The sequence below is a fragment of the Caulobacter sp. GW822-FHT01G02 genome, from assembly GCF_058802865.1.
On sequence record NZ_JBXAON010000014.1, the window covers coordinates 1 to 56,900 of the forward strand.

Below are 56,900 nucleotides of genomic sequence, written 5' to 3' on the forward strand. Positions count from 1 at the left end.
CCGCGTCGATATGGGCGCCCCGCGCCAGTTCCTCGGAAACCGGGAAAACCTGTCCGTCGCTCACGCCGCCTACTCCCCTTGGCATTTTTTCTGACGTGTGAAGGGGCGCGATGGAGTGTCGGCGCACCCCGTCACGCCCCTCATGAGGCCCTGCGCCTTACTGGCTCAGGTCCAGCACGACGCGGCCTTCGATCTGGCCGTTGCGCATGCGGTCGAAGACCGTGTTGACGTCGTCCAGGCGCGCGGTGCTGATCGTGGCCTTGACCTTGCCGTCGGCGGCGAAGTCCAGGGCCTCCTGCAGGTCCAGGCGAGTGCCGACGATAGAGCCGCGCACGGTGATCCCGTTCAGCACCATGTCGAAGATCGAGAGCGGGAAATCGCCGGGCGGCAGTCCGTTCAGCGCCACCGTCCCGCCGCGCGAGACCATGCCCAGGGCCTGCTTGAAGGCGATCGGCGAAACCGCCGTGACCAGCACGCCCTGGGCGCCGCCGCTGGTCTGTTTCTTGATCTCCGCCGCCGGGTCGGCGACGGTCCGGGCATTGACCGTGACGGTCGCGCCCAGCGCGCGGGCCAGGTCCAGCTTGGCGTCGTCGATATCGACCGCCGCGACGTTCAGGCCCATGGCCTTGGCGTATTGCACCGCCATGTGGCCCAGGCCCCCGACTCCGGAGATCACCACCCAGTCGCCGGGCTTGGTGTCGGTGACCTTCAGGCCCTTGTAGACCGTGACCCCCGCGCAAAGCACCGGCGCGATCTCGTTGAACGAAATCGCCTTGGGCAGATGGCCCACGAAGTTGGGATCGGCCACGACATAGTCGGCGAAGCCGCCATTGACCGAATAGCCGGTGTTCTGCTGGGACTCGCACAGGGTTTCCCAGCCGCCCAGGCAATGCTTGCAGTGACCGCAGGTGCTGTAGAGCCAGGGCACGCCGACGCGGTCGCCTTCCTTCACGATCTTGACCCCGGCGCCGACGCCCGAGACGAAGCCGACGCCCTCGTGACCAGGAATGAAGGGCGGGTTGGGCTTTACGGGCCAGTCGCCCTCCGCCGCGTGCAGGTCGGTGTGGCAGACGCCGGAAGCCTGGATGCGGACCTGGATCTCGCCGGGACCCGGCTCGGGGATCGGCGCGTCCTCGATGATCAGCGGCTTGCCAAATTCGCGCACGACGGCGGCCTTCATGGTTTTGGCCATGATGATATCCTTCCATATCGAAGAGGTTGCGGCGCCGGGGTATGCCGACGCCGCGTCAAGTCGGGGCGCTAGAAGAAGCCGAGCTTCTTGGGACTATAGCTGACCAGCATGTTCTTGGTTTGCTGATAATGGTCCAGCATCATCCGGTGGTTCTCACGGCCGATGCCTGACGACTTGTAGCCGCCGAACGCCGCGTGGGCGGGATAGGCGTGGTAGCAGTTGGTCCAGACCCGGCCCGCCTGGATGGCGCGGCCAAAGCGGTAGCAGCGATTGGCGTCCCGGCTCCAGACCCCGGCGCCCAGGCCGTAGAGCGTGTCATTGGCGATCGCCAGGGCCTCTTCGTCGGTCTTGAACGTCGTGACCGACAGCACCGGGCCGAAGATCTCCTCCTGGAAGATCCGCATCCGGTTGTGGCCCTTGAACACCGTCGGCTTGACGTAGAAGCCGCCGGCCAGATCGCCCGGCAGGTCGCTGCGCGCGCCGCCGGCGAGCAGTTCGGCGCCCTCGGCGAGGCCGATGTCGATATAGCTGAGGATCTTCTCCAGCTGCTCGCCAGAGGCCTGGGCGCCGATCATGGTGGTCGGGTCCAGCGGATCGCCCTGGGTGATCGCCTCGACGCGCTTGAGGGCGCGCGCCATGAACGCGTCGTAGATGTCCTCGTGGATCAGCGCCCGGCTGGGGCAGGTGCAGACCTCGCCCTGGTTGAGCGCGAACATCACGAAGCCCTCGATGGCCTTGTCGAGATAGTCGTCGTCTTCGGCCATCACGTCCTTGAAGAAGATGTTCGGCGACTTGCCGCCCAGCTCCAGGGTGACCGGGATCAGGTTCTGGCTGGCGTACTGCATGATCTGCCGACCGGTCGAGGTCTCGCCCGTGAAGGCGATCTTGGCGATGCGCGGGCTGGAGGCCAGGGGCTTGCCGGCTTCCAGGCCAAAGCCATTGACGATGTTGAGCACGCCGGGCGGCAGGATGTCGGCGATCAGCTCGGCCAGCACCAGGATCGAGGCCGGCGTCTGCTCGGCGGGCTTGAGCACCACGCAGTTGCCGGCCGCCAGGGCCGGCGCCAGCTTCCAGCAGGCCATCAGCAGCGGGAAGTTCCACGGGATGATCTGGCCGACCACGCCCAGCGGCTCGTGGAAATGATAGGCGACCGTATCGTGGTCGATCTCGGAGATGCCGCCCTCCTGGGCGCGGATACAGCCGGCGAAGTAGCGGAAGTGGTCGATCGCCAGCGGCAGGTCGGCGGCGGTCGTCTCGCGGATCGGCTTGCCGTTGTCCCAGGTCTCGGCGGCGGCCAGCAGCGGCAGGTTGTCTTCCATCACCTGGGCGATGCGGGTCAGCAGGTTGGCGCGTTCGGTGACGCTGGCCGCGCCCCAGGCGGCCTTGGCGGCGTGCGCGGCGTCCAGGGCCAGGTCGATGTCGGCGGCGTCGGAGCGGGCGATCTCGCAGAGGACGCGGCCGTTGACCGGCGAGGTGTTCTCGAAATAGCGGCCCGCGGTCGGCTCGACCCATCGGCCGCCGATGAAGTTGCCATAGCGCGCTTTGAACGGCGGCTTGGCTGTGCGCGTGAACTCGGCTTTGGTCATGGCTTCCTCCTGTCGCGCCGTGTTCGGCGTCAAGAGGAAAGCATCCGCCAACGCCTCGACGTTTGTCAGGCTTGGCGCCCAACCGCCGAGAGCAACTGTCGCATGGGTGAGACAGTTTCCGGGCTCTATCTCGAACACTTAGAGCGTGGCAGGCGCCGAAACCGCTCACACTTTCGGCTGCCACGCTCTAGCGGCGTTGGGTCAGGCCCAGACGCGCCAACTTGCGGTGCAGGGTCGCCCGGCTGACACCCAGAGCCTTCGCCGCGGCGGAGACGTTGCCCGAGGTCAGGGCCAGGGCGCGCTGCACCCCCGACCGTTCAAGGTGAAGCAGGTCCTGCTCCAGAGCCGACTCTGGAAAGAGCAGTTCGTCCACGTGCAGTCGGCCGGCCAGGCGCGCGTCGGTCAGGCCATAGCTGAGACGCGCATCGCGGGTCGCGCCGATCACCAGGTCATCGCGATCGACCGCCACCACGCCGCCGCCGTGCTTGGTTCCCTCGACCACGATCAATCGCGCGCCCACGAACATTCGCCGGAAATGCTCGAGCTCGATGCGCCGCGCCGCATCCAGAACGGCGGCCGAGATCAGGCCGACGAAGCCTTCCGTGAGATCGGCCCGGCACGACGAGACATCCAAGGCGCCGGCCAACCGTCCCTGGTGATCGTAGATGGGCGCCACCGTGCAGCTCAGCGCGGTGTTGCGCGCATGGAAATGCTGATCGCGGTGGATGGTGAGCGCGCGCTCCTCGGCCAGGCAGGTGCCGATGCCGTTGGTGCCTTCGGCTTCCTCGCTCCACACCGCCCCGGTCCACAGACCCCAGCGGTGGAAGGTCTCGTCGTCGACATCCGCGCCACGCCGATCGACGGGAACACCCTGGCGATCGGTGAACAGAACGCAGCACCCGGTGGAGCCCACGGCCAGGAACAGCCTGTCGAGCGTCGACTGAGCCGCGTCCAGGAGCGGTTCGATGCGCTCTCGCGCCTCCCGCAATTCGCGCTCGCTCAGAACGCGCGGCGCGGTCATGTCCTCGGGGTTCAAGCCATACCAGGAGAACGATCTCTTCCAGGACGCGGCCAGCGCCGATCGCGCCGCCGCGGAACCGTCGGCCAGCACGTCGCGCACATGGGCGGCATGCCTTTTCTTGACGGTTTCCGGCACCCGCTCCTCCCTGAGCCGCGCACCTCTATTCGGTGTGATTAGGCGTAGTGTGCGGCTTCATCTCAAGCCATTGCAATCCTTCTTCGAATCCGCCGCGCGTGACAACTGGTCCCGGCGAGAAGCGTCACGCCTAAGAGAGAATCCGCAGCCCACGATTCTGGACTATCGCCAGCAGTCTTCCGCAGGTTCTTACCTTTGCGCTTGAGCGGCGTGCGACGACACGCCACAGGCCGGGTTTACCGGATGGCGCCCCCTTCCGAGCGATAACCGTACCGCCCGATCGAGTGTCGGGTCAGCGGGGGCTGAGAATGCGCCAGACTACGACCAACCGAGCCGTCAATCGCGCGGCCGCCGCCGCGGCGCTCTTGATCGCCGCCGGGAGCCTGCCCGCCCAGGGCGCCCACGCCGAGGATCGCGCCTTCAAGCTCAGCGGAAGCTATACCGCCGACCTCGCCGGCACGGTCAGCGGGGGCCTCGCCAAGCGCGGCCGTGTTCTGGACGACCTGCAGATCTTCGGCGACCTTGACCTCGACAAGGCCGTCGGCTGGAAAGGCGCGAGCGCTCATTTCGAGATTCTGAACAACAGCGGCGCCACGCCCAATGACGACGCGGGCACGCTGCAGGGCGTCGACAACATCGAGGTCGCCCGCCAGCGCGCCCGCCTGTTCGAGGCCTGGGTCGAGCAGGGCTTCGGCGACAAGGCGTCGGTCCGCGCCGGCCTCTATGATCTCAACAGCGAATTCTATGCCAACGACAGCGCCGGCCTGCTGCTGGCTCCAGCCTTCGGCATCGGTTCGGAGCTGGCGGCCACCGGTCCGAATGGTCCGTCGATCTTCCCCTCCACGGCCCTGGCCGTGCGCGTGCGCTGGACGCCGAACGAGCATGTCTATGCCCAGGCGGCGGCCTTGAACGCCAATGCGGGCGTGCTGGGTGACCCGGGCGGGATCAAGACCTCGCTCGACAACGGCCTGCTGCTGATCGCCGAGGCTGGCTGGCAGGGTCGGGGCAAGCTGGCGTTCGGCGCGTGGCGCTATACCGACAAGCAGGACGACATCCGTTTCCTGGCCCCGTCCGGCGATCCCGCCCCGGCGACGGCGCAGGGCGCCTATGTGCTGCTGGAGCGCCGCCTGACGGGCGAGGCGGATGTGCGCAGGACGACCGCCTTCGCCCGCCTCGGGGTCTCGGACGGCGACACCACCGCCTTCAGGGGCGGCTGGCAGGCGGGCATGCTGGTGGAGCACGTCTTCGAGGGCAGGCCCGACAGCGCCTTCTCGATCGGCGTCAACCAGGCGTTCCTGTCGGGAAAGTACCGCGACAACGCCATCGATGCTGGCTTGCGCCTGCGGCACGCTGAAAGCGCGATCGAAGTGACCTATGCGGACAAGGTCGGTCCGGTCACGATCCAGCCAGACATCCAGTACTTGATGGATCCTGGCGCCGAAAGCGGTGTGGGCCACGCCCTGGTGGCGATCCTGCGGATCGGGGTGTCCTTTTAAACTGTCATCCCGGACAGCCTCTACGACGCTTCCGGGATGACAAGAAAAGAGGAGCTTAGGCGCCGGCCGCTTCGGCGACGGCTTCGGCGGTGATGCCGAACTCCTTGTAGAGACGCTCGAACGGGGCCGAGGCGCCGAAGCTCTTCATGCCGACGAACTTGCCGTCCTCGCCGATGAAGCGCTCCCAGCCCATCTTGATGCCGGCTTCGACGGCGACGCGTACCGGCGCCGTGCCGATGACCGAAGCCTGGTAGGCGGCGTCCTGCTGTGCGAACAGCTCCCAGCAGGGGGTCGAGACGACGCGGGTCGGCTTGCCCTTGGCCTGCAGGATGTCGCGCGCGGCGACGGCGATGCCGACCTCGGTGCCCGAGGCGAAGATCGTCACTTCCGCTTCGCCGCCTTCGGCGGCCAGCAGCTCATAGGCGCCCTTGGCCGACAGATCGCCGCCCGACAGGCGGACATGCGGGGTCTTCTGGCGCGACAAGGTCATGACCGACGGGGTGCGCGGATGCTGCAGGGCGACCTTCCAGCACTCGGCGGCTTCGACCGCGTCGGCGGGACGGAAGACCAGCAGGTTCGGGATGGCGCGCAGGGAGGCGACCTGTTCCACCGGCTGGTGGGTAGGACCGTCCTCGCCCAGGCCGATGGAGTCGTGGGTCATCACGTGGATGACGCGGGTTTCCATCAGGGCGCCCAGGCGGATGGCGGCGCGGCTGTAGTCGGCGAAGGCCAGGAAGGTGCCCGAATACGGGATCACGCCGCCGTGCAGCGACATGCCATTCATGGCCGCGGCCATGCCGAACTCGCGCACGCCGTAGTGGACGTAGCGGCCGGTGTATTCCGGCGCGTCGAACGCGCCCATGCCCTTGACCAGGGTGTTGTTCGAGCCGGTCAGGTCGGCCGAGCCGCCGATCATCTCGGGGATCGACGGGATCAGGTGATCCAGGGCCGCGCCCGAGTGGACGCGGGTGGCGTTGACGGGCTTGGTCTCCAGGGCCTTGGCGATGTGGGCGTCCAGGGCCTCGAAGGCGCCGGCGGGCAGCTCGCCGGCCATGGCGCGCTTGAAGTCCGAGGCGTGGGTCGAGGCGGCCAGCTTGGCCTCCCAGGCCTTGCGGACCTTGGCGCCGCGACGACCGACGCTCTTCCAGGCCGTGGCGATGTCGCCCGGCACGGTGAACGGCTCGGCGTCCCAGCCCATGGCGACGCGGGCGTCGCGGATCTGGTCGTCGAACAGGGTGTAGCCGTGGCTGTGGGGGTCGCCTTCCTTCGGACCCGCGCCCTTCGAGATCAGCGTCTTGCACGCGATCATGGTCGGGCGGTCCTGCTTGACAGCCCAGCGCAGGGCGGCGGCGATCTTGCCGTGGTCGTGGCCGTCGACGACCTTCACGGCCCAGCCGGCGGCCTTGAAGCGGGCGACCTGGTCGCCGGTTTCGGCGATGGTCGCCTCGCCGTCGATGGTGGTGTTGTTGTCGTCGAACAGCACCGTCAGCTTCTTCAGCTTCAGGCGGCCGGCGATGCTGATCGCCTCATGGCTGACGCCCTCCATCAGGCAGCCGTCGCCGGCGATCACCCAGGTGCGGTGGTCGACCAGGTCATGACCGAAGCGGCCCGCCAGGTGGGCCTCGGCCATGGCCATGCCAACGGCGGTGGCCAGGCCCTGGCCCAGCGGGCCGGTGGTGGTCTCGACCCCCGGAGTATGGTGGACTTCCGGGTGGCCGGGGGTCAGCGAGCCCCACTGACGGAAGTTCTCGATCTCCTTCATCGTCATGGCCTTGAAGCCGGTCAGGTGAAGCAGGGAATAGAGCAGCATCGAGCCGTGGCCGGCCGACAGCACGAAGCGGTCGCGGTCGTGCCAATTGGGCTGAGACGCGTCGAACTTCAGGAACTTGCCCCACAGGACCGTGGCCACATCGGCCATGCCCATCGGCATGCCTTGGTGACCGGACTTGGCCTTGTGCACGGCGTCCATGGAAAGGACGCGGATCGCGTCGGCCATCTTGATGGGCGAAACGGGCATGGAAGTTCCGTCTTGTCTTTGTTTTGCAGGGCTGCGCGAGGGGCGCAGTCGCATGGGAGCCCCTGGGGGTCAACCCGCGCGAGGCTTCTGGCGGCATGTTGAGGACGCTATGCAACATCGTCCGGGGGCGTTATAGGTGAAGTCAGGCTTATGCTCAATTTAAGCATAACCCTGAAAGGCCGGTTCCTTGGGTAGTCCGTCGTTCTTCTCGCCCTATCGCCACGGCTTCGTCCGCGTGGCCACCGCCGTCCCCAAGGTGAAGCTGGCCGATCCGGCGACCAATGCGCGCAGCGTGCTGGCTCTGGCCCAGGAGGCGCACGAGGCCGGCGTGGCGGTGATCGTGTTCCCGGAATTGGGCCTGAGCGGCTACACGATCGATGACCTGCTGCAGCAGGATGTGCTGCTGGACGCGGTCGAGGCGGCGATCGCGACCCTGGCCGAGGCCAGCGCCGACCTGGCGCCGATGATCGTGGTCGGCGCGCCGTTGCGTGACGGCGGGCGGCTCTACAACACCGCCGTGGCGATCCAGGGCGGCAAGGTGCTGGGCGTTGTCCCCAAGAGCTTCCTGCCCAACTATCGCGAGTTCTACGAGCGCCGTTGGTTCACGCCGGGCGCTGGCGTGACGGGCAGGCTTCTGACCCTGGCTGGTCAGAGCGCGCCGTTCGGGACCGACGTCCTGTTCCGCGGCGAGGGCGTGACGCCGTTCACCGTCGGCGTCGAGATCTGCGAGGACGTCTGGACCCCGACCCCGCCCAGCACCGCCCAGGCCATGGCCGGAGCGGAGATTTTGCTGAATCTCTCGGCCAGCAACATCACCATCGGCAAGTCCGAGACGCGTCGTCTGCTGTGCGCCAGTCAGTCGTCGCGGATGATCGCGGCCTATGTCTATTCGGCGGCCGGGGCGGGCGAAAGCTCGACGGATCTGGCCTGGGACGGCCATGTCGACATCCACGAGATGGGCGCCCTGCTGGCGCAGAGCCCGCGGTTCTCGACCGGCCCGGCCTGGACCTATGCCGATATCGACATCGACCGGTTGCGCCAGGAACGCATGCGGGTCGGCAGCTTCGGCGACGCCATGGCGCTTTCGCCGCCCAAGGCGCCGTTCCGGACCGTGGGCTTCGCCTTCGAGCCGCCGGCCGGCGACCTGGCCCTTGTCCGACCGATAGAGCGCTTTCCATTCACGCCCTCTGATCCCGCCAAGCTGCGCGAGAACTGCTACGAGGCCTACAATATCCAGGTCCAGGGGCTGGCCCGGCGGCTCGAGGCTTCGGGTCTGAAGAAGCTGGTCATCGGCATCTCCGGCGGCCTCGATTCGACCCAGGCGCTGCTGGTGGCGGCCAAGGCGGTCGACCAACTGGGACTGCCTCGGACCAACATCCTGGCCTACACCCTGCCGGGCTTCGCGACCTCGGATCGCACGAAGGACAATGCTTGGGCGCTGATGCGGGCCATGGGGGTGACGGCCGCCGAGCTCGACATCCGTCCGGCCGCAACCCAGATGCTGAAGGACCTCGACCACCCGTTCGGGCGCGGCGAACCGGTCTATGACGTGACCTTCGAGAACGTTCAGGCGGGCCTGCGCACCGACTATCTGTTCCGCCTGGCCAACCACAACGCCGCCCTGGTGGTCGGCACCGGGGACCTGTCCGAGCTGGCCCTGGGCTGGTGCACCTACGGCGTCGGCGACCACATGAGTCACTACAACCCCAACTGCGGGGCGCCCAAGACGCTGATCCAGCACCTGATCCGCTTCGTGGCCCATTCCGGCGACGTCGACGCGGCCACGACGGGGTTGCTGGAGGACATCCTGGCCACCGAAATCTCGCCGGAACTGGTGCCGGGGGAGAAGACCCAGGCCACCGAGAGCTTCGTCGGCCCCTACGCCCTGCAGGATTTCAACCTCTATTACATGACGCGCTACGGCATGGCCCCGTCCAAGATCGCCTTCCTGGCCTGGACCGCCTGGCATGACGCCGAGGCCGGCGGCTGGCCGGTCGGCCTGCCGGAAGACGCCCGTCGCGCCTATGACCTGGCCGAGATCAAGGCCTGGCTGGAGCTCTTCCTGAAGCGGTTCTTCGCCAACCAGTTCAAGCGCTCGGCCGTGCCGAACGGTCCCAAGATCTCATCGGGCGGCGCGCTGTCGCCGCGCGGCGACTGGCGGATGCCGTCCGATGTCACCGCGGACGCATGGTTGACGGAACTGCACGCGGGGACGCCAAGCTGACGAAAACTCTTCGTTCCGTCACGCTTTGCCTTTAAGCACCCTTCGCAATAAGGCCCTATCAGGGGTCAAAGACTACGACGTGGTGGGGTTTAACTTGGCATCGATCTATCCGGTGATCCTGTGCGGCGGCTCAGGCACGCGACTTTGGCCCGCGTCGCGCAGCGACCAGCCCAAGCAGTTCCTGAAGCTGGTCGGCGATCGCTCGTCGTTCCAGGAAACGGTGCTGCGGGTGAAGGACATTCCCGGCGTCGCCGAGATCGTCATCGTCACCGGCGAGGCCATGGTCGGCTTCGTCTCCGAGCAGACCGCCGAGATCGGCGTCTTCGTCACCATCCTGGTCGAGCCCGAGGCCCGCGACAGCGCCCCGGCCGTGGCCGCCGCCGCCGCCTACGTGCAAGGCCAGGACCCGGACGGCGTCGTGCTGATGCTGGCCGCCGACCACCATATCGCCGAGCCGGAGATCTTCGGCGAAGCCGCCGTGATCGCGGCTCGGGCCGCCGAGAGCGACCTGATCGTCACCTTCGGCGTGCGGCCGACGTCGCCGGCGACCGGCTTCGGCTACATCCGTCCCGGTGACGCGCTGCTGGACGGCTCGGTCAACGCCGTCGCCGCCTTCGTCGAGAAGCCGGACCGCGAGACCGCCGAGCGCTATGTGCTTGAAGGCTATCTTTGGAACAGCGGAAACTTCGCCTTCAAGGCCGCCACGCTGATGGGCGAGTTCGAGGCCTTCGAGCCGACCGTCGCTGACGCCGCCAAGGCCTGCGCCGCCGCTCTGACGCTGGAGGCCGGAATCGGTCGCCTGGACCGCGAAGCCTTCGGCCAAGCCAAGAAGATCTCCCTCGACTACGCGGTGATGGAGCGCACCCAGAAGGCCGCCGTCGCGCCCGCCGCCTTCGCCTGGTCGGACCTGGGCGCCTGGGACGCGATCTGGGAAGCGTCGATCCGGGACCATGACGGCAACGCCCATGACGGCGACGTCGACCTGCACGGCGCCACGAACGTCCTGGTCCGCACCACGGGACCCTATGTCGGCGTGATCGGCGTCAGCGACATCGTCGTGGTGGTTGAGGCCGACGCGGTTCTCGTCTGCCACCGCAAGGACAGCCAAGCGGTGAAGACCCTGGTCGATGGCCTGAAGGCCAAGGGCCGTTCGATCGCCTCGCGCAAGAGCGCCGCGCCGAACGGGACCGAGACCCTGGTTTCGACCGACGGCTTCGACGTCGAGTTGCGCCGCGTTCCGGGCGGCGATGAGGTGGCTTTGCCGGCGTCGACCGTGCAGGTGCTGGAAGGCGTGCTGGAGATGGACGGTGACGTCTACGCCGCCGGCGCCCTGATCCCGCTGAACGCCGAGGTCCGGGCGCGCGCCGTCGGCGCCGCCACACTCCTGGTTACGAAACCGCGCTGACCGCCCGGTCGAATTCCGCGATCGCGCAGGTGATGTGGTAGAAGGAGCTGGCCGGCGCCGGCTCCTCCACGAACGTCTCGTCGGGCTGGTATTTGTCGCGCCACAGGCCGGGGACGGGCGTGCGCAGATAGGTCATCAAGCCTTCCGCGCCCGCGGCGGCCATGTCCCACCAGCGGGCCTCGCCGGTGATCTGGGCGGCCAGCACCGAGGCCTTGATCCGTTCGGTCTGGGGCCAGAGACGGGCGCTGTCGTCGTGGATCGCGTAGTCGTCCAGCAGGGCGTTGACCGCCACGCCGCGCGCCAGGTCCACGCCGTGCGTCTCGCCGGCCTCGATCATCTTCAGGGCGGCGGCGATCGCGTCGTCGCGGCCGGCCAGCCTGCCCCAGCGCAGCAGCAGCCAGCCCCATTCGAACTGGTGGCCCGGCTCGCAGATGCGGCCCTCGACGCCCGGCGCGGGGTTCCAGTCGAGGTCGAAGAACTCGCGGATCTGACCGCTTTCGGCATGGATGAACTTGGTCAGCGCCAAACCGCCGATCTCGTCGGCCAGGGCGCGCCAGGCCGGATCGTCGTCGACCTCGTTCCAGGCCAGCATGGCCTCGAACAGGTGCATGTGCGGGTTCGACTGCAGCGGCGTGGTTGGCGGGTTGGTCTGGTGGAAGCCGCCCAGCGGGTGCTTGCGCTCGGCGTACAACATGTCGCGGACATGGACGGCGATCGCCTTGGCCTCGGCCTTACGGTCCGGCAGCGCCTTGGCCACGGCGGCCAGGGCGAACATGGCGAAGGCCTGGTCGTAGGGATCGGCGGTGTCGTCGAGGCTCTCGCCGTTCGGCCCGACCAGGGCGCGGAACAGGCCGTCGGGCCGGCGGTAGGCCTTCAGGTAGAAGGCCAGGCCATGGGCGACCGCCTCGCGCCACGGGCCGGTCCAGCCCAACTCGCCGGCCAGGGCGTAAGAAAAGATCTGCCGGGGCAGCACGCGGCCGCGACGCGGGCCGTCCACCGGATGGCCGTCGAGATCGATCTTCTCGAAGAAGCCGCCCTTCACGTGGTCGGCGCCGGTCTCCCACCACAGCGGATAAGCGGCTTCCAGGGCCCAGGTCTTCAGGCGGTCGCGCAGGCGGGCGGCGTCGGCGAAGGCGGTCATCGAGAGCTCCAGAGGATCGCCTTCTTCTAGGGAGCTTGCGCGACGAGGCCAAGACGGAGGCGTGGTGTTTCGCCGCCGCTCGGAGTAGTGCTCGCGTCATGACCAGCCCTGCCGCTCTCCCTCCTCTGAAGGCCGTGTTCCTGGATCGGGACGGCGTGCTGAACGTCGACCACGGCTATGTCTCCGACCCCGCCAAGCTGACCTGGATCGACGGCGCCCGCGAGGCGGTGGCGGCGATGACCCAGGCGGGGCTGAAGGTGCTGGTGGTGACCAACCAGTCGGGCATCGGTCGTGGCTATTTCGACCAGACGCAGATGGACCGGTTCCATGCCGCCATGCAGGACCAACTGGCCGAACGAGGCGGTCGGATCGACGCCTTCTATCACTCGCCGTTCCACGAGACGGCCGTCGTGGAAGAATACCGGGTGGCCGACCATCCGGACCGCAAACCCAATCCCGGCATGATACTTCGCGGTCTGGCCGACTGGGGCCTCGCGCCGGACGAGGCGGTGATCATCGGCGACCGTCATATCGACGTGGAGGCGGGCGCCCGCGCGGGCCTGCCGGGCTATCTGTTCAAAGGCGGCAACCTGAGGACCTTCATCGGCCAGGTGTTGGGCGAGCGGGTCCCCGCCCTGAAATGAAGATCCTGCAGTTTGGCCGAACGGGTCAGGTGGCCACGGCGGTTCAGGCCGCCGCCCAGGGGCGAGCAGACGTCATCGCCCTCTCCCGCATCGACTGCGACCTGGAAAATTCCTCGGCTGTCCGCGCCGCGGTCCTGGCCGCCGACTGTGACCTCGTGCTCAACACCGCCGCCTTTACCCATGTCGACCCCGCCGAGGCGCGGCCCGACGAGGCCTTCGCGGTCAACGCCACCGCACCCGGCGCCATGGCCGCCGCCTGCGCCGAGCGGGACCTGCCGTTCGTGCACCTGTCGACCGATGCGGTGTTCGACGGTCTGACCGATCGCCCCTATGTCGAGACCGACGCGGCGCGGCCGATCAATGTCTACGGCCGCTCCAAGCTGGCCGGCGAGCAGGCGGTGCTGGCCTATCCTCGGACGACGGTGCTGCGAATCTCGTGGGTCTTTTCCAGGTATGGTCGAAACTATGTGAGCTTCATGTTGCGCTTGGCGCGCGAGCGCGAGGTGCTGAGGATCGTCGCCGACCAGTTCGGAACACCGACCGACGGCGAGGCCCTGGCCGATTTCCTGATCGCGACCGCGCCGCGCTGGGCGAAAGCGTCCGCCGAGGATCCGGCGTTCGGCCTGTTCCACTTCGCCAATGCGGGCGAGACCAGCCGCTTCGATTTCGCCAAGGCGGCGATCGACCGCGATCCGCTGGCCAAGGCGCGCCTGGAACGGACGAGCCAGGCCGCCTTCGTCGAGCCCGCGCCGCGCCCGCCGCGCTCGCCTCTGGACACCGGCAAGCTCCAGAAGGTGTTCGGCTTCAGGCCCGAAGCCTGGCGCACGGCCGTCGAGCGCACGGCCGACCGGCTCGTGGCGGACCCTGCCGCGTGGGTCTGACAAGTCTGGCGTGACGCCGCCGCTCGGGCTAAACCGGCGCAACTCCCGACATAGAAGAGCAGCGCGAGCGACCATGCAGATCTTCCTCGACAGCACCGACACCAAGGTGATCGCCGACCTGGCCTCGACCGGCCTGATCGACGGCGTGACCACCAACCCGACCCTGATCGCCAAGTCGGGCCGTCCGATGCTGGAAGTGATCGCCGAGATCTGCGACATCGTCCCGGGTCCGATCAGCGCCGAAGTGGCCGCCACCACGGCGGACGCCATGATCGCCGAAGGCCAGAAGCTGGCCAAGATCGCCCCGAACGTGGTGGTCAAGATCCCGTTGACCCGCGATGGCCTGATCGCCTGCGCCGCCTTCGCCGACGAAGAGATCAAGACTAACGTCACCCTGTGCTTCTCGCCGACCCAGGCCCTGCTGGCCGCCAAGGCCGGCGCGACCTACATCTCGCCGTTCATCGGCCGTCTGGACGACTATGGCTTCGACGGCATGGACCTGATCCGCGACATCCGCGCGATCTATGACAACTACGGCTACGAGACCGAGATTCTGGCCGCTTCGGTGCGCAACGCCGCCCACGTCAAGGAAGCCGCGATCATCGGCGCCGACGTCGTCACCATCCCGCCGGCGGTGTTCGCCGAGCTCTACAAGCACCCGCTGACCGACAAGGGTCTCGAGCAGTTTCTGAAGGACTGGGCCTCGACCGGCCAGTCGATCCTCTAAGGCTGTCCTGTAAGGGATTGCGCGTTCCGGGCGGGGTTTCACTCGCCCGGGAGGCGATCAAGTGATCACAGTTTATTTCGCAGGGGCGAAGCTGGTTCGCAAATGCGAGTTCGTGCGTTAAGTCTTGGTCCGTTCACAGAGGGCCACGCACATGGTTCCGACCGTCGCCGAGACCGAAGTTCGCCTGGCCGGCCCCGAAGAGGCCGACCGCTTCTCGCGATTCCTCCACGGTTTCCTGTCGGCCAATGACTTTCCGTTCGTGATCGTCCACGACGCGCCCGAGTACCTGGGCCAGTTGCGGCGGGTGGTGTTCGAGGACGTCTGCCTTTCCCGCAAGTTCGCCAGCGAGTGGCTGAACCAGCGTGGCACGGCCGGGACGGCCTGACCTTAAGCCGAAAGGCGCGCCTGGACCTCGGGATGGTCCTTCCAGGCCGGCATCTTCGACATGTAGATGATCGTCTCGGTTTCAGCCTGGGCGCGCGGGCTGCCGCGCCGCTCCTGCCACTGCACCATGCGCTCGAAGCGGGTCGGGAAGTCCTGCAGAGCGCCGCTCTCGTCGACACAGTACTGGCAATAGGGACCGGACTCGATCGGCATGCCGCAGCTTTCGCAAGCGTGGCTCATGGGCGGGCTCCTCTCAGCTGGGCGACGAACGCCCGGAAATGATCGATCAGCGCCTGGCGCTGCTGGGGCGACAGATTGGCGCCGGCGGCGGCCAGCGCGTCGAGGTCCAGGACGTTGCGACTCTCCAGCAAGGCGGCCTGGCCGGCGTCGGTCAGCCAGACCAGACTGCGGCGGGCGTCGGTCGGATCGCGGTCTCGGGTCAGCAGATCCTTATCGACCAGATGATCGACCATCTCGGTCAGGGTGCTGGGCGCGCGGTCGACATGGCGCGCCAGCTCGCCGGCGGTCAGCGGCCCGGCGGCGGCCAGATGGTCCAGCAGCGCCACGGTCTCGGGCGATAGCCGTTCGCGCTTGTCGCGCACGCGCCGGACGGCGGCCCGGTAGGTCGCGCGGAACAGATCCTCGAAATCGGCGGCGAAGACGTCGGTCATATAACGAGGCTATGAGGGGTGTGATCCTTCGTAAATCCCGAACGAACCCCTATGTCCGACGGCCCTGGCTCTCTTCCCTTCTTTTAAAAAACAGGCCTAGCTGGGGGAAATCGTTTCACCAGGCTGCGGAGCTGCGCCATGAACGACCCTAAATTGGGCCTTCCCGGCATTGCCGGTTCCGCGCTCGACCTGATCGGCCGCACGCCCATGGTCGAGGTCAGACGCCTCGACACCGGCCCGTGCCGGCTTTTCCTCAAGCTCGAAAACCAGAACCCGGGCGGTTCGATCAAGGACCGCGTCGCCCGTTCGATGATCGAGGCGGCCGAGGCCGACGGCCGGCTGAAGCCGGGCGGCACGATCATCGAGGCCACGGCCGGCAATACGGGCCTGGGCCTGGCGCAGGTGGCGGCCCTCAAGGGCTACAAGCTGATCCTGATCGTCCCCGACAAGATGGCGCGGGAGAAGATCCTGCACCTGCGGGCCATGGGCGTGGACGTGCGCCTGACCCGCAGCGACGTCGGCAAGGGCCACCCGGAATACTATCAGGACATGGCCCAGGCCCTGGCCCAGTCGATCCCCGGGTCGCTCTACGCCAACCAGTTCGAGAACCCGGCCAATCCGCTGGCCCACGAGACCACCACGGCGCCCGAGCTGCTGACCCAGATGGAGGGCGACATCGACGCCATCGTCGTCGGCGTCGGCTCGGGCGGCACGCTCACCGGCATTGGCCGCTACATGAAGGCCCACTCGCCCAAGACCAGGATGGTGCTGGCCGATCCGGTCGGCTCGATCCTGCGCGACTATGTGGAGACCGGGACCTTCGGCGAGGCCGGCAGCTGGATCGTCGAGGGCATCGGCGAGGACTTCATCCCCGACAACGCCCAGATGGACCTGGTCTCCCAGGCCTATTCGATCAGCGATCGCGAGAGCGTCGACACCGCCCGACTGTTGCTGAAGAAGGAAGGGATTCTCGGGGGCTCGTCCTCGGGCTGCCTGCTGGCGGCGGCGCTGAAATACTGCCGCGAGCAGACCGAGCCCCAGCGGGTCGTGACCTTCGTCTGCGACACCGGCGGCAAGTACCTGACCAAGATGTTCAACGACTTCTGGCTGGCGGCGCACGGCTTCGACGGTCGCGAGCTGCACGGCGACCTGCGCGACCTGATCGCCAAGCGCTACGCCGAGGGCGGCGTCATCGCCATCGGGCCCGACGACACGCTATTGACCGCATATAACCGCATGCGCTCGTCCGACATCAGCCAGTTGCCCGTGGTCGATCATGGCAAGCTGGTCGGCATCCTCGACGAGAGCGACGTGCTGGCCGCGGTCGAGGCGGGCGACGAGGCTCCGCGCTTCAAGACCCTGGTCGGCGCGGCCATGACCCGCGCGATCAACACCCTGCAGGCCCGTCAGAGCGTCGATGACCTGCCCGAGGTGTTCGATCGCGACGAGGTAGCGCTTGTGGTCGACGGGGAGGAGTTCCTAGGTGTGATCACCCGAGTCGACCTGATCAACCATCTGCGCCTCAGCGCTTGAAGGACCCGCATGACCGACATCCCCGGCAAGAACCGCCTGGACTTCGCCACGCGGACCATCCACGGCGGTCAGTTCCCCGACCCGACCACCGGCGCGGTCATGGTGCCGATCTACGCCACCTCGACCTACGCTCAAGCCAGTCCTGGCGAGCACAAGGGCTTCGAATATAGCCGCAGCCACAACCCGACCCGCTTCGCCTTCGAGCGCTGCATCGCCGACCTGGAGAGCGGGACGGCGGGCTTCGCCTTCGCCTCGGGCCTGGCGGCGGCCTCCACGATCCTGGAGACCCTGGACAGCGGCGCGCACGTGATCGCCAGCGACGACCTCTATGGCGGCTCGTTCCGGCTGTTCGACAAGGTGCGCAAGCGCTCGGCCGGCCTGACCTTCAGCTTCGTGGACATGGCGGACCTGGCGGCCGTCGAGGCGGCGATCACCCCGGCCACGCGGATGATCTGGGTGGAGACCCCGACCAACCCGATGCTGCGCCTGGCGGACCTGGCCGCCATCGCGGCCCTGGCCAAGAAACACGACCTGGTCACCGTCGCCGACAACACCTTCGCCAGCCCGTTCATTCAGCGGCCGCTGGAGCTAGGCTTCGACATCGTCATGCACTCGGCGACCAAGTACCTGAACGGCCACTCCGACGTGGTCGCGGGCGTGGCGGTGGTCGGCGACAACGCCGAGCTCGCCGACAGGATGAAGTTCCTGCAGAACGCCGTCGGCTCGGTGCTCGGCCCGTTCGACAGCTTCCTGGCGCTGCGCGGGGTCAAGACCCTGGCCTTGCGCATGCAGCGCGCCTGCGACAGCGCTCTGGAGATCGCCCGGTGGCTCGAGCAGCACCCAGCCATCGAGCGCGTCATCTATCCAGGCCTGGAAAGCCACCCGCAGCACGACCTAGCCAGGCGCCAGATGACCGGCGGCTTCGGCGGCATTATCTCGGCCGAGGTAAGGGGCGGCCTCGCCCCCGCGCGCCGGATGCTGGAGCGCACGCAGCTCTTCACGTTGGCCGAGAGCCTGGGCGGGGTGGAGAGCCTGATCGAGCATCCGGCCATCATGACTCACGCCTCGATCCCGGCCGATCAGCGCGCGGCCCTGGGCATTTCAGACGGCCTGATCAGGCTTTCGGTGGGGATTGAGTCTTGCCGGGACCTGATTTCCGACCTCGACGCGGCTTTATCAGGCTGAGCAGGTGATGGTGCTCTCCCTCGCCCGGCATGGCGGGTGAGGGATCCTTGGCCTTGGTCGGGCGCGGCGGCGGAAGATCGTCGCGAGCTGGGTCCTCGGCCAGCAGATGGGCGGCCAGCATCAGGTCGGTCTTGACCGGGCCGAAGTCGGCGGCCGCCGTCCAGACGCGGATCGCGGCCTGGGCGAACGCTTCCGACAGGTCGACGACCTCGATCATCACCGCCGGCTCCTTGCGGATGCGCGCGTCGCTCTCGGCCCGCTCGCGCAGGCGCTTGAGGACCATGACGAGGTCCGTCTTCAGCGGCACCTTGAACAACACGTCGGCCCGGCGGCTGCGATGGCTGGAATAGTTCAGGATCACGTCGCCGAACACCTTGCTGTTGGGGATCATCACCTTGACGTTGTCGGGGGTGGCGATCTCGGTGAACAGCAGGTCCAGGGACTTCACCGTGCCCTGGCGCGTCACCGTCTCGATATAGTCGCCCACGCGGTAGGGCCGGAACAGCAGGATCATCACCCCCGCCGCGACGTTCGAGAGGGCGCCTTGCAGGGCCAGGCCGATGGCCAGCGACGCCGCGCCCAGCACCGCGATGATCGAGGTGGTCTGCACGCCCAGCTGCTGCAGCACCGCCACCAGGCCGACGGCGATCACCGCATAGCGCACCAACGAGGCGCCGAAGCTCTCCAGGGTCGGGTCGGGATTGTTCCGATGCACCCGGCCCAGGCCCCTGCGGATGACCCGCGCCGCCCAGCCGGCCACCCAGAAGGTGACCAGCAGGATCAGGGCGGCGACCACCAGGTTCACCGCCAGCTTGCCCAGCCAGTCCAGGAAATGTCCGAACATGGTCTCGTCGGCCTTCACGTTGGCGAGCGACGGCAGGGACGTATCCGCCGGGATGATGCTGGGCTTGGTCTGCATGGAGTTCTCGATAGGCGCCCCCGCCACGTTCGGTCAACGACAAGACGAGCCCGCGGTTCCGCTTGATCGTCCTTGTGGCGTGGAAACAGTCGGTTACATCAATTGGCTCGAAATCGTCGCGATCGGACACTAGAGGCTGCGCCCATGAGCATGCCCTTCATCGACCTCGCCGCGCAGCAGCGCCGGATCCGCGACAAGATCGACGCCGCCATCGCCAAGGTGCTGGACAGCGGCGCCTATGTCATGGGCCCGCAAGTTCGTGAGTTCGAGGCCAAGCTGGCCGAATTCGGCCAGGCCAAGCTAGCCTTGTCCTGCGCCAACGGCACCGACGCCATCGCCCTGCCGCTGATGGCCTGGGGGGTGAGCGAGGGCGATGCGGTGTTCTGCCCCTCCTTCACCTTCGCCGCGACGCCGGAAGTCGTGCCGTGGGTCGATGCGACCCCGGTGTTCGTGGACGTCTTGCCCGACACCTACAATCTCGACCCGGCCAAGCTCGAAGCCGCCATCGCCGCCGTGAAGGCCGAGGGCAAGCTGACGCCCAAGGTGGTGATCGCCGTCGACCTGTTCGGCCAGCCCGCCGACTACCCGGCGATCAAGGCGATCTGCGACCGCGAGGGCCTGAAGCTGATCGCCGACAGCGCCCAGGGTTTCGGCTGCACGCTGAACGGCCATCACCCGCTGCATTGGGCCGATGTCGCCACCACCAGCTTCTTCCCGGCCAAGCCGCTGGGCTGCTACGGCGACGGCGGGGCGGTGCTGACCAATGACGCCCATCTGTGGAACCTGATGGACAGCTACCGCGTCCACGGCAAGGCGGTCGGTCCGGACCTCGAGGGCAAGACCTTCGACCACGACCCCAAGTACCTGAACACCCGCATCGGCATGAACTCGCGCCTCGACACGATCCAGGCGGCGATCCTGATCGAGAAGCTGGCGATTTTCGCCGAGGAGATCGCCCTGCGTCAGGTGGTGGCGGACCGCTATGCGCAGGGCCTGAAGGGCGCTGTGATCTCGACCCCGGCCGTGATCGAAGGCGGCGTCTCGGTCTGGGCTCAGTACGTGATCGAGCACGCCAACCGCGACGGCCTGGCCGCGCACCTGAAGACGCAAGGCATTCCTACCGCGGTCTACTATCCCGTCCCGATGCACGTGCAGGCGCCGTACGCGGCCTTCCCGCGCGGCGCGGGCGGCCTGCCCGTGACGGAAGCCAAGGCCGAGACCGTTCTGGCCCTGCCGATGCACCCCTATCTCGGCGAAGCCGACCAGGCGAAGATCATCGAGGCGATCCGGGCTTTCAACGGCTGATCGAGACAATCAGGTCTGGCGTCTCGCGCGCCAGGCCCTATATGCCGCCCTCATGCGTCTCGTGCCGGGGCGTCAGCCCGCGCGAGAAAATCCATGTCCGACACCGCGCCATCGCCGCATCCCGGCATGGGCTTTGGCCAGTTCGTCACCCTGATCGCGGCGATGATGGCCACCAATGCGCTGGCCATCGACTCGATGCTGCCGGCCCTGCCGCACATCGGCGAGGCCCTTGGCGTTCACGATCCGAACGCCCGCCAGTGGGTGATCACCTCTTACCTGCTGGGCTTCGGCGTGGCGCAGCTGGCCTATGGCTCTCTGGCCGACCGTTATGGCCGCAAGCCGGTGCTGATGGTCGGCCTGACGCTCTACACGCTCTTCGCCGCCCTCTGCGCCTTCTCGACCTCGTTCGAGATGCTGCTGATCGCCCGGTTCCTGACTGGCCTCGGCGCGGCGTCCACGCGGGTGCTGTCGGTGTCGATCGTCCGCGACTGCTATGCCGGCCGCCAGATGGCGCGGGTGATGTCGCTGGCCTTCATCGTCTTCCTGGCCACCCCGATCATCGCGCCCTCGCTGGGCCAGGCGATCATGCTGTTCGCCTCGTGGCGCTGGATCTTCGGCGTGCTGTCGATCTTCGGCCTTTTCGTCATGGCCTGGGCGGCGGCCAAGCTGCCGGAGACCCAGCATCCGGAGGACCGGATCCCGATCTCGGTCGCCGGCGTCACCTCGGCCTTCAGGATCGCCCTGACCGACCGTATCGCCATGGGCTACACGATCGCCGCCGCCCTGGTGCTGAGCGGGCTGTTCGGCTTCCTCAACTCGGCTCAGCAGGTGTTCGCGCAGGTGCTGGGCGCGGGCGACACCTTTCCGCTGATCTTCGCGGCCATCGCCGGAACCATGGCGGTCTCGTCGCTGCTGAATTCCCGGATCGTCGGGAAGTTGGGCATGCGCAAGGTCTCGCACTGGGCGCTGATCGGCTTTATCGCCTTCGCCGCCGCTCACGCGGTGATCGCCATCACCGGCCAAGAGACCCTGCTGAGCTTTTCCCTGATGCAGGCCGGCATGATGTTCTGCTTCGGTCTGGTCATGTCGAACTTCGGGGCCATCGCCATGGAGCCGCTGGGTCATGTGGCGGGCGCGGCCGCCTCGATCCAGGGTTTCATCACCACGATCGGCGGCGCGCTGTTCGGCTTCATCATTGGCCAGATGTTCGACGGCACGACCGTCCCTCTGACCCTCGGCTTCACCGGCTTTGGCCTGGCGGGCCTGGTGACGGTGCTGGCCACCGAGAAGGGCCGCCTGTTCCAGACCGGCGCCTCCGCCGCGACACCGGCGGCGGCGCACTAGCTCAGGCGGCTTCCTTTGGCCAATTCCTCGGGCTTGGCGCGGTCCAGCGCCGCGTAGAGAGCCCGGATATCCAGCGGCTTGGCCAGCCAGTCCGTCATGCCGGCCGCGCGGCAGGCCTGGACCTCCTCGTCGGCCACCCCGGCGCTGAAGCCGATCACCGGGGTGTCGTGATTGAGGCCGCGACCCGCCCGCAGGCGGCGCGTGGCCTCGCGGCCGTCGAGGCCCGGCATGTTGACGTCCATCAACACCACGTCGAAGGCCCGGGCCTCCAGATGCTTCAGCGCCTCCAGCCCGTCCGGGGCGGTGGTCAGTTCGACACCCAGGGGCTCCAGAACCAGGGCGAGCGTCCGACGGTTCACCTCGTGATCGTCGACGGCCAGGATTCGCAAGGCGCCGATGTCCGGCGTCGCGCGCTCGGGCTGGGCGACCGGGCGCGGAGCCTCCTGTTCCTGGCCCGCGGGCAGGGTCAGGGTCAGGCGAAAGATCGCGCCGCGTTCCGGACCTGGACGGGCGTCCAACTCGCCGCCCATCAGTCTGGCCAGCTGGCGGCTGACCGCCAGGCCCAGTCCCGTACCGCCATAGGTCCGCGCCGTCTCCTGGGAGGCCTGGGCGTAGGGCGTGAACAGCCGGCTCATCGCGTCCGTGGTGATGCCGGGGCCGCTGTCCTCGACCTCGATGACCACCCGCACCCGACCGTTCTCGGCGGGGTGGGCGCAGAGGCGCAGGGTGATCACCCCGTCCTCGGTGAACTTCACGGCGTTGGACAGCAGGTTGTTGAGGATCTGGCGCAGTCGGAACGGGTCGCCGCGCACCCAAGCCGAGGGCTGCTCGCCGGGCGGCTCGCGCAGGGTCAGGCCCTTGGCGCGGGCGTTGGCGCTCCAGAAGCGGGTGGCGTCGCGGATCGCGCCCAGGGCGTCGAAGTCGCGGTCCTCCAGGCTCATGGCCCTGGCCTCGATCTTGGCTTGGTCCAGCATGTCGGTCAGCAGGCCGGTCATCAGGTGCCCGGCGTCGATGATCAGATCGGCCGTGGCGTGGATCTGGGCCGGAGTGGTTCCCGCGCGGATCATGTGCGCGCCGGCCAGGATCGCCGACAGCGGCGTGCGCAGTTCGTGACTGACGATGGCGGCCATGGCGGTGCGTTCCGACAGGGCCTCCTCGGTCTGGATGCGGCGGCGGTCGGCCTCCTCGCGGGCGGCGACCACGGCGCGGCGGTCGTTGTGCATCCGGCTCCAGATCGTGTGGACGGCCAGCATGAAGAAGCCGACGCACACCGCCAGGATGGTCACCAGCCCGCGGGCGGAATTCCAGGCCAGGGCCGGCATGGCGGCCATGCTGAGCGCATAGGGCGTCACGCCCAGATAGAACAGAGGCCGGCTGTCGACGCCCGAGGCGACATTGTTCAGCGCCCCGCCGACCAGGACCATCAGGGCCAGGGCCATCAGCGGCGGCTGACCGCTCTGCCAGAAGATCAGCACCGCGCCCGCATGCACGGAGGCCATGGCCACCATGGCGACCAGCATCAGCACGATCCGCGCCTGGAGATGGCGCTCGGGGAAGCGGCCCTTGACGAACGGCCGGACGGCGACGAACTCCAGCGCCTGCACCGACAGGCTGGCGGCCAGCCACAACGGGATCAGGTCGGGGCGGCCGATCAGACTCAACGCCCAGCTCAGCAGCGCGGTCAGGCCGACGCGGGAATAGACCTGGCGGTAACGCTCGATGGCGTTGACCCGCAGGTGCGGCAGCAGTGACGCAAGGAAGGGGGACATCGGCGTACTCCTCGCAATCTTGCGTAGGGGCACATGGCAAACGAGACGTGAACGCCGATCAAGGATCCAGCATGATTTCCAATGTTCTGAGTTCGTCGGCCTCGCGCGAGGGCTTGTCCCAGCGGATGCGGTTGATGCGCGGGAAGCGCATCGCCACCCCGGACTTGTGCCGCGTCGAGCGCTGCAGCCCCTCGAAGGCGACCTCGAACACCAGGCCGAACTCCAGGTCGGCGCGGACCGAGCGCACGGGACCGAAGCGCTCGATCGTGTGGTCGCGGACGAACTTGTCGATCCGTTTCAGCTCCTCGTCGGTGAAGCCGAAATAGGCCTTGCCGACCGGGGTCAGGACGCGGCGCCCTTCCTCGTCCTCGCGCCAGACGCCGAAGGTGTAGTCGGAATAGAAGCTGGACCGCTTGCCATGGCCGCGCTGGGCGTACATCAGCACCGCGTCGATCAGGTGAGGGTCGCGCTTCCACTTGAACCACGGCCCCTTGGGGCGGCCGGGCTCGTAGACGCTGTCGCGGCGCTTGAGCATCAGGCCTTCGGAGAGCCTCGCGTCACCTTCGGGCGGATCCAGGCGCAGGGCGGCCAGCGCCTCCCAGGTCTCGAACGGTTGAAGGGGCGACAGGTCGATGCGGGTGGTCGAGAGCCGCGCCACGAACGCCTCCAGCCGCGCGCGGCGCTCGACGAAGGGCAGGGACCGCACGTCCTCCTCGCCGTCCAGCATCAGGTCGTAGGCGCGGATGCCGGCCGGGAACGCCGCCAGTTGCTTGCCGTCGACGGTCTTGCGGTTCAGCCGCTGCTGGAGGTCGCCGAACGGAGCCAGGGCGCCGTCGCGCAGCACCAGCAGTTCGCCGTCGATCGCGCCCTCGAAGTCCAGGGCCTCGACCACGTCCGGGAAGGCTGCGGAGATGTCGTCGCCGGTGCGGGTGTAGAGCCGCCGCTCGCCGCGCTCGGATACGGCCTGGACGCGGATGCCGTCCCACTTCCACTCGGCGACGTAGTCGGCCGGATCCAGCTTGGCGAAGTCGACGGCCTCGTCGATCGGCTGGGCCAGCATCACCGGCCGGAAGCGGCCCGGCGCGTCCGGCGACGGACGTTCGGAGCGGCCTTCCAGCCAGGCGAAAAGATCGCCGTAAGGCGGTTCAAGAGCATGCCAGACTTCCTCGACCTCGCCGACCTCGACGCCGCCGAAATTGGCGCAGGCCTGCTTGGCTAGACGCGAGGAGACCCCCACGCGAAGCCCGCCGGTCATCAGCTTCAGCAGCGCCCAGCGGCCGTCGGGGTCCAGCGCGTCCAGCCAGCCCTCGATCAGCCGCTGGACCTCGGTCCGCGAGGCCGAGCGCAGGGCCTCGATCACCTCGGACAGCTCCGGCGGCCGGTTGGCCCCGGGCCATTGTCTGGAAGAGGGGGCGGGCCAGACCAGGGCGACGGTCTCGGCGAGATCGCCCACATAGTCGTAGGACCAGGCGAACAGTTGGGCGTCCATCCGCGCCTCGACGGCCTTGCGGATGAAGGCCGGCTTGGCGGCGTTGAACGACAGCGCCCCGGTCAGGGCCGCCAGGGCGTATCCGCGATCGGGGTCTGGGGTCTGGCGCAGGTGGTCGGCGATCAGCGTCAGCTTGGCGTTGCGCGAGCTGGTCAGGGACAGCCGGTCGAGCAGATGGGCGAAGGCGCGCATGGACATGGAATGTCGGTCGGCCCGTTTCCGTTCAGCTCGCGCCATATCGCGATGCGCCAGCCCCTCGCGCAAGGGGGCGGTCGATGCTAGATTAAAACAATTGTTTGAAATTGCCCGAGGCGAGCATGGACGAGATCCCCGAGGGCTTCGTCCCTCATAGCCGCAAGAGCCCGCTCACCAATCCCTGGGAGCCGCTCTATGCCCGTTCGGCGCCGGACCGGCTGGTGCTGGGCGTCCGGGTGCGGCCGGAGCACTGCAATTCGCGGAGCATGCCGCACGGCGGCTTCCTGGCGGCGCTGGCCGACAACGCCATGGGCCTGTCGCTCGGCGTCAACCTGGCGGCCGCGGGCCAGGGGGCGAGCGGTCTGGTCACCGTGTCGCTGACGCTGGACTATCTCGGCGCGGCCAAGCTCGGGCAGTGGCTCACGTTCGACACCGACTTCGTCAAGCTGGGCCGCTCGATCTGCTTCGCCGAGGCGACGGTGCGCGCGGACGGGGATCCCGTCGCGCGCGCCCGCGCGACCTTCAAGGTGCTCGAGGCTAAAGCAGCGGCTTAAGCCCGTTCGTGCACCGCTTGCTCGGCCGCCAGCGGCTGGGGCAGGCGGCTGATCATCTCCTTCGGGCAGACCTGCCAGAACTGGTCCCGCACCCGGTCCCAGTCACGCAGCAGGGTGGCGGCGAACACCGAGTCCGTCTCGCGGGCGTGCTCGGCGATCAGCGAGCGCAGCACGCCTTCCCAATAGGGCGAGGCCAGGCGCTGCACGACGATGCTGTCGGGGTTGATGAGGTCTTCGAAGCGGTCGTGCTGGTCGAGCACGAAGGCCATGCCGCCGGTCATGCCCGCGCCGAAGTTGCCGCCCGTCGGGCCCAGGATCACCACCTGGCCGCCGGTCATGTACTCGCAGCCGTTGGCGCCGCAGCCCTCGACCACGGTGGTGGCCCCGGAGTTGCGGACCGCGAAGCGCTCACCGGCCTGCCCGGCCGCGAACAGCCGGCCCGAGGTGGCGCCGAACAGCACGGTGTTGCCGATCAGGGTGTTGGTCTCCGGAGCCGCCAGGCCACGAGCCGGCTTGATCACGATCGTCGCGCCCGACAGGCCCTTGCCGACATAGTCGTTGGCCTCGCCGGTCAGCTCGATGCGCAGGCCCTGGACCGCGAAGGCGCCCAGGCTCTGGCCGGCCGAGCCCTTGAGCTGGACGGTCAGGTGGCCGGCGGGCAGGCCCTTCATGCCGAACTTGCGGACGATGTGGCTGGACGTGCGCGTGCCGATGGTGCGGGCGGTGCTGCGGACCGTGTAGGTCAGCTGCATCTTCTCGCCCCGTTCCAGCAGCGGCGCGGCGTCGCGGACGATCTGGGCGTCCAGGGTGTCCGGCACCGCGTTGCGGCCGACGACGGTGTTGTACGGCTTGTTCGCGCCGGGATCGGCGCGGACCAGCAGCGGGTTCAGGTCGAGGTCGTCCAGGTGCTCGCCGCCGCGCGACACTTGCGCCAGCAGGTCGGTGCGGCCGACGATTTCCTGCAAGGACCGGAAGCCCAGGCCCGCCAGGATCTCGCGAACCTCCTCGGCCACGAAGGTGAACAGGTTGATGACCTTGTCCGGCGTGCCGGTGAACTTGGCGCGCAGGGCCTCGTCCTGGGTGCAGACGCCCACGGGACAGGTGTTGGAGTGGCACTGGCGGACCATGATGCAGCCCATCGCCACCAGCGAGGCGGTGCCGATGCCGAACTCCTCGGCGCCCATCATGGCGGCGATGACAATGTCGCGGCCCGTGCGCATGCCGCCGTCGGCCCGCAGGACCACGGAGTGGCGCAGGTTGTTCAGCGTCAACACCTGGTTGGCTTCCGACAGGCCCATCTCCCACGGACCGCCGGCATATTTCACCGAGGTCTGGGGCGAGGCGCCCGTGCCGCCGACGCCGCCGGCGACCAGAATCACGTCGGCCTTGGCCTTGGCCACGCCGGCCGCGATGGCCCCGATGCCGGTGGCGGCGACCAGCTTCACCGTGACGCGGGCGATCGGGTTGATCTGCTTCAGGTCATAGATGAGTTGGGCCAAGTCCTCGATCGAATAGATGTCGTGGTGCGGCGGCGGACTGATCAGCATCACGCCGGGCGTGGCGTGACGCAGGCGGGCGATCATCTCGGTGACCTTGAAGCCGGGCAGCTGGCCGCCCTCGCCGGGCTTGGCACCCTGGGCGACCTTGATCTCCAGCTCGACGCACTGGTTCAGATATTCGGCGGTGACGCCGAACCGGCCCGAGGCCACCTGCTTGATGGCGCTGTTGGGGTTGTCGCCGTTCGGCAGCGGCTTGTAGCGCGCGCTGTCCTCGCCGCCCTCGCCCGAGACCGACTTGGCCCCGATGCGGTTCATGGCGATGTTCAGGGCGCCGTGGGCCTCGGGGCCAAGCGCCCCCAGGCTCATGCCCGGCGTCACGAAGCGCTTGCGGATCTCGTTGACGCTCTCGACGTCGTCGGTCGAGATCGGGTTGCGGTCGGAACGCCAGTCCAGCAGGTCGCGTAGCTGGATCGGCTTTTGGGTGCGCAGGCCGTTGGACCAGCGACGATAGAGCTCGTAGTCGCCGGTGTCGCAGGCCGTCTGCAGGGTGTGCATCAGGCGGGCTTCGAAGGCGTGGGCCTCGCCCGAACGGCGGGCCTTGTAGAGGCCGCCGACTGGCAAGGTCACGGCGGCCTTGCCCCAGGCCTTGCGGTGCAGCTCGACCGTCTTGCTCTCGATGCCGGCCAGGCCGATGCCCGAGATACGCGAGGGCATGCCGGGGAAGAACTCGGCGGCCAGGGCGCGCGAAAGGCCGACGGCTTCGAAGTTGTAGCCGCCGCGGTACGAGGAAATGACGCTGATGCCCATCTTGGAGATGATCTTCAGCAGGCCGCCCTCGATGGCCGTCTTGAAGTTGACGCAGACGTCGCGCAGCGTCTTGTCGCCGATCAGGCCGCGCTCCAGGCGGTCCTGGAAGCTTTCCTGGGCCAGGTAGGCGTTGACCGCCGTGGCCCCGACGCCGACCAGCACCGCGAAATAGTGGGTGTCCAGGCACTCGGCCGAGCGGACGATGATCGACACGTACGAGCGCAGGCCCTTGCCCACCAGGTGGGCGTGGACGCCGCCGGTGGCCAGGATCATCGGCAGGGCGACGCGGGTCTCGGCGCTGGCCTCGTCGGTCAGGACGATGGCGCCGCAGCCGCGCAGCACGGCGTCCTCGGCCTCGGCCCGGATGCGGTCGAGATTGGCGCGCAGGGCGTCGCCATCCCGGGCCTCGGGCGCGGGCAGGGGCATGGTGCAGTCGATGACCGCGACGTTCTTCTCGCCCAGCAGGCCGTGGATCCGCTCGTACATGCCGGTGGTCAGCACGGGGCTTTCCAGCACGTAGACGTCGGCTTGCGCCGCGTCCTGGGCGAGGATGTTGCCCAGGTTCTTGAAGCGGGTCTTCAGGCTCATGACGCCGGTCTCCCGCAGAGGGTCGATCGGCGGGTTGGTCACCTGGCTGAAGTTCTGGCGGAAGTAGTGGCTGAGCGGACGGTACTTCTCGGACAGCACCGCCAGCGGCGTGTCGTCACCCATCGAGCCGATGGCTTCCTTGCCCTCCTCGACCATGGGGGCGAGGATCATTTCCAGATCCTCGAGGCTATAGCCGGCGGCGGCCTGGCGGCGGGTCAGCTCCTCGCGGCCGAACTTGCGCGGCTCGGGGCCGGGGCCGATCTGCTTTTCGAGATCGACCATGTTGCCCAGCCACTCGGTGTAGGGGTGGCGTTCGGCCAGTTCGTCGATGATCTCGTTCTCGCCGTATAGGCGGCCTTCGGCCAGGTCGATGGCGATCATCCGGCCGGGCGAGATGGCCAGCTTGCGGGTGATGCGGGCTTCCTCGACGCCGCACATGCCGGCTTCCGAGCCCATGATGACCAGGCCGTCGTCGGTATAGGCCACGCGCAAGGGGCGGAGACCCGAGCGGTCCTTACCGGCCACGACCCAGCGGCCATCGGTGGCGCACAGGGCGGCCGGACCGTCCCACGGCTCCATCACCGCGTTGCAGTAGGAATAGAGCGCCTTGTGGGCGTCCTTCATCTTCGGATTGGCGGCTTCCGGCACCAGTAGGGCCTTGGCCATCGGCGCATCGCGGCCGGCGCGCACCAGCACCTCGAAGGTGTTGTCGAGGTTGGCGCTGTCCGAGCCGCCCGGCTGGATCACCGGCTTCACATCATCCCCGAACTCGCCGAAGGCCTGGGCGGCCATCTTGATCTCGTGGGACTTCATCCAGTTGACGTTGCCCTTGATCGTATTGATCTCGCCGTTGTGGGCGAGCATCCGGAAGGGCTGGGCCAGGCGCCACTGCGGGAAGGTGTTGGTCGAATAGCGCTGGTGGAAGATCGCCACGGCGGCGGCGAAACGGTCGTCCTTCAGGTCGGGATAGAATTCGTCGATGTGCTCGGCGAGGAACATGCCCTTGTAGATCAGCGACTTGGCCGATAGCGAGCAGATGTAGAAGTCGCTGATGTTCTGGCCGTGGACGCGCTTTTCGATGCGCTTGCGGCACAGGAAGAGGGCGCGCTCCAGCGCCTCGCCTTCCAGGCCGGCCGGACCGGCCAGCATGATCTGCTCGATTTCCGGACGGGTGGCGTTGGCCTTCTCGCCGATCACCGAGGTGTCGACCGGCACCTGGCGCCAGCCATAGATGTAGAAGCCAAAGCGCAGAGCCTCGGCCTCGACGATGGTGCGGCAGGCCTCCTGGGCGCCGAGATCGGTGCGCGGCAGGAAGATCTGGCCGACGGCGATCGGGCCCGACCGCAGGGCGTGGCCCGTGCGACGCACCTGGTCGATGAAGAAGTCTTGGGGAACCGAGACCAGAACGCCGGCGCCGTCGCCGGTCTTGCCATCGGCGTCGATCGCGCCCCGGTGCCAGAGGGCCTTGAGGGCCTTGATCGCCAGTTCGACGACTTCGCGGCGCGGCTGACCGTCGATGGCGCAGACCAGGCCGACGCCGCACGCGTCGCGCTCGGTCGAGGGGTCATAGGCGTGGCCGTCGATCAGGGCCTGGCGGTTCTTCAGATAGAGGTCCATCTCGTTCATGGTCTTAGATCCTCTCTCTTATTCCGCCGCGATCAGCGCGGAGGCGCCGACCTTGGCCTGCAGGTAGCGGTGGATGGCGTCGGCGGCGTCGCGGCCGTCCTTGATCGCCCAGACGACCAGCGAGGCGCCGCGCACGATGTCGCCGGCGGCGAACACGCCGTCGAGATTGGTCATCTGGTCGCGGAGGTCGGCCTTGACCGTGCCCCAGCGGGTGACCTTCAGATCGGGGGCCGACCAGTCCTGCGGCAGGTTCTCGGGCTCGAAGCCGAGGGCCTTCAGCACCAGCTGGGCCGGACGGTCGAAGTCGCCGCCGGGGATTTCCTCGGGGCTCTGGCGGCCCGAGGCGTCCGGCGCGCCCAGGCGCATGCGGATGGCGCGTACGCCGGTGACAGCTTCGGCCTCGCCCGACAGGGCGCGCGGGGCGGCCAGCCATTCGAAGGTGACGCCCTCTTCCTCGGCATTCGAAACCTCGCGCATCGAACCCGGCATGTTGGCCTTGTCGCGACGATAGAGGCAGGTGACCGAGGCCGCGCCCTGGCGGATGGCGGTGCGGACGCAGTCCATGGCGGTGTCGCCGCCGCCGACCACGACCACGTCCTTGCCCTCGGCGTTCAGCTCGCCGGACTCATAGGCCGGCACGCTGTCGCCCAGGCCCACGCGGTTGGAGGCGATCAGATAGTCCAGGGCGGGCGCCACGCCCTTGCTGCCGCCGCCGGGGACGGTCAGGTCGCGCGCGGCGTAGACGCCGACGGCGATCAGCACCGCGTCGTGCTTTTCGCGCAGATCCTCGAGCGTGGCGTCCTTGCCGACCTCGAAGCCTAGCTTGAACTCGACGCCGCCGTCGGCCAGGCGCCGGGTGCGGCGCTCGACGACGTCCTTCTCCAGCTTGAAGCCGGGGATGCCGTAGATCAGCAGGCCGCCAGCGCGGTCGTGGCGGTCATAGACGGTGACGTCGTAGCCGGCCTCGCGCAGCATCTCGGCCGCCGCCAGGCCGGCGGGGCCCGCGCCGATCACGCCGACCGACTGGCCGCGCGCTTCACCGGGGACCAAGGGCTTCACCCAGCCCATCTCCCAGGCCTTGTCGGTCAGGTAGCGTTCGACGGAGCCGATCGTCACGGTGCCGTGACCGGATTGCTCGATAACGCAGTTGCCTTCGCACAGGCGATCCTGCGGGCAGATCCTGCCGCACACTTCCGGCATGGAATTGGTCGCCTGCGACAGGGCGTAGGCTTCTTCCAGGCGGCCCTCGGCCGTCATTCGCAGCCAGTCGGGGATGTTGTTATGCAGCGGGCAGTGGGTCTGACAGAACGGCACGCCGCACTGCGAGCAGCGCGAGGCCTGCTCGGTGGCCTTCGCGTCGATGAAGTCGGCGTAGATCTCGTGGAAGTCGCCCGAACGCTCAGTCGCCGCGCGCTTTTCGGGCGTCTTGCGGGCCACCGTGGTGAATTTCAGCATGCGCTCGGCCATGCGACTTCCCTCATCCCCGTCACGGGAGAAAAATTGCTCAGGCCGGCCTCATACGGACTCTTTCGGGCAAGAAGAATGTCATAGTCAAATAAGTAGACTTATATATCCTCACCGAGGGTAGGGATTTTGCGATCGCCTCGCAATGCACCCCTGAAATAGTCCACTTTGTGGATTTACGACCTATTTACCGTGTCGGGCGCACGCCGGGGCGGGTTTGGAGCCGAACAATGCCTGACTGGCTGAACGCAATCATTCTGGGTCTGGTCGAGGGGCTGACGGAGTTCATACCCGTCTCCTCGACCGGCCATCTGCTGCTGGCCAAGGAAGCCATGAGGCTGAAGGACCCGTCCTGGGACACCTTCATCGTGCTGATCCAGCTGGGCGCGATCCTGGCGGTGGTCGCCCTCTATTTCCAGAAGCTGTGGGGCGTGCTGATCGGCCTGCCCACCAAGCCCGAGGCGCGGCGCTTCGCGCTCAGCGTCATCATCGCGGTGGCCCCGGCCTTCGCGGCGGGCCTGCTGCTGCATGACCTGATCAAGACGTTCCTGTTCGAGAGCCCGCTGATCATATGCTGGTCGCTGCTGATCGGCGGGGCGATCCTGCTATTCATCGACAAGAAGGCGCCGCCGGCCGTCGATCACGACGCCATGAACCTGCCGCTGCACAAGGTGCTGATCGTCGGCCTGTTCCAGTGCCTGTCGCTGATCCCCGGCGTGTCGCGCTCGGGCTCGACCATCGTCGGCTCCATGCTGTTCGGCATCGAGCGCCGGGCCGCGGCCGAATTCAGCTTCTTCATGGCCATTCCGATCATGGTCGGGGCCTTCGCCCTGGACGTCTACAAGAACCGTGACGCCCTGGACGCCGGCCATGTCGGCGTGGTGGCCATCGGCTTCGTCGTGTCGTTCCTGTCGGGCCTGGTGGTCGTGAAGTACATGCTCGACTTCATCGGCAAGCGCGGCCTCGCTCCGTTCGCCTGGTGGCGGATCGTCGTCGGCGTCGGCGGCCTAGCGGTGCTTTACCTGCGTCCCTGAGCCAACGGCGACGCCAGCGAAAGAAAAAGGGCGGGCGCCTCGCGGCGTCCGCCCTTTGTCGTCTTGGTTAGGCGCGTGTCGCCTAGAACGCGCCCGCCGGGGTCTCGGCGTACTGGCCGCCCTTGCGGTAGCGGTAGAGATAGGTCGGGACCACGGCCTCGACACTCGTGCCGACCACGCCGGCCTCGGCCAGGCCCGGCAGGCCATGCTCGGCGACATTGTCGACCTTCAGCATCTCGACCTGATCGGTCGTCAACGGGGGCGGCAGGATCCCGGCGACCATGTCGCCCAGCGCGCCGATCAGCGAGGCCACCGGCCAGGGCAGCGGGGCCAGCGGCCGGGCGCGGCCGGTCTCGGTCAGGATGAGCTGCATGATCTCGCGCATCGTGTAGACGGTCGGCCCGCCCAGTTCGTAGGTCACGCCGACCGCGGCCGGGCTGGCGGCGGCCTTGGCGATCACGGCGGCGACGTCGCCGACGAACACCGGCTGGACGCGGCTGTCGCCGCCGACCAGCGGCATGATCGGCGACAGGGCGGCGATCTGGGCGAACCTGTTGAAGAACTTGTCGTCGACGCCGAACACCAGCGAAGGACGGATGATGGTCGCGCCCGGGAAGGCGGCGCGGACGGCGGCCTCGCCCTCGGCCTTGGTGCGGAAGTACTTCGACTCCGACTCGGCGTTGGCGCCCAGGGCGCTCATGTGGACCAGATGCTTCACGCCGGCCTTGGCGGCGGCCTGGGCCACGTTCTGGGCGGCCATGACATGGATCGACTGGAACTTCTGGCGGCCGCTCTCCCAGAGCACGCCCACCAGATTCACGCAGGCCTCGGCGCCGTCCAGGGCGCGGGCGATCGAGGCTGGATTGCGGACATTGGCCTGGACCACCTCGATCTGGCCGACGTCGCCCAGCATCCGCATACGATAGGCGAGATTGGGCTGGCGCACGGCCACCCGCACGCGATGGCCCGCCTTGGCGAGCGCCCGCACGACCTGGCCGCCCACGAAACCGGAGCCGCCGAACACCGTGACCAGACCTTGCATCTTCATTCCTCGTCGCATGCGATGACTCTACCGCGATAACGGGGGAATTAGACGACTGGGAGCGGCTTCGCAATGAAATCGCGACTTATCGATTTTTGTCTGTTGACGGCGTCGGAAGCTTTCCCTAAACGTCCCGGCCTCGCGGCGACCTAACCGGTTGCGACAGCGGGCCCAGGTGGCGGAATTGGTAGACGCGCTGGCTTCAGGTGCCAGTGACCGAAAGGTCGTGGAGGTTCGAGTCCTCTCCTGGGCACCACCCCTTAACTGAGCTTCTTTCGGGAAGCGGGGGTGGCGCCAAAAAATCCTCCGGATGCTAATTCGTTCATCGTGAGTATAAGTGTCGCGCGTTCTACTCGGACGCGTGGTTGAGCGCGCTCGCGCGGGCGCGATATGAATCGCCGGAGTTTGAGACTTGGCTAATTTCGTTCACGAGGGCGACCTGCCCGACGGCGTCTTCGCCGGCGCTGGCGTCATCGCCATCGATTCGGAGACCATGGGTCTGCGCCTGGGCCGTGACCCGCTGTGCGTGGTCCAGCTGTCATCGGGCGACGGCGACGCGCACGTGGTGCGCCTGAATCGCGCGACCTACGACTGCCCGAACCTGAAGGCTCTGCTGACCGATCCGGCCGTGCTGAAGCTTTTTCACTTCGGCCGCTTTGATATCGCCATGTTCGAACTCCATCTGGGCGTGGTGACCGCACCCGTCTATTGCACCAAGATCGCCTCGAAGCTGGCCCGCACCTACACCGACCGCCACGGCCTGAAGGACGTGACGCGCGAGCTGCTGGGCGTGGAGCTGTCGAAGGTGCAGCAGTCGTCGGACTGGGGCGCGCCATCGCTGAGCGCCGACCAGGTGGCCTACGCCGCCTCGGACGTGCTGCACCTGCACGCGCTGCGGCTTAAGCTGAACGCCATGCTGGAGCGCGAAGGCCGCATGGCCCTGGCCCAACACGCTTTCGACTATCTCCCCCACCGCGCCTCGCTCGACCTGGCCGGCTGGGAGGAGATGGACATCTTCGCCCATAGCTGACGGACGCGATGCACCCGACCGCGGTCATGACCGGACGAACGATGAGCGCCGACCTCGCGCGCTGGCGTCGCCGCTCGCGCCGCGTTCTGGCCGCGCGCATCATCCTGCCGGCCGCGATCACGGGCCTGCTGCTGATCGTCGCCTCGCAGGTTGGCTGGCGAACCTACATGGCCGCCACGCATCCGCCTGCGGAGGCCAAGACGGAGATCCGCCTGATCACGCCGCGCTTCTACGGTCAGTCGACCGACGGCCGCAGCTTCATGATCACCGCGCGCTCGGCGATCCGCGACGACAACGATCCGCGCCGCATCATCCTGGACGAGCCGGCTCTGACCCTGGACCTGGGCTCGCCGACGCCGACGCGGATGACCGCCAAGCACGGCGTCTATCGCCAGGACAATTTCGGCCTGAACCTGAAGGACGACGTCCGTCTGGACGATGGCACGGGTTACCGCTTCGCGTCCGAGGAGTCGTTCGTCGACACCAGGAGCGGCGACGTGACCGGCGAGACGACAATGAACGGCGAAGGCCCCAGTGGGCAGGTGCAATCCAACGCCTACTCCGTATATGACAAGGGCGATCGCGTCATCTTCCGGGGTGGGGTTCGCGCCCGGTTCGAACGGCAGTAAAGAAGATCAATGGCGCAGGTTCGCTTCGGATGCGGCCGCGACGGATGAGGACATGGTTCTGATGAAGCGACGGACGGCGGCGGCGGTGACGACCGCGTTGATCCTTGGTGGGATTGGGGCCAGCGGCGCGGCCTACGCCCAAGATTCGAGCACGCCGGTCGATGTTTCCGCCGACAATCAGGAAACCATCAACAGCAAGTGCATCACGATCTTCACGGGCAACGTGGAGATTCTGCAGAACCGCTCGCGCCTGCGCGCCCAGAAGGTGACCGTGTACAGCGCCCGCAAGGCCGGGGCGACGGCGGACGGGGCCAACGCCTGCGGCGCGGCCCAGCGCATGGAAGCCGAGGGCGGCGTCTACATGGTCAGCGACACGCAGACCGCCCGCGGCGACCGCGCCGTCTACACCTTCGACAACAACATCGCGATCGTCACCGGCGACGTGGTGCTGGTGAAGGGCAAGGACGTGGCGCGCGGCGACAAGCTGACGGTCAACACCAAGACCAACGACGCCAGGCTGGAGTCGAACCCTTCGGCCAAGGCCTCCCAGCGCCGGGTCCGCGCGGTGTTCTACCAGGACGACAAGAAGAACGACGCGCCGGCCGCGCCCGCCCAGCCCGCCGCCCCGCGCTAGGATCCTCCATGACCCTGACCTCCAACGACATGGACGGCCTGTTCGTCGATTCCGTGGGCAAGTCGTTCGGCGACCGTCCGGTCGTCAAGAACGTCTCCCTGCGCCTCAAGCGCGGCGAGGTCGCCGGCCTTCTGGGCCCGAACGGCGCCGGCAAGACGACCTGCTTCTACATGATCACGGGTCTGATCGCCGCCGACTACGGCGCGATCTATCTGGACGGCGAGAACATCACCGCCCAGCCGATGTTCCAGCGCGCCCGTCTCGGCGTCGGCTATCTGCCGCAGGAAGCCTCGATCTTCCGGGGCATGACGGTCGAGCAGAACGTCATGGCCGTGGTCGAGATGCGCCAGAGGGACCCGCGCAAGGCTCGCGAGCAGGTCACCGGCATCCTGGAAGAGCTGCGCATCACCCACATCCGCAAGTCGCCGGCCGTCGCCCTGTCGGGCGGTGAGCGCCGCCGCGTGGAAATCGCTCGGGCGCTCGCCTCCGAGCCGTCGTTCATGCTGCTGGACGAGCCGTTCGCCGGCATCGATCCGCTAGCCATCGCCGACATCCGCGACGTGATCGGCTATCTCAAGAGCCGTGGCATCGGCATCCTGATCACCGACCACAACGTGCGCGAGACGCTGGACATCATCGACCGCGCCTCGATCATCCACGCCGGTGAGGTTCTGTTCGAAGGCTCGCCGCGCGAGATCGTCGAGAACCCGGAAGTCAAGCGCGTCTATCTGGGCGACAGCTTCAGCGAGCCCCGGCTCGGGGATTAAAAAAGACGCGGTGAGCAAGGCGCGCGGGGTCGAGGAAAGGCGTCCGCGTTGAGCCTCCGCACCCGGATCAAGTCCTTGGCCCGTAAGGGCTAACGCCTCTGGCATGATATTTTCCGGGACGGAACGTCGCACCGGCCCGAGAATTGCAGGCGTTGGCGACCCGTTAACCAAACAGGCCCTTCAATGGCGATCGAAGTTTTCGATTTGTCAGGAGGGCGCATTGGCGCTCAGCCACCGCCTCGAGATCCGTCAGGGTCAGGGCCTCGTCATCACCCCGCAACTGCAGCAGGCCATCAAGCTGCTGCAGCTGTCGAACATCGAGCTCGACGCCTTCGTCGAGGCGGAGCTGGAGCGTAACCCGCTCCTGCAACGCGATGAGGGCGATCACGAGCCCGCGGGCGAGGTCGAGGCAGTTCGCGACGCCAGCCTGACCCATGTCGACGCCGTGGCCGACACCACGGCTGGCCGCGAGATGGACACGCCGCACGAGGACGTCTCGCCGGGCGAACGCGCCACGGGCGATGGCGCCGAAGCTGGCTCCGAGCATGGCGCCGAACATGCCGGCGGCCAGATCGACTGGTCGCGCGCCGGTGGCGGCGGCTCCTTCGAGGGCGACGACAACTACGAACGCGCCCTGACCGACATCCCGACCCTGGCCGCCCATCTGCGCACGCAGCTGGTCCAGGCCGCGCTGTCGCCGGCCCGCAACGCCGTCGCCGAGATCCTGATCGACGCCGTCGACGAAGGCGGCTACCTGCGCCTGGACGTCATCGAGCTGGCCGAGCGTCTGGGTTGCCCGCTGGAGATGGTCGAGGAAACGCTCGCCACCCTGCAGGGCTTCGAGCCGGTGGGCGTCTTCGCCCGCGACGTCCGCGAGTGCCTGGCGCTGCAGCTGAAGGACCAGAACCGCTACGACCCCGCCATGGCCGCCATGCTCGACAATCTCGAGCTGCTGGCCAAGCGCGACATGGCGTCCTTGCGCCGCCTCTGCGGCGTCGACGACGAGGACCTGCGCGAGATGGTCGCCGAGATCCGCTCGCTGAACCCGCGCCCCGGCGCGGCCTATCACAGCGAACCGGCCGAGACCCTGGTGCCCGACGTCATGGTCCGCGAGGGTCTGGGCGGCATGTGGCACGTCGAGCTCAACACCGACACCCTGCCGCGCGTGCTGGTCGACCAGCGCTACCACGCCCGCGTCGCCAAGGGCGCGCGGACCGATCAGGAAAAGACCTTCGTCTCGGACTGCATGGCCACGGCCAACTGGCTGGTGAAGAGCCTGGACCAGCGCGCCAAGACCATCCTGAAGGTCTCCAGCGAGATCGTCCGCCAGCAGGACGGCTTCCTGGCCTACGGCGTCGAGCACCTGCGCCCGCTGAACCTGAAGACCGTCGCCGACGCCATTGGCATGCATGAGAGCACGGTCAGTCGGGTCACCTCGAACAAGTACATCGCCACCCCGCGCGGCGTGTTCGAGCTGAAGTTCTTCTTCACCTCGGCCATCCAGTCGTCGGAGGGCGGCGAGGCTCACTCGGCCGCCAGCGTCCGCCACAAGATCAAGGGCCTGGTCGACGCCGAGAGGACCGAGGCCGACGTCCACTCCGACGACGCCATTGTCGAAATTCTCAAGGCCGCCGGGGTCGACATCGCCCGCCGGACCGTGGCCAAGTACCGCGAGGCCATGCGGATCCCTTCGTCGGTGGAGCGTCGCCGTCGGATGAAGGAAGCGGTCTAGTCCCCCTTCCGCGTTTACTGCCGCCTGGAAGGTTGGAATGCACGAGAAGTCGCTCGCGGATGTCATCGAGGGTTTCGGCGAGGACAGCCGGCCCGTCCTGACCGTGGGCGAGATGCTGGAGGCGTTCGACAGCCGCGCCTTCGGGGCCATGCTGCTGGTTTTCGGCCTGCTCAACACCCTGCCGCTGCCGCCTGGCTCCTCGACCATCCTGTCGCTGCCGATCCTGTTCCTGGCGCCGCAGATCGCCATGGGCGCGGATACGCCGTGGCTGCCAAGGGGGCTGATCGAGAAGCCCCTGAAGCGCGACGACCTGCGCGGGCTCTTCCGCCGCCTGGCGCCGATCGTGCGCAGCATGGAGCTGATCACCCGTCCGCGCCTGCGGCCGATGTTCGCACCCTTGGGCGAACGGGCGATCGGCGTGGTCTGCACCCTGCTGGCCTTGGTGCTGGTCCTGCCCATCCCACTGGGCAACCTGGCGCCCGGCGCGACGGTCGCCGTCCTGGCCCTGGCGCTGCTCCAGCGCGACGGCGTTCTGGCCCTGCTCGGCTACCTGATGGCTGTCGGTAGCGGGGCGCTTCTGTTCGTCAGCGCGCACGTTGTCGTGATGGCCGTACGCAAGCTTCTGAGCGTCTTTTCGGGGCTCGTCTGAGGTCGTCCACAGGCGTCTAAGGCGCCGCTTGACACCCGCCTGCGACAGGCGCGTTGTAGTCACATGCAAGTCCAAGTTTCCGGCAAGCATGTCGACGTTGGTGAGGCTCTGCGAGTGCGAGTCTCCGACGAAATCGCCCTGAGCATTGGGAAATACTTCGATCGCGGTGGTAACGCCGAGGTCGTGGTCAGCAAGGACGGCTACGCCTTCCGTGTCGATTGCTCGGTAAAGCTGGCTTCGGGTCAGCAACTGATCAGCCATGGTTCGGGAGGCGACGCGCACGCCGCGTTCGACTCGGCCCTGGCCAAGATCGACACCCGCATCAGGCGGTACAAGCGGCGGCTGAAGAGCCACTCGCCGGCGGCCACGGCCAAGCAGGTCGAGAACGCCGCGATGTTCGTCCTGAAGGCCCCGGAAGTCGACGAGGGCGAAGAGCACGACTGGGATGTGGAAGCCGGCCACCCGACGGGCGCGCCCGCGGGCATGGTCATCGCGGAGACCCAGGCCGAGGTGAAGACAATGACCGTTTCCATGGCTGTCATGGAACTGGACTTGACCGCATACCCGGCAATCGTGTTTAGGAACGCCGCCCACGGCGGGTTGTCCGTGGTCTATCGGCGTCCAGACGGGAATATCGGCTGGATCGACCCCGAACGCACGAAGTCGCTGAACGGGCACGGGTCAACCGCGAGCTAACCGGATCCTTCATGGTCTGGCGCCGTCGCGGCGGATCCGCGGCGACGGCGCCAAGGCGGTCGGCATCTAGCGAGCTTTGTACGTCCATGACCATTGGCGATCTTCTGGACCCCGGAGCGGTGGCGCTGCGCGCTGGCGCGCCCGGCAAGCGCCAGGCTCTTTCCCTGGTCGCCGACGTCGCCGCCCGCGTATTGGGTGTCGACGCCCACACAACGCTTGAAGGCTTGATGGACCGCGAAGCCGCTGGCTCGACCGGCGTCGGCGAGGGCGTCGCCATTCCGCATGCGCGCGTGGACGGCCTGGATCGTGTCCGCGCGGTCGTGGTGCGCCTGGACACCCCGGTGGCCTTCGACGCCCTGGACGACAAGCCCGTCGATCTTCTGGTGGCCCTGTTCGCGCCCCGCGACGCCAACGCCCAGCACTTGAGGGCCCTGGCGCGGGTGGCCCGGATGATGCGTCAGCCTGAAACGCGGTCGGCTCTGCGCCAGGCGCGCTCGGCGGACGCGATCCATGTGCTGCTGACCCAGGAAGCGACCAGCACGGCCGCTTAAAAGGCCGCCCGCGCGGGGCGGCCCTTCAAACCGTTAGTGGACGGAAACCGGCGCCAGTTCGTGGGCGAGGGCGGCGGCGATCGCGGTGTCGCGGTCGATCATCACGGCCAGGCGCGCGCCGTCCGCGCGGCACACCGCATAGAGGGTCTGGTCGGGCGCCAGGTTGAAGTCCTGCACGCCCTCGGGGACGTCGGCGAGGATTTCGGCCGCCTTGATCGGCCGGACATAGACGAGGTCGGGCGCGCCAAGGGCCGCGAAAGCTTCGCTGGTGAAGAGCGGGCTGTTGTAGTGCGTGTTGGGCGTCATGATGACCACCTCCTTGATTAGGGAACGCGCCTTTCTCCGGCCGGTTCAGAGCCCAGAGCGGCGAGGCGGGTTCCGCGCGGCTTCTCAGCCCGCGCTGCGAATGGGAATTCTCTTCACGAGGCGCTCGGGTTCGGGCCGGGCCAGATCGATGTGCAGCAGGCCGTGTTCCAGGGTCGCGGCGGTCACCTCCATGCCCTCGGCGAGGACGAAGGTGCGCACGAAGCCCCGCGCGGCGATCCCGCGGTGCAGGAAGGCCCGCTCGGCCTCTCCGCGCCCGTCGCCGCTGTCGCGCTTGCCGGCGACGACCAGCTGGCCGCCCTCGACCGTCACCTGCAGCTGATCGGGCGAGAAGCCCGCCACGGCCAGGGTGATGCGCACGCCGCCGTTGTCGGCCTGCTCGACGTTGTAGGGCGGATAGCTTTCCGAGGCGGCCTTGGCGGCGCGCTCTATGAGATCTCGGGTGTGCTCGAAGCCCAGCAGAAAGGGGCTGTCGAACATGATCATTCGGTTCATCGCGAAGTCCTCGCTTAAGCGACTTCGTTCGCGGAGATAAACCCGAGGATCGGCGCCGATCCCCACGACACGGCTCTAGATGTGGAGGCCGTGGCCAATCACTTCAAGAGGTGGCGGGGGGCGGGAGGAGCCGGCTGAATTCGGGTCCAGAAATGGACAAGGCCCGGACGTTTCCGTCCGGGCCTTGATGGTGGAGCTAAGCGGAGTCGAACCGCTGACCTCTTGAATGCCATTCAAGCGCTCTACCAGCTGAGCTATAGCCCCAGATTTTTCTTCGAGAACCTTGCGGTAACTCTCGGAAATCCTTGGTCTCTTCGGCGTTTCCGACTTGCGTCGCCCCCCGAAGAGGCGCGGAAACTAGTCCGGGATTTTTTCGGGATCAAGCCTCTTCTCAAACTTTTTTCGAGAAAAGTGTCGCACCCCGGAAAACCCCTGTGGATAGCCGGTTTCGCATGTCCGAAACCGGCTACCAACCAGAGAGACTAACCTGGCGGATTAGTCTTCGTCGCCCTCGCCGGGCAGGCCTTCGATCTCGTCGTCGAGATTGTCCTCGTCGTCCTCGTCCTCCAGGAACGGAACGTCGTCGGCCTCGTCTTCGGCGAGATCCTCGTCCTCGGCGAAGTCGACGCCCAGGTCATCACCGCCCGCGGGGGCGGCGCCGGGTTCGGCGTCTTCGTCGTCGGTCTCGATAACGTCCGGCTCGACCTTGTCGATTTCGGGCGTTTCATCGACTTCGTCCTCGAAGCCGTCCTCGTCCTTGGGCGCGGGGGCGGGCTTCTCGTCCTCGGCGTCATAATCCGGCGTGATCGAGCGAGCGCGGACGCGGCGCGATTTCAGCGCCTCCTCCGGGTCGAACGACTCGCCGCATTTGGGGCACACGGCCGGACGACGGCCGAGATCGTAGAATTTGGATTGGCAGTTGGGGCAAATTTGTTTTGCGCCCAATTCGGGATTGGCCAAGTGGCGACCCTTTGATCCGGATGGGAAAAGCGGCCGGTCACTTGCCATGACGAGAGCCCGCTGTCAAAAGCAAACCCCTTCGCGAAAACCACCAAGCACCAAGGAGCCGGTCTCGGCATGTCGTCGGCTGGATTGAAGAGCGCGCCCGCAGGCGCTCTGCGAGGGATCGTGCGGGCCCCGGGTGACAAGTCAATTTCCCACCGAGCGATGATCCTGGGCGCGCTGGCGACCGGGACGACGACGGTGGAAGGTCTGCTGGAAGGCGACGACGTGCTCGCCACCGCGCGGGCCATGCGGGCCTTCGGCGCGCGCGTCGAGCAGGAAGGCGTCGGCCGCTGGCGCATCGAGGGCAAGGGCGGGTTCGAGGAGCCGGCCGACGTGATCGACTGCGGCAACGCCGGCACCGGCGTGCGCCTGATCATGGGCGCGGCGGCGGGTTTTGCGATGTGCGCCACCTTCACGGGCGACAGCTCGCTGCGCAGCCGCCCGATGAGCCGGGTGCTGGATCCGCTGGCCCGCATGGGCGCGACCTGGCTGGGCCGCGACAGGGGTCGCCTGCCCTTGACGCTGAAGGGCGGCAATCTGCGCGGCCTGAACTACACCCTGCCGATGGCCTCTGCCCAGGTGAAGTCGGCCGTGCTGCTGGCCGGCCTGCACGCCGAGGGCGGCGTCGAGGTCATCGAACCCGAAGCCACCCGCGACCACACCGAGCGCATGTTGCGCGCCTTCGGGGCCGAGGTGATCGTCGAGGACCGGGTCGTTGGCGAGAAGACCTTCCGCCATATTCGCCTGCCGGAAGGTCAGAAGCTGACCGGCGCGCATGTCGCCGTTCCGGGCGACCCCTCGTCGGCGGCCTTCCCGCTGGTGGCCGGCCTGCTGGTTCCGGGCTCGGAAGTGACGGTCGAGGGCGTGATGCTCAACGAATTGCGCACCGGCCTCTTCACGACGCTGCGGGAAATGGGCGCCGACCTGGTGATCTCGAACCGGCGCGTCGCCAGCGGCGAGGAGGTCGGCGACATCACCGCCCGATACTCCAGGCTCAAGGGCGTGATCGTTCCGCCCGAGCGCGCGCCGTCGATGATCGACGAATATCCGATCCTGGCCATCGCCGCCGCCTTCGCGGAAGGCGAGACGGTGATGCGCGGCGTCGGCGAGATGCGCGTCAAGGAAAGCGACCGCATCGCCCTGACGGCGGCGGGCCTCGAAGCCTGCGGCGTCGACGTGGAGGAGGAGCCGGAGGGCTTCATCGTCCGCGGGACCGGCCAGCCGCCGCGCGGCGGGACGATCGTCGAGACCCACGGCGACCACCGGATCGCCATGAGCCACCTGATCCTGGGCATGGCCGCCCAGGAAGGCGTGGCGGTCGACGAGCCGGGCATGATCGCCACCAGCTTCCCGGGCTTCGTCGACCTGATGCGCGGCTTGGGCGCGACCCTGGCGGAAGCCTGACGTGGGGGGGTTCGTCATCGCCGTCGACGGCCCCGCCGCCTCGGGCAAGGGCACTATCGCCGGACGCCTGGCGGCGCTTTACGGCTATCCCCTGCTCGACACCGGCCTGTTGTACCGCGCCGTGGGCGTGGGCGTGCTCGCCGGGGCGGGAGATCTGGACGACCCGATCGCGGCCGAGGGCGTGGCGCGCGCCCTGGATCTCTCGGACCTGGACCGCGCCGAGGTGCGGACGCGCGCGGCCGGCGAGGCCGCCAGCCGCGTGGCCGTCCATCCCGGCGTTCGCGCGGCTCTGTTCGATCTGCAGCGTGATTTCACCCGGCGCGAGCCCGGCGCGGTGCTGGATGGGCGCGACATCGGCACGGTGATCGCTCCCCGCGCGCCGGCCAAGCTGTACGTCACCGCGCGTCCCGAGGTTCGCGCCCAGCGGCGCTGGAAACAGCTGACGGAACAGGGCGAGGTCGTGGATTTCGAGGACATCCTGGCCGATATCCACAAGCGCGACGCGCGCGACGGCGGCCGCAAGGACGCGCCGATGACCCAGGCGCAAGACGCCGTCTTGCTCGATACGTCGGAAATGACTATAGAGCAGGCCTTCGATGCGGCCCGCCGTATCGTCGAGGACGCGCGCGCCCATCACCGGCTCTAGCCGGTAGGGCAAATCCACCGCCGACCTCGCCGCGATAGAGAGAACATCGCGGGACCGCAGAAAACCCACTTCATCCGGAATCCCGAGAACCGCTTTCTCCGGCGGCGCTCGCCATAGGGCTTCCCCCAACCTACGAGACTAAACATCAGCATGGCTGACGATATGAGCTTCAACCCGACGCGCGACGATTTCGAAGCGCTGCTGAACGACTCGATGGGCGGCCGCGATTTCGCGGAAGGCACCGTCGTCAAAGGCAAGGTCGTCGGGATCGAAAAGGACTTCGCGATCATCGACGTCGGTCTGAAGACCGAAGGTCGTATTCAGCTGAAGGAATTCGGCGTCGACGAAGCCGGCAAGGCGACCATCAAGATCGGCGATTCGGTCGAAGTCTTCCTGGAACGCCTGGAAAACGCCCTCGGCGAAGCGGTCATCAGCCGCGAAAAGGCCAAGCGCGAAGAAGCCTGGACCCGTCTGGAAGGCGTCTACGCCAAGAACGAACCCGTCATGGGCGCCATCGTCGGCCGCGTGAAGGGTGGCTTCACCGTCGACCTGGGCGGCGCTTCGGCCTTCCTGCCGGGCTCGCAAGTCGACATCCGTCCGGTCCGCGACGTCGGTCCGCTGATGGGCAAGGAACAGCCCTTCGCCATCCTGAAGATGGACCGTCCGCGCGGCAACATCGTCGTCTCGCGTCGCGCCATCCTGGAAGAAGCCCGCGCCGAGCAGCGCACCGAACTGGTGTCGCAGCTGCAAGAGGGTGAAATCCGCGAAGGCGTCGTCAAGAACATCACCGACTACGGTGCGTTCGTTGACCTGGGCGGCATCGACGGCCTGCTGCACGTCACCGACATGAGCTGGAAGCGCGTCAACCACCCGAGCCAGGTGCTCGCCGTGGGCGACACCGTGAAGGTCCAGATCGTCAAGATCAACCCGGACACCCAGCGCATCAGCCTCGGCATGAAGCAGCTGCAGTCGGATCCGTGGGACGGCGTGGAAGCCAAGTACCCGGTCGGCGCCAAGTTCACGGGCCGCATCACCAACATCACCGACTACGGCGCCTTCGTGGAGCTGGAAGCCGGCGTTGAAGGCCTGGTGCACGTCTCGGAAATGTCCTGGACCAAGAAGAACGTCCACCCCGGCAAGATCGTCTCGACCTCGCAGGAAGTCGACGTGGTCGTGCTGGACGTCGATCCGTCCAAGCGCCGCGTTTCGCTGGGCCTGAAGCAGGCTCTGGCCAACCCGTGGGAAGCCTTCCTGGAAGCTCACCCGGTCGGCTCGACCGTCGAAGGCGAAGTCAAGAACGCGACCGAATTCGGTCTGTTCGTCGGCCTCGACAACGACATCGACGGCATGGTGCACCTGTCGGACATCGACTGGAGCGTCCCGGGCGAAGAAGCCATGGCCCGCTACAAGAAGGGCGACCTGGTCAAGGCGAAGGTTCTCGATGTCGACGTCGAGAAGGAACGCATCTCGCTGGGCATCAAGCAGCTGGCTGGCGACCCGATGTCGGGCGATACCTACCGCAAGAACCAGACCGTGACCGTCACCGTCACGGAAGTCACCACGGGCGGCATCGAAGTCCGCTTCGGTGAAGACGACGCCCCGATGACCGCCTTCATCCGCAAGTCGGACCTGTCGCGCGATCGTCAGGAACAGCGCCCCGAGCGCTTCGCCGTGGGTGACCGCGTCGACGCTCAGATCACCAACATCGACAAGGCGGCTCGCCGCGTGTCGCTGTCGATCAAGTCGCTGGAAATGGCCGAAGAGAAGGAAGCCATCGAGCAGTTCGGCTCGTCGGACTCCGGCGCTTCGCTGGGCGACATCCTGGGCGCCGCTCTGCGCGAGCGCGCTTCCAAGGAATAGTCTTCAGCTCCTCGTGGGTTGAAGCCGGCGGCGGCGGGAGCAATCCCGCCGCCGTTTTCTTTTGCGCGAAACCCTGCCACACATTGCCTGAGGTTGAGCGTTTCGGGGGTGTGGCGTGTTTCAGCGTTGGGCGGCGGTGGCCGCGGTTTCGGTTCTGGCCGTGGGGAGCGCGGCCCGGGCCGACGAAAAGCCCGCCTACGGTCCGCCGGCCCCATGGGTGAAGGTCGCCGAGGTCCCGGCCCCGCCCGGCGACGACCAGGCTCCGGCCGTGCAGGCGGTGCTGGACGACACCCAGGCCCTGCTCGGCCAGGAGGGCCTGTTCCGCTACGTTCGCCGCATCGCGCGGGTCACCAAGCCCGAGGGGCTGTCCTCCGGCTCGCGGACGATCACCTGGCAGCCGGACCGCGACAATGTCACCTTGCATGGCCTGGCGATCATCCGGGACGGCCAACGCATCGACGTGCTGAAGAACGGCGAGGACGTCCTGGTCCTGCGCCGAGAGAAGGACCTGGAGCGGGCCATGCTGGATGGCCGCATGACCGCCTCGATTCAGATCAAGGACCTGCGGGTCGGCGACATGGTCGACTGGTCGTTCAGCATCGAGCGGCGCGATCCGATCCTGGGCCCCCGGGTCAGCGACTTCGAGCGCATGGGCTGGCCGGGCGCGATCGGCCGCTACCGCGTGCGGATGCTGTGGGCCGACGGGACGCCGCTGTCCTGGAAGACGACGGCCGGCTTCCCCGACCCGAAGATTGGCAGGGCCGACGGGCTGAACGAACTGGTGGTCGACCAGACGGGAACGATCGCGCCCAAGCCGCCGACCGGCGCGCCGCCGCGCTTCCGGCAGGTCGGCGAGATCCAGGCGGCGACTTATCGCGGCTGGGCCGACGTCGTCGCGCCGATGGCTCCGCTCTACGACGAGGCTGTGAGGCTGAAGCCGGACTCGCCGCTGAAGGCCGAGATCGCCGCCATCGCCGCCGCCAGTCCCGACCCCAAGGTCCGCGCCTTCAAGGCCCTGCGGCTGGTGGAGGACAAGACCCGCTACCTGCTGCTGGCCATGGGCGACGGCGGCTACAAGCCGGCCAGCGCCGACGAGACCTGGGCGCGCCGGTTCGGCGACTGCAAGGGCAAGACCGCGCTGCTGCTGGCCATTCTGAAGGGCCTCGACATCCAGGCCGAGCCGGTCGTGGTCCTTGCCGGTCCCGCCGCCGACGGCATGGACCAGCGCGTGCCCTCGGCCAGCCAGTTCAATCACGTGCTGGTCCGCGCCACGATCGACGGCAAGGCTTACTGGCTGGACGGCACGCGCTCAGGTGATCGCGGGGGCCTCCAGACCCTGGCCGCGCCGCCGTTCCTGTGGGGCCTGCCGATCAAGGCCTCGGGCGCCGCCCTGGAGCCGATCGTCCAGCAATCGCCATCGCGACCCGACCTGGACGCGACCATGCGCTTCGACGCCTCGGCCGGCCTCGACAAGCCGGCCAAATCGACGGTGGTCATGGTCATGCGCGGCGAAGCGGCCCGGGCCATGGCGCGAGTGATCGAGAACGCGCCGCGCGCCGACATCGAGCGCAGCTTCCGACAGAGCTTCTCGGCGACGAGCAGCTGGATGAGAATCGAGACCTTCGACTGGTCGGTCGCCGAGGACGGCGCCGTCACCCTGACCATCGCTGGTAACGCCGACATGGAGTGGCGGCTGAACGAAGACGTCGGCTTGATGGAATGGCGTCTGCCGATGTCCAGCTCGGGTAAGGCCGCTCAGTTTCCGCGCCGCGAACCGGGCCCCAACGCCGATGCGCCGTTCGCCACGCCGTTCCCCAGCTTCAAGAAGGCGCTGGTCGAGGTGACGTTGCCGAATGGCGGAGCGGGCTTCACCGTCAAGGGGCCGGTCTACACCGGCAAGATCGCCAACGCGGACATCGTCCGGATCTCGGAGCTGCAGGGCGGCAAAGCCCGCTTCTTCGAGTCCGACCAGAGCGTCGGCCGCGAACTGCCCTTCGATCAGGTCGAGGAGGCCAACAGGGTGCGTCGCCGGCTGGCCGAGCAGGCCTTGATCATCCGCGCGCCGAAGGGTTCGTGAGACCTTTTCACGGAGGGTGGCGGACGCCGAAACCGCTCGCACCCTCGGCTGCCACCCTCTTGGCCATTAACCGAACCCCGTTCGAGAATCTCACGCAACCCCTTGAAGACTCAGCCATCGTTGGGCAAAGGTCCGCTCGCGCCTTTCTCCTCCCAAGGGCGTTCCGGGGATATCGATGATCAAGTCTGAACTCATCGCCAGGCTCGCGAATGAAAATCCGCACCTGACGCAGAAAGACGTCGAACGCGTGGTCGGCGTGATCCTTGAGCGCATGATCGGGGCCCTGGAGGATGGCGGCCGCGTCGAGCTGCGTGGCTTCGGCGCGCTGTCGGTCCGCTCGCGTCCCGCCCGCACCGGCCGCAACCCGCGCACCGGCGAGGCGGTGGACGTCCGCGCCAAGCACGTGCCGTTCTTCAAGAGCGGCAAGGAACTGCGCGCGCGCCTCAACGCCGACGGCGACGAATAAGAACGATTGTCTCCCGGGGTTGACCCTGGGACGCGAACACCCTCAGCCTCGGCGCCGTATTTGAGGCAGCGAGAGTTTCGTCATGAGCGTGGTCAAGGAATTCCGCGAGTTCATCGCCCGGGGCAACGTCATCGACCTGGCTGTCGGTGTGATCATCGGCGCGGCGTTCAATGGCATCGTCAAGAGTCTCGTCGACCAGGTGATCATGCCGCCGATCGGGCTGCTGACCGGTGGTCTCGACTTCTCGAAGCTGGAATGGGTGCTTCGGCCCGAGGATCCGGCCACCGAGGCGATCGAGAAGGTCTCGATCATGTACGGCGCCTTCATCAACACCCTGATCCAGTTCTTCATCGTCGCGTTCGTCGTGTTCCTGCTGGTCAAGGTGGTCAATGGCATCCGCCGCCAGGACGCCGAGCAGCCCGCGCCCAGCGCCCCGCCGGCCCCGACGCCGGAAGAGAAGCTGCTGACTGAAATCCGCGACCTGCTGGCGACGCCTAAGTAAGGCTCGCGATCGCCGCTCGCGCCGCCGCCTGGCCCGTCAGCCAGGCGCCGTGGGCGGTGGAGAAGAAGTTGGGGCTGCAGGCCTCGCCAGCGAAGAACAGGCGCTGGTCGACCGGCGCGGCCAGCACGGCCCGTGCGCCGGCATGGCCGGGCAGGGCGTGGGAATAGGAGCCGCCGGCGAACGGGTCGGCCGCCCAGTGCGTCTCGGTGATCACGTGTACCTTGGATCGGATGTCGCCGCCGTAGACCGAGACCAGCCCCTCGACCGCGAAGGCCGCCGCCGCGCCAGGTCCCTGCCCCTCCAGCGCGCGGGCGTGGGCCCCGCCCAGGAACACCTCGATCATCGGCTTGTGCAGCGGCCGCAGATGATAGGCCCCGGTCGCCGTGATGTGGGGATCGGAATAGAGCTGGGTCTCCGGCGGGAACATCTCCGGTTCGTCCAGCCGCAGGAACACCTTGTCGGCAAGACCCAGCGGCAGGCCGGCGGCGGCGTCCAGCTTGTCGGGCAGGGCGGGCATGAATCGCAAGGCGCCCGCGGCGAGGATCGCGGTGGGCGCGCAGACGATCACCGCCCTGGCCGAGATCGTCCCCAGCGCCGTCTCCAGCTCCACGCGGTGACCGTCATGACGGATCATCGAGACAGAGCAGGACAGGCGCGTCGGCAGGTGGCCGCCGAGGCGCGCGATGGCCGCGCCATAACCCTCGGCGACCCGCCAGTCGACCTCGGTGTCCTTGTAGGCGGCGTAGTCGTGCAGAGAGACCTGGTCGAACTCCGCGCCGTTGTAGAAGGCGCTGAAGGCGTTCAGCAGCGGGGTCCAGCGACTGTCCGGGTCCAACAGGTCGGACGCCGGCCGGTCCGGTCCGCCGTCCTGGGCCGCCGCCTCGATCCGGGCGTCCAGGGCCTGGAACGCTTCGCCGAATTGGGCGCGTTCCTCGCGGCTGAAGACCGGACTGTCGGCGATATTCGCCCAGGGCGGCGGGGTCTTGTCGAGGGTCAGCCCCAGGGCCCCGACCCTGGCGACCAGCGGGTTCACGTCGGCCGAGTGCAGCCATTCGCAGCCAAGGTCGATAGGGCCGACGGATGTGTGGATTGTATGGGCGCGGCCTCCGAGACGGTCGCGGGCCTCCAGCAGCACGCCCGTCAGACCGCTGGCGGCCACGGCCTCGGCGGCCGCCAGTCCGGCGGCGCCGGCGCCCACGATCGCGATGTCGACCTCGTCCATGAGACCTCAATCGGATCGTGGGACCAGCCGTTCCCTTATTTGGTCAGGCTCGACGCGTCGAGGTCCAGCTTGTCGGCCGGGATCACCGTGGCGTTCGGCGCGGCCTTGGTCAGGTCCGCGCCCATGGCCTTGGCGTCGCCGGCGACGATGACGCTCATCTGGGCCGGGTCCAGCTTGGCCTTGGCGAAGGCCTGGACCTCCTCCGGCGTCACGGCCTCGACCTTGGCGGCGTAGCTCTGGATCTCGGTCAGGGGCACGCCGTAGACGGCGTAGTTGCCCAGAATGTTGGCCAGGCCTTCCGAGGTGCCGAGGTCCCGTCCGAAGTTACCGACCAGCACCGACTTGCGCGCGGCCAGTTCGCCGGCCGAGGCCGGTTCGGCGCCCAGGCGCGTCAGCTCGGCGCGGGTCAGGGTGACGACCTCGCCGGCCGACGCGTTCTTGGTCTGCACGCGGGCCGAGAAGCCGCCGAAACGGCCTTGCGGCGTCAGGCTGGAGCCGGCCCCGTAGGACAGGCCGCGCTTGATGCGGATCTCCTGGTTCAGGCGCGAGCTGAAGCCGACGCCCAGCACCGTGTTGGCGACCACGCCCTGGTAGTAGTTCGGGTCGGCGCGGGTGATGGCCGGCTTGGCCAGCACCACGGCCGCCTGCCCGGTGCCGGGTAGGTCGATCACGACGTTGCGCGGCGCGTAGCCGGTCGGGGCGGCCGGCGGGGCCGGCGGCGGCGCGGCCGGCTTCTTCCACGATCCAAAGGCCTTCTCGGCCAAGGCGAAGCCGGCCTCGGGCGTCAGGTTGCCGGTCAGCACCAGCACGGCGTTGTCGGGACGCCAGTAGGTCGCATGGGTCTTGGCCAGATCCGCGCGCTTGATCTTCGGCAGCGAGCCGGGCGTGCCGCCGGCCACGTGGCCATAGGCCGATCCGGCGTAGAGCACGGGCGCGGTGGCGAAGGCGGCCAGCGTGCCCGGACGCTGGAACGAGACCGACAGGCCGTCCAGGGTCTCGGTGCGGACGCGGTCCAGCTCCTCGGCGGAGAAGGCCGGGTGCTCGGCGACGTCGGCCATGATGGCCATGGCGGGCGCGGCGTTGTTGGCCGTGACGCTGAGGGTCAGCGAGGCGGCTTCCCAGCCCGAGCCGGCTTCGAGATTGGCGCCCAGGGCCTCGGTCTCGCGGGCGACCTGGGTAGCCGAGCGCGTGGTGGTGCCCTCGGTCAGCAGCTCCGAGGTCAGGTTCGACGTACCGGCCAGACCGGCGGGATCCGAGCTGGCCCCGCCCTTGACGGTCAGGTCGGCGGTGATCAGCGGCAGGTCGCTGGACTTGGCGACAATGACCCGCAGGCCGTTGGCCAGGGTCTTCTCGGCCGGGCTGGGCATCACGGCCGGCACCGGCGCGCCGATGGCCGGCGGCTTCTCGCGTTCGCCTTCCGGGGCCAGGGTGGTGACCGCGCCGTCGAACTTGACCGAGGCGACCTTGGGGATTGGCGGCGTGGCGTCCTTCTCGCCGGCCGGGCGGTCCTTTTCCGGCAGGTAGCGGATCACCGTGCGGCGATCGTCGGCCAGATACTTCTTCGCCACCCGCTGGATGTCGGCGGCGGTGACGGCCTGCAGCTTGGCCAGGGCGGTGTTGGCGACGGCCGGATCGCCCTCGGTTTCAAGGGCGTAGCCGATCGCGAAGCCGCGACCGTCGATCTCCTCGCGGCGGCGGACGGCGTCGGCCAGCAGGCCGGCCTTGGCCTCGGCCAGTTCGGCCGGCGTGACCAGGCCGTCGCGGACGCGGGCGACCTGGGCGCGCAGGGCCGCTTCGCCCTGGGCCACGGTCTTGCCGCCCGCCATCACCGCGCCGACGTAGAACAGGCCCGGCTGGGCGTTGTTCGGGGCGCTGGAGAACACCGACTGGGCGATCTTCTGGTCGTAGACCAGGCTGTCATAGAGCCGCGAGGACTTGCCGGCCGACAGCACCGCGTCCAGCACGGTCAGGGCGGGCGTGTCCTTGTCGGCGGCGGCCGGGGCCAGCCAGGTGATGGCCAGGGCCGGCAGCGGCACGTTGGGACCGTAGGTGTTGACGCTCTTGGGCCCCGTGCGGGGCGGTTCGACCACGGTGACCTTTGGGATGGTTCCGGCCGGCGTCTTCAGGGAGCCGAAATACTGGTCGATCATCGCGTCCAGCTTGGCCTGGTCAAAATTGCCGACGACGATCAGGGCCGCGTTGTCCGGCCGGTAGTAGGTGGCGTGGAAGGCGCGGACGTCATCGACCGTCGCCGCGTCCAGCTCCTCGATCGAGCCGATGCCCGGGCGCTGATAGGGGTGGGTGGTGAACGACTGCTGCGGGATCGACAGCGCGAAAAAGCGCCCATAGGGGTCGGCCAGCACGCGCTGGCGCAGCTCTTCCTTCACGACGTCGCGCTCGGAGGCGAACACCGCCTCGTCGATGACCAGCGACTTCAGGCGATCGCTTTCGGCCCAGAGCAGACGCTCCAGGTGGTTGGCCGGCGCGACCTCGTAATAGTTGGTGAAGTCGTCCCAGGTGGAGGCGTTGTTGAAGCCGCCCACGTCCTCGGTCAGGCGGTCCAGCGTCTCGCTGGGCATGTTGCGGGTGGCCTTGAACATCAGGTGTTCGAAGAGGTGCGCGAAGCCCGACCGTCCGCGCGGGTCGTCCTTGGAGCCGACGCCGTACCAGACCTGCACCGAGACGTTCGGGGTGGTCGCATCGCGCGAGGTGTAGACCTTCAGGCCGTTGGCCAGCACGCGCTGCTGGTAGACGATCGGCGGCACGGTGATCGGCGGACGCGCGGCGGCGACGGCCGGTTTGGCCTGGGGCTTCGCCTTCGCGGCCGCCATGGCCATCGGCGCCCATCCCAGCGTGGAGAGGGCCGTGGTGGAAAGGGCCGCGGCCATGAGGGCCAGCTTGGCGGTGCGGATCATGCGCGAAGGTCTCCTGAACGGTCGGGCTCGACCCTAGCATCGCGCCCGACGTGGTAAACCTTACTGTCCTGTCATGTGGGCGGAACCAATCGGCGACGTCAGTGTTACGACGGATTGTGTCGCCCCTTCCGCGTGACGGGTTCGATCCGGCTGGGGGAAATTTGTCCGAAAGTTCGCTTCGCGACCGCCTGCGCGCGGCCACCTCCGAGAGCCATGCCGCCCTGGACGCCCAGGTCGCCGCCTGGCGTACCGAGACGACCGTGGGATATGGCGCGTTCCTTTCGGCTTCGGCCCTGGCCATAGCGCCGCTGGAACGGGCTCTGGAACGGGCCGGGGTCGCCGAATGGCTGCCTGACTGGCCCGGGCGCGTCCGCCGCACCGCCCTGGCCCGAGATCTCGCCGCCCTCGGCCTGGACACACCGCCATTCGCCGCCGCCCTCGTTCCATCGCCGGACTTCGGGGCCGGCCTGCTCTACGTCCTGGAAGGCTCGCGTCTGGGCGCCCGCTTCCTGGCCCGTCAGGTCCGCGCCTCCGGCCACGGCCTGCCGCTGGCCTATCTGACCCAGGGCGAGAGCGACGACCTCTGGCGATCATTTCTGGCCTGGCTTGAGAAACCCAATGTCGGGACTCGGACAGACGAGGTGGAGGCCGGGGCGCGATATGGCTTCCAGTGTTTCTCGGACGCGTTCGAGACGATAGCCCCGCCTGGAGCCCTGAATGTCCGAACCGGCGCCCATGTCGGGGTTTGAGGTCGATCTGACCAACTGTGACCGGGAGCCGATCCACACCCTCGGCTCGGTGCAGCCGTTCGGTTTCCTGCTGGCCGTCAATTCCGACTGGCTGGTGGTTCACGCCTCGACCACCAGCCTGCGCTATCTGGGCCTGGCCCCCGCCGACCTGATCGGCAAGCCCCTGAGCCAGGTGCTGGACGGTCACGCCATCCACAACATCCGCGGCCGCCTGCAGATCATGCGCGGCGCCGACGCGATCGAGCGGATGTTCGGCCAGCCCCTGGTCGACGGCGGCGAGGACTTCGACCTTGCCCTGCACTATTCCGGCCGCCTGCTGATCGTCGAGGGCGAGCCCAGCCATCCCGATATCCTGATCGAGGCCGCCTCGGCCGTGCGCTCGATGACGACCCGCATCGCCGCGCGACCGACCTTCGAGGACTTCTGCCACGAGGCCGCCCGCCAGGTGCGGGCCCTGACCGAGTTCGACCGGGTGATGGTCTACCGCTTCGCCCACGACGGCGCGGGCGAGGTGATCGCCGAGTCGGTGCGGCCGGGCGTCGGCTCGTTCCTGGGCCAGCGCTACCCGGCCTCGGACATCCCCGTGCAGGCCCGCGCCCTTTATGAGCGCAACTGGCTGCGGATCATCGCCGATGTCGACGCCGAGGTCTCGCCGATCATCCCGCCGACCAGCCCGGCCGGCGAGCCCGTCGACCTGTCGATGAGCATGCTGCGGGCCGTCTCCCCGATCCACATCGAGTACCTGCGCAACATGGGCGTGGCCGCCTCGCTGTCGATTTCCATCCTGCGCGACGGCAAGCTGTGGGGCCTGTTCGCCTGCCACCACTACGCGCCCAAGCACATCAGCTACGAGCGCCGCACGGCCGCCGAGCTGTTCGGCCAGCTGTTCTCCCTGACGCTGGAGAGCCGCGAGCGCGAGATCGAGACCCGGCGCATGGCCGAGGCGCGCAATCTGCACGATCGGATGATGAGCGCCGTGGTCAGCGCTCCCCAGGGGGCGGACAGTCTGATCCCGTTCCTCGACGACCTGTGCCGGCTGGTCGGCTGCGACGGCCTGGCCCTGTGGCTCGAGGGGCGGCTGACCCTGCGCGATTCCACCCCCGACGCCAGCGACGTCCACACCCTGTTGCGGGTGCTGCGCGAGAAGGACACCCATTCGGTGTTCGCGACGAACGAGATCGCCGGCCTGCTGCCCTCGGCGGCCGTCTGGTCGCAGAAGGCGGCCGGCATGATGGCCGTGCCGCTGTCGCGCGCGCCGCGCGACTACCTGATCTTCTTCCGCAAGGAGGAGGCCAAGACCCTGGTCTGGGCCGGCAAGCCGGCCAAGCTTGTCCAGGTCGGCCCCCTGGGAGACCGCCTGACCCCGCGCAAGAGCTTCGAGGCCTGGGAAGAGACGGTGCGGGGCCAGAGCCGGCCGTGGACCACGGTCGAACGTTCGCTCGCCGAGAGCCTGCGCACCAGCCTGCTGGAGATCGTCTTCCGCCTGACCGATCTCGCCGACGAGGAGCGCCAGCGCGCCAACCAGCGCCAGGAACTGCTGATCGCCGAGCTGAACCACCGGGTGCGCAACATCCTGGGCCTGATCCGCGGCCTGATCAGCCAGAGCAAGGCCGGGGTCTCGACGGTCGAGGCGTTCGCCGAGGTGGTCGGCGGCCGCGTCCAGGCCCTGGCCCGGGCCCACGACCAGATCACCCGCCATCAGTGGGGACCGGGCGCGCTCAGCGACCTGATCACCGCCGAGGCCGAGGCCTATCTGTCCAGCAAGGCCGAACGCGTGCGCCTCAAGGGCGCGCCGACCGCCCTGGCGCCGGACGCCTTCTCGATCCTGTCCCTGGTCATCCATGAGCTGATGACCAACTCGGCCAAGTATGGGGCCCTGTGCGATCAGCGCGGCCATGTGGCGATCGACTGGGCGCGCGACGCCAAGGGCGACCTGATCATTGACTGGCGCGAGCGCGACGGCCCGCCGGTCAAGCCGCCGACCCGCCGAGGCTTCGGCTCGACCATCATCGAGCACTCGATCCCGCACGATCTGAACGGCGAGGTGGCGCTGGACTACCGGCCCGAGGGCTTGCAGGCCCGCATCCGCATCCCTGGCCGCTACGTCTCCAGCGAGGGCGTGACCGCGGCCGTGAGCCAGCCGCGCCGCGCCGACACGCCGGTGCGCGCCCCCGAGCGGATGCTGGTGCTCGAGGACAACATGATCATCGCCCTCGACCTTGAGGACATGCTGGTCCGGCTGGGCGTCAAGCAGGTCATCGTCGCCTCCAGCGTCGCCCAGGCTTTCGAGGCCCTGAGCAACGAGACGCCGCCATTCGCGATCCTGGACGTCAATCTGGGCCAGGAGACCAGCTTCCCGGTGGCCGAAGCCCTGCAGGACGCCGGCGTGCCCTTCGCCTTCGGCACCGGCTTCGGCGACAGCGCCGCCTTCCCGGACCGGTTCAAGGAGACGCCGGTGCTGCAGAAGCCCTACAGCGCCGAGAGCGTGGCGGCGTTGTTTTAGTGTGGTGGATTTGAAGTTCGCCCGCACTTGGATCAGGCTCTGAGCGAACTTCAAATCCAAAAAAGCACACTAGAAACATAAACTTACTAGCGTCCTTCAACCCATTGCGGCCCGCTGAAGCGCCCCTTCCGTCAGGTCGGCGGATCCAATTCCAGCACGAACCGCCC

48 protein-coding genes and 2 tRNA genes (1 of these 50 running past the window's edge) are annotated in these 56,900 nt (G+C 67.9%); 30 read left to right on the forward strand and 20 right to left on the reverse strand.

Translation table 11 applies throughout. The annotated features are described in order from the left end of the window. Nucleotides 1-157 precede the first annotated feature (157 nt). From adhP to AC1RNC_RS25465, 3 genes are all read right to left on the reverse strand, one after another. Nucleotides 158-1,192 (reverse strand): alcohol dehydrogenase AdhP, encoded by a 1,035-nt coding sequence (adhP, locus tag AC1RNC_RS25455; protein ID WP_492888776.1) that lies wholly within the window; start codon nucleotides 1,190-1,192, stop codon nucleotides 158-160. A gap of 68 nt (nucleotides 1,193-1,260) precedes the next feature. After that, nucleotides 1,261-2,778, reverse strand: a complete 1,518-nt coding sequence (adh, locus tag AC1RNC_RS25460) for an aldehyde dehydrogenase (protein ID WP_492888777.1) — start codon at nucleotides 2,776-2,778, stop codon at nucleotides 1,261-1,263. Nucleotides 2,779-2,965: 187 nt separating this feature from the next. Further along, a complete protein-coding gene (locus AC1RNC_RS25465; protein WP_492888778.1) occupies nucleotides 2,966-3,934 on the reverse strand; it encodes a GAF domain-containing protein in 969 nt (322 codons plus the stop codon). Between the two features lie 308 nt (nucleotides 3,935-4,242). On the opposite strand from AC1RNC_RS25465, the gene AC1RNC_RS25470 reads away from it, so the two are divergent. After that, entirely contained in the window at nucleotides 4,243-5,430 is a 1,188-nt protein-coding gene (locus AC1RNC_RS25470) for a carbohydrate porin (RefSeq protein ID WP_492888779.1), read from the forward strand. 55 nt (nucleotides 5,431-5,485) lie between these two features. Here the strand turns inward: AC1RNC_RS25470 and tkt are convergent, their stop codons facing one another. Next, nucleotides 5,486-7,447, reverse strand: a complete 1,962-nt coding sequence (tkt, locus tag AC1RNC_RS25475; RefSeq protein WP_492888781.1) for a transketolase — start codon at nucleotides 7,445-7,447, stop codon at nucleotides 5,486-5,488. 187 nt (nucleotides 7,448-7,634) lie between these two features. Here tkt and AC1RNC_RS25480 point away from each other — a divergent pair, with 187 nt between their 5' ends. Both AC1RNC_RS25480 and AC1RNC_RS25485 read left to right on the forward strand, forming a co-directional pair. Continuing rightward, entirely contained in the window at nucleotides 7,635-9,671 is a 2,037-nt protein-coding gene (locus AC1RNC_RS25480; RefSeq protein ID WP_492888782.1) for an NAD(+) synthase, read from the forward strand. A 94-nt stretch (nucleotides 9,672-9,765) separates the two neighbouring features. After that, on the forward strand, nucleotides 9,766-11,076 hold the full coding sequence (locus AC1RNC_RS25485) for a mannose-1-phosphate guanylyltransferase (protein WP_492888783.1): 1,311 nt from the start codon (nucleotides 9,766-9,768) through the stop codon (nucleotides 11,074-11,076). Here the strand turns inward: AC1RNC_RS25485 and AC1RNC_RS25490 are convergent. Beyond that, on the reverse strand, nucleotides 11,060-12,217 hold the full coding sequence (locus AC1RNC_RS25490) for an AGE family epimerase/isomerase (RefSeq protein WP_492888784.1): 1,158 nt from the start codon (nucleotides 12,215-12,217) through the stop codon (nucleotides 11,060-11,062). The two genes, AC1RNC_RS25485 and AC1RNC_RS25490, sit on opposite strands and share 17 nt — an antisense overlap. A 98-nt stretch (nucleotides 12,218-12,315) precedes the next feature. Between AC1RNC_RS25490 and AC1RNC_RS25495 the strand changes: the two genes are divergently transcribed. From AC1RNC_RS25495 to AC1RNC_RS25510, 4 genes are all read left to right on the forward strand, one after another. Further along, on the forward strand, nucleotides 12,316-12,861 hold the full coding sequence (locus AC1RNC_RS25495) for a D-glycero-alpha-D-manno-heptose-1,7-bisphosphate 7-phosphatase (RefSeq protein ID WP_492888786.1): 546 nt from the start codon (nucleotides 12,316-12,318) through the stop codon (nucleotides 12,859-12,861). Then, entirely contained in the window at nucleotides 12,858-13,742 is an 885-nt protein-coding gene (gene rfbD, locus AC1RNC_RS25500) for a dTDP-4-dehydrorhamnose reductase (protein ID WP_492888787.1), read from the forward strand. Before AC1RNC_RS25495 ends, rfbD begins: the two co-directional genes overlap by 4 nt. Before the next feature lie 73 nt (nucleotides 13,743-13,815). After that, nucleotides 13,816-14,469: a fructose-6-phosphate aldolase gene (gene fsa / locus AC1RNC_RS25505; RefSeq protein ID WP_492816370.1), complete on the forward strand. Its 654-nt coding sequence runs from the start codon at nucleotides 13,816-13,818 to the stop codon at nucleotides 14,467-14,469. A gap of 151 nt (nucleotides 14,470-14,620) precedes the next feature. Then, the gene (locus AC1RNC_RS25510) at nucleotides 14,621-14,854 is read left to right on the forward strand and encodes a hypothetical protein (RefSeq protein ID WP_492888788.1); all 234 of its coding nucleotides are present in this window, start codon (nucleotides 14,621-14,623) and stop codon (nucleotides 14,852-14,854) included. Between the two features lie 2 nt (nucleotides 14,855-14,856). Here the strand turns inward: AC1RNC_RS25510 and AC1RNC_RS25515 are convergent, their stop codons facing one another. Further along, nucleotides 14,857-15,093 (reverse strand): zinc ribbon domain-containing protein, encoded by a 237-nt coding sequence (locus AC1RNC_RS25515; RefSeq protein WP_492888789.1) that lies wholly within the window; start codon nucleotides 15,091-15,093, stop codon nucleotides 14,857-14,859. Beyond that, the gene (locus AC1RNC_RS25520; protein ID WP_492888790.1) at nucleotides 15,090-15,524 is read right to left on the reverse strand and encodes a MarR family winged helix-turn-helix transcriptional regulator; all 435 of its coding nucleotides are present in this window, start codon (nucleotides 15,522-15,524) and stop codon (nucleotides 15,090-15,092) included. The genes AC1RNC_RS25515 and AC1RNC_RS25520 overlap by 4 nt, the downstream gene beginning before the upstream one ends. Before the next feature lie 138 nt (nucleotides 15,525-15,662). On the opposite strand from AC1RNC_RS25520, the gene AC1RNC_RS25525 reads away from it, so the two are divergent. Continuing rightward, nucleotides 15,663-17,057, forward strand: coding sequence for a pyridoxal-phosphate dependent enzyme (locus AC1RNC_RS25525; protein WP_492888791.1), 1,395 nt, complete (start codon nucleotides 15,663-15,665; stop codon nucleotides 17,055-17,057). Nucleotides 17,058-17,066: 9 nt separating this feature from the next. Continuing rightward, the gene (locus AC1RNC_RS25530) at nucleotides 17,067-18,242 is read left to right on the forward strand and encodes a trans-sulfuration enzyme family protein (RefSeq protein WP_492888792.1); all 1,176 of its coding nucleotides are present in this window, start codon (nucleotides 17,067-17,069) and stop codon (nucleotides 18,240-18,242) included. On the opposite strand, the gene AC1RNC_RS25535 is transcribed toward AC1RNC_RS25530, so the two are convergent. After that, nucleotides 18,172-19,161 (reverse strand): mechanosensitive ion channel family protein, encoded by a 990-nt coding sequence (locus tag AC1RNC_RS25535; protein ID WP_492841445.1) that lies wholly within the window; start codon nucleotides 19,159-19,161, stop codon nucleotides 18,172-18,174. The two genes, AC1RNC_RS25530 and AC1RNC_RS25535, sit on opposite strands and share 71 nt — an antisense overlap. Nucleotides 19,162-19,305: 144 nt before the next feature. Here AC1RNC_RS25535 and AC1RNC_RS25540 point away from each other — a divergent pair, with 144 nt between their 5' ends. Both AC1RNC_RS25540 and AC1RNC_RS25545 read left to right on the forward strand, forming a co-directional pair. Beyond that, nucleotides 19,306-20,466, forward strand: a complete 1,161-nt coding sequence (locus AC1RNC_RS25540; protein WP_492888793.1) for a DegT/DnrJ/EryC1/StrS family aminotransferase — start codon at nucleotides 19,306-19,308, stop codon at nucleotides 20,464-20,466. A 93-nt stretch (nucleotides 20,467-20,559) separates the two neighbouring features. Continuing rightward, entirely contained in the window at nucleotides 20,560-21,810 is a 1,251-nt protein-coding gene (locus AC1RNC_RS25545) for a multidrug effflux MFS transporter (RefSeq protein WP_492888794.1), read from the forward strand. Here the strand turns inward: AC1RNC_RS25545 and AC1RNC_RS25550 are convergent. After that, nucleotides 21,807-23,579: an ATP-binding protein gene (locus tag AC1RNC_RS25550; protein WP_492888795.1), complete on the reverse strand. Its 1,773-nt coding sequence runs from the start codon at nucleotides 23,577-23,579 to the stop codon at nucleotides 21,807-21,809. The genes AC1RNC_RS25545 and AC1RNC_RS25550 overlap by 4 nt on opposite strands. Before the next feature lie 58 nt (nucleotides 23,580-23,637). Next, on the reverse strand, nucleotides 23,638-25,266 hold the full coding sequence (locus tag AC1RNC_RS25555) for a cisplatin damage response ATP-dependent DNA ligase (protein ID WP_492888796.1): 1,629 nt from the start codon (nucleotides 25,264-25,266) through the stop codon (nucleotides 23,638-23,640). Nucleotides 25,267-25,385: 119 nt separating this feature from the next. Here AC1RNC_RS25555 and AC1RNC_RS25560 point away from each other — a divergent pair, with 119 nt between their 5' ends. Beyond that, nucleotides 25,386-25,817, forward strand: a complete 432-nt coding sequence (locus AC1RNC_RS25560) for a PaaI family thioesterase (protein ID WP_492888797.1) — start codon at nucleotides 25,386-25,388, stop codon at nucleotides 25,815-25,817. On the opposite strand, the gene gltB is transcribed toward AC1RNC_RS25560, so the two are convergent. Both gltB and AC1RNC_RS25570 read right to left on the reverse strand, forming a co-directional pair. Beyond that, entirely contained in the window at nucleotides 25,814-30,337 is a 4,524-nt protein-coding gene (gltB, locus tag AC1RNC_RS25565; RefSeq protein WP_492841435.1) for a glutamate synthase large subunit, read from the reverse strand. The genes AC1RNC_RS25560 and gltB overlap by 4 nt on opposite strands. 18 nt (nucleotides 30,338-30,355) lie before the next feature. Then, a complete protein-coding gene (locus AC1RNC_RS25570; protein WP_492888798.1) occupies nucleotides 30,356-31,804 on the reverse strand; it encodes an NAD(P)-dependent oxidoreductase in 1,449 nt (482 codons plus the stop codon). 227 nt (nucleotides 31,805-32,031) lie between these two features. Here AC1RNC_RS25570 and AC1RNC_RS25575 point away from each other — a divergent pair, with 227 nt between their 5' ends. After that, nucleotides 32,032-32,835 (forward strand): undecaprenyl-diphosphate phosphatase, encoded by an 804-nt coding sequence (locus AC1RNC_RS25575; protein WP_492841431.1) that lies wholly within the window; start codon nucleotides 32,032-32,034, stop codon nucleotides 32,833-32,835. 82 nt (nucleotides 32,836-32,917) lie between these two features. Here AC1RNC_RS25575 and AC1RNC_RS25580 read toward each other — a convergent pair whose 3' ends face one another. Continuing rightward, entirely contained in the window at nucleotides 32,918-33,877 is a 960-nt protein-coding gene (locus AC1RNC_RS25580) for a complex I NDUFA9 subunit family protein (protein ID WP_492888816.1), read from the reverse strand. Between the two features lie 169 nt (nucleotides 33,878-34,046). Between AC1RNC_RS25580 and AC1RNC_RS25585 the strand changes: the two genes are divergently transcribed. From AC1RNC_RS25585 to ptsN, 9 genes are all read left to right on the forward strand, one after another. After that, nucleotides 34,047-34,133: transfer RNA gene (locus AC1RNC_RS25585), tRNA-Leu, on the forward strand. A gap of 156 nt (nucleotides 34,134-34,289) precedes the next feature. Beyond that, nucleotides 34,290-34,907, forward strand: a complete 618-nt coding sequence (locus AC1RNC_RS25590; RefSeq protein ID WP_492841429.1) for a ribonuclease D — start codon at nucleotides 34,290-34,292, stop codon at nucleotides 34,905-34,907. A gap of 8 nt (nucleotides 34,908-34,915) precedes the next feature. Beyond that, the gene (gene lptC / locus AC1RNC_RS25595; RefSeq protein WP_492888799.1) at nucleotides 34,916-35,536 is read left to right on the forward strand and encodes an LPS export ABC transporter periplasmic protein LptC; all 621 of its coding nucleotides are present in this window, start codon (nucleotides 34,916-34,918) and stop codon (nucleotides 35,534-35,536) included. A 61-nt stretch (nucleotides 35,537-35,597) separates the two neighbouring features. Then, nucleotides 35,598-36,170, forward strand: a complete 573-nt coding sequence (locus AC1RNC_RS25600; RefSeq protein WP_492888817.1) for an LptA/OstA family protein — start codon at nucleotides 35,598-35,600, stop codon at nucleotides 36,168-36,170. Nucleotides 36,171-36,178: 8 nt separating this feature from the next. Next, complete coding sequence (gene lptB / locus AC1RNC_RS25605; RefSeq protein WP_492841425.1) at nucleotides 36,179-36,937, forward strand: LPS export ABC transporter ATP-binding protein; 759 nt, start codon at nucleotides 36,179-36,181, stop codon at nucleotides 36,935-36,937. Nucleotides 36,938-37,157: 220 nt separating this feature from the next. After that, nucleotides 37,158-38,669 carry an RNA polymerase factor sigma-54 gene (rpoN, locus tag AC1RNC_RS25610; protein ID WP_492888800.1) on the forward strand — a complete coding sequence of 504 codons (1,512 nt, stop codon included), beginning with the start codon at nucleotides 37,158-37,160 and terminating at the stop codon, nucleotides 38,667-38,669. Between the two features lie 37 nt (nucleotides 38,670-38,706). Further along, entirely contained in the window at nucleotides 38,707-39,318 is a 612-nt protein-coding gene (locus AC1RNC_RS25615; protein WP_492888801.1) for an exopolysaccharide biosynthesis protein, read from the forward strand. 63 nt (nucleotides 39,319-39,381) lie between these two features. Beyond that, nucleotides 39,382-40,014 (forward strand): ribosome hibernation-promoting factor, HPF/YfiA family, encoded by a 633-nt coding sequence (gene hpf, locus AC1RNC_RS25620; RefSeq protein WP_492841419.1) that lies wholly within the window; start codon nucleotides 39,382-39,384, stop codon nucleotides 40,012-40,014. Between the two features lie 86 nt (nucleotides 40,015-40,100). Beyond that, entirely contained in the window at nucleotides 40,101-40,565 is a 465-nt protein-coding gene (gene ptsN / locus AC1RNC_RS25625) for a PTS IIA-like nitrogen regulatory protein PtsN (RefSeq protein ID WP_492841417.1), read from the forward strand. A 33-nt stretch (nucleotides 40,566-40,598) separates the two neighbouring features. Here ptsN and AC1RNC_RS25630 read toward each other — a convergent pair whose 3' ends face one another. The 4 genes from AC1RNC_RS25630 to AC1RNC_RS25645 form a co-directional block, all read right to left on the reverse strand. Next, nucleotides 40,599-40,871: a DUF1150 family protein gene (locus AC1RNC_RS25630; protein WP_492888802.1), complete on the reverse strand. Its 273-nt coding sequence runs from the start codon at nucleotides 40,869-40,871 to the stop codon at nucleotides 40,599-40,601. 84 nt (nucleotides 40,872-40,955) lie between these two features. Then, nucleotides 40,956-41,384, reverse strand: coding sequence for an Hsp20 family protein (locus tag AC1RNC_RS25635; RefSeq protein WP_492888803.1), 429 nt, complete (start codon nucleotides 41,382-41,384; stop codon nucleotides 40,956-40,958). A 188-nt stretch (nucleotides 41,385-41,572) separates the two neighbouring features. Continuing rightward, nucleotides 41,573-41,648, reverse strand: a tRNA-Ala gene (locus tag AC1RNC_RS25640). 231 nt (nucleotides 41,649-41,879) lie between these two features. Next, complete coding sequence (locus AC1RNC_RS25645) at nucleotides 41,880-42,344, reverse strand: TIGR02300 family protein (RefSeq protein ID WP_492888804.1); 465 nt, start codon at nucleotides 42,342-42,344, stop codon at nucleotides 41,880-41,882. Between the two features lie 117 nt (nucleotides 42,345-42,461). On the opposite strand from AC1RNC_RS25645, the gene aroA reads away from it, so the two are divergent. From aroA to mscL, 6 genes are all read left to right on the forward strand, one after another. Continuing rightward, the gene (gene aroA / locus AC1RNC_RS25650) at nucleotides 42,462-43,793 is read left to right on the forward strand and encodes a 3-phosphoshikimate 1-carboxyvinyltransferase (RefSeq protein WP_492888805.1); all 1,332 of its coding nucleotides are present in this window, start codon (nucleotides 42,462-42,464) and stop codon (nucleotides 43,791-43,793) included. A 1-nt stretch (nucleotide 43,794) separates the two neighbouring features. Next, nucleotides 43,795-44,439, forward strand: coding sequence for a (d)CMP kinase (gene cmk, locus AC1RNC_RS25655; protein ID WP_492888806.1), 645 nt, complete (start codon nucleotides 43,795-43,797; stop codon nucleotides 44,437-44,439). 150 nt (nucleotides 44,440-44,589) lie between these two features. Next, nucleotides 44,590-46,299, forward strand: coding sequence for a 30S ribosomal protein S1 (gene rpsA / locus AC1RNC_RS25660; protein ID WP_492888807.1), 1,710 nt, complete (start codon nucleotides 44,590-44,592; stop codon nucleotides 46,297-46,299). Nucleotides 46,300-46,414: 115 nt separating this feature from the next. Then, nucleotides 46,415-48,376, forward strand: coding sequence for a DUF3857 domain-containing protein (locus tag AC1RNC_RS25665; RefSeq protein ID WP_492888808.1), 1,962 nt, complete (start codon nucleotides 46,415-46,417; stop codon nucleotides 48,374-48,376). Between the two features lie 175 nt (nucleotides 48,377-48,551). Then, a complete protein-coding gene (locus tag AC1RNC_RS25670) occupies nucleotides 48,552-48,842 on the forward strand; it encodes an integration host factor subunit beta (protein WP_010921415.1) in 291 nt (96 codons plus the stop codon). Between the two features lie 82 nt (nucleotides 48,843-48,924). Continuing rightward, a complete protein-coding gene (gene mscL, locus AC1RNC_RS25675; RefSeq protein WP_492888809.1) occupies nucleotides 48,925-49,344 on the forward strand; it encodes a large-conductance mechanosensitive channel protein MscL in 420 nt (139 codons plus the stop codon). Here the strand turns inward: mscL and AC1RNC_RS25680 are convergent. Then, entirely contained in the window at nucleotides 49,337-50,566 is a 1,230-nt protein-coding gene (locus tag AC1RNC_RS25680) for a flavin monoamine oxidase family protein (RefSeq protein WP_492888810.1), read from the reverse strand. The two genes, mscL and AC1RNC_RS25680, sit on opposite strands and share 8 nt — an antisense overlap. A gap of 35 nt (nucleotides 50,567-50,601) precedes the next feature. Next, nucleotides 50,602-53,481 carry a M16 family metallopeptidase gene (locus AC1RNC_RS25685; RefSeq protein WP_492888811.1) on the reverse strand — a complete coding sequence of 960 codons (2,880 nt, stop codon included), beginning with the start codon at nucleotides 53,479-53,481 and terminating at the stop codon, nucleotides 50,602-50,604. A gap of 161 nt (nucleotides 53,482-53,642) precedes the next feature. On the opposite strand from AC1RNC_RS25685, the gene AC1RNC_RS25690 reads away from it, so the two are divergent. Continuing rightward, nucleotides 53,643-54,230, forward strand: a complete 588-nt coding sequence (locus tag AC1RNC_RS25690; protein ID WP_492888812.1) for a biliverdin-producing heme oxygenase — start codon at nucleotides 53,643-53,645, stop codon at nucleotides 54,228-54,230. Then, a complete protein-coding gene (locus tag AC1RNC_RS25695; RefSeq protein ID WP_492888813.1) occupies nucleotides 54,199-56,733 on the forward strand; it encodes an HWE histidine kinase domain-containing protein in 2,535 nt (844 codons plus the stop codon). The genes AC1RNC_RS25690 and AC1RNC_RS25695 overlap by 32 nt, the downstream gene beginning before the upstream one ends. A 131-nt stretch (nucleotides 56,734-56,864) precedes the next feature. On the opposite strand, the gene AC1RNC_RS25700 is transcribed toward AC1RNC_RS25695, so the two are convergent. Beyond that, nucleotides 56,865-56,900: the 3' end of a thiol-disulfide oxidoreductase DCC family protein gene (locus tag AC1RNC_RS25700; protein ID WP_492888814.1), read on the reverse strand. Its footprint extends 396 nt past the window's final position; 36 of the gene's 432 nt are visible here — the last part of the coding sequence; its start codon lies off the right edge, out of view; it ends in the stop codon at nucleotides 56,865-56,867.

Coding starts and splice junctions, on each gene's coding strand:
- adhP (WP_492888776.1), bottom strand. CDS start 1,192: ATGGCCAAAACCATGAAGGCCGCCGTCGTGCGCGAATTTGGCAAGCCG.
- adh (WP_492888777.1), bottom strand. CDS start 2,778: ATGACCAAAGCCGAGTTCACGCGCACAGCCAAGCCGCCGTTCAAAGCG.
- AC1RNC_RS25470 (WP_492888779.1), top strand. CDS start 4,243: ATGCGCCAGACTACGACCAACCGAGCCGTCAATCGCGCGGCCGCCGCC.
- tkt (WP_492888781.1), bottom strand. CDS start 7,447: ATGCCCGTTTCGCCCATCAAGATGGCCGACGCGATCCGCGTCCTTTCC.
- AC1RNC_RS25490 (WP_492888784.1), bottom strand. CDS start 12,217: ATGACCGCCTTCGCCGACGCCGCCCGCCTGCGCGACCGCCTGAAGACC.
- AC1RNC_RS25495 (WP_492888786.1), top strand. CDS start 12,316: ATGACCAGCCCTGCCGCTCTCCCTCCTCTGAAGGCCGTGTTCCTGGAT.
- rfbD (WP_492888787.1), top strand. CDS start 12,858: ATGAAGATCCTGCAGTTTGGCCGAACGGGTCAGGTGGCCACGGCGGTT.
- fsa (WP_492816370.1), top strand. CDS start 13,816: ATGCAGATCTTCCTCGACAGCACCGACACCAAGGTGATCGCCGACCTG.
- AC1RNC_RS25510 (WP_492888788.1), top strand. CDS start 14,621: ATGGTTCCGACCGTCGCCGAGACCGAAGTTCGCCTGGCCGGCCCCGAA.
- AC1RNC_RS25515 (WP_492888789.1), bottom strand. CDS start 15,093: ATGAGCCACGCTTGCGAAAGCTGCGGCATGCCGATCGAGTCCGGTCCC.
- AC1RNC_RS25520 (WP_492888790.1), bottom strand. CDS start 15,524: ATGACCGACGTCTTCGCCGCCGATTTCGAGGATCTGTTCCGCGCGACC.
- AC1RNC_RS25525 (WP_492888791.1), top strand. CDS start 15,663: ATGAACGACCCTAAATTGGGCCTTCCCGGCATTGCCGGTTCCGCGCTC.
- AC1RNC_RS25530 (WP_492888792.1), top strand. CDS start 17,067: ATGACCGACATCCCCGGCAAGAACCGCCTGGACTTCGCCACGCGGACC.
- AC1RNC_RS25535 (WP_492841445.1), bottom strand. CDS start 19,161: ATGCAGACCAAGCCCAGCATCATCCCGGCGGATACGTCCCTGCCGTCG.
- AC1RNC_RS25540 (WP_492888793.1), top strand. CDS start 19,306: ATGAGCATGCCCTTCATCGACCTCGCCGCGCAGCAGCGCCGGATCCGC.
- AC1RNC_RS25545 (WP_492888794.1), top strand. CDS start 20,560: ATGTCCGACACCGCGCCATCGCCGCATCCCGGCATGGGCTTTGGCCAG.
- AC1RNC_RS25550 (WP_492888795.1), bottom strand. CDS start 23,579: ATGTCCCCCTTCCTTGCGTCACTGCTGCCGCACCTGCGGGTCAACGCC.
- AC1RNC_RS25555 (WP_492888796.1), bottom strand. CDS start 25,266: ATGTCCATGCGCGCCTTCGCCCATCTGCTCGACCGGCTGTCCCTGACC.
- AC1RNC_RS25560 (WP_492888797.1), top strand. CDS start 25,386: ATGGACGAGATCCCCGAGGGCTTCGTCCCTCATAGCCGCAAGAGCCCG.
- gltB (WP_492841435.1), bottom strand. CDS start 30,337: ATGAACGAGATGGACCTCTATCTGAAGAACCGCCAGGCCCTGATCGAC.
- AC1RNC_RS25570 (WP_492888798.1), bottom strand. CDS start 31,804: ATGGCCGAGCGCATGCTGAAATTCACCACGGTGGCCCGCAAGACGCCC.
- AC1RNC_RS25575 (WP_492841431.1), top strand. CDS start 32,032: ATGCCTGACTGGCTGAACGCAATCATTCTGGGTCTGGTCGAGGGGCTG.
- AC1RNC_RS25580 (WP_492888816.1), bottom strand. CDS start 33,877: ATGCAAGGTCTGGTCACGGTGTTCGGCGGCTCCGGTTTCGTGGGCGGC.
- lptC (WP_492888799.1), top strand. CDS start 34,916: ATGCACCCGACCGCGGTCATGACCGGACGAACGATGAGCGCCGACCTC.
- AC1RNC_RS25600 (WP_492888817.1), top strand. CDS start 35,598: ATGAAGCGACGGACGGCGGCGGCGGTGACGACCGCGTTGATCCTTGGT.
- lptB (WP_492841425.1), top strand. CDS start 36,179: ATGACCCTGACCTCCAACGACATGGACGGCCTGTTCGTCGATTCCGTG.
- AC1RNC_RS25615 (WP_492888801.1), top strand. CDS start 38,707: ATGCACGAGAAGTCGCTCGCGGATGTCATCGAGGGTTTCGGCGAGGAC.
- hpf (WP_492841419.1), top strand. CDS start 39,382: ATGCAAGTCCAAGTTTCCGGCAAGCATGTCGACGTTGGTGAGGCTCTG.
- ptsN (WP_492841417.1), top strand. CDS start 40,101: ATGACCATTGGCGATCTTCTGGACCCCGGAGCGGTGGCGCTGCGCGCT.
- AC1RNC_RS25630 (WP_492888802.1), bottom strand. CDS start 40,871: ATGACGCCCAACACGCACTACAACAGCCCGCTCTTCACCAGCGAAGCT.
- AC1RNC_RS25635 (WP_492888803.1), bottom strand. CDS start 41,384: ATGAACCGAATGATCATGTTCGACAGCCCCTTTCTGCTGGGCTTCGAG.
- aroA (WP_492888805.1), top strand. CDS start 42,462: ATGTCGTCGGCTGGATTGAAGAGCGCGCCCGCAGGCGCTCTGCGAGGG.
- rpsA (WP_492888807.1), top strand. CDS start 44,590: ATGGCTGACGATATGAGCTTCAACCCGACGCGCGACGATTTCGAAGCG.
- AC1RNC_RS25670 (WP_010921415.1), top strand. CDS start 48,552: ATGATCAAGTCTGAACTCATCGCCAGGCTCGCGAATGAAAATCCGCAC.
- mscL (WP_492888809.1), top strand. CDS start 48,925: ATGAGCGTGGTCAAGGAATTCCGCGAGTTCATCGCCCGGGGCAACGTC.
- AC1RNC_RS25680 (WP_492888810.1), bottom strand. CDS start 50,566: ATGGACGAGGTCGACATCGCGATCGTGGGCGCCGGCGCCGCCGGACTG.
- AC1RNC_RS25685 (WP_492888811.1), bottom strand. CDS start 53,481: ATGATCCGCACCGCCAAGCTGGCCCTCATGGCCGCGGCCCTTTCCACC.
- AC1RNC_RS25695 (WP_492888813.1), top strand. CDS start 54,199: ATGTCCGAACCGGCGCCCATGTCGGGGTTTGAGGTCGATCTGACCAAC.